This is a genomic window from Lysinibacillus sp. GW823-FHT06C08, assembly GCF_058795135.1.
Genome location: NZ_JBXAHN010000001.1, coordinates 1 through 57,671, shown reverse-complemented (window position 1 = coordinate 57,671; position 57,671 = coordinate 1). Strand labels below are relative to the sequence as shown.

Annotated in this window: 53 protein-coding genes, 2 tRNA genes, 3 riboswitches and 1 other annotated feature (1 of these 59 running past the window's edge); of the genes, 15 read left to right on the top strand and 40 right to left on the bottom strand. The window is 36.9% G+C overall.

Annotation, left to right across the window (positions count from 1 at the left end):
* On the bottom strand, positions 1-640 hold the 5' portion of the coding sequence (locus AC1Q6O_RS00275) for a quinone oxidoreductase family protein (protein WP_089987084.1). 329 nt of this gene lie to the left of the window's left edge; 640 of the gene's 969 nt are visible here — the first part of the coding sequence; its start codon is at positions 638-640; its stop codon lies off the left edge, out of view.
* 64 nt (positions 641-704) lie between these two features.
* On the opposite strand from AC1Q6O_RS00275, the gene AC1Q6O_RS00270 reads away from it, so the two are divergent.
* Both AC1Q6O_RS00270 and AC1Q6O_RS00265 read left to right on the top strand, forming a co-directional pair.
* Positions 705-1,346 (top strand): hypothetical protein, encoded by a 642-nt coding sequence (locus tag AC1Q6O_RS00270; RefSeq protein ID WP_089987083.1) that lies wholly within the window; start codon positions 705-707, stop codon positions 1,344-1,346.
* 36 nt (positions 1,347-1,382) lie between these two features.
* Positions 1,383-1,645 (top strand) — a binding site (T-box leader).
* Between the two features lie 64 nt (positions 1,646-1,709).
* Entirely contained in the window at positions 1,710-2,951 is a 1,242-nt protein-coding gene (locus tag AC1Q6O_RS00265; RefSeq protein ID WP_089987082.1) for an MFS transporter, read from the top strand.
* Between the two features lie 41 nt (positions 2,952-2,992).
* On the opposite strand, the gene AC1Q6O_RS00260 is transcribed toward AC1Q6O_RS00265, so the two are convergent.
* Entirely contained in the window at positions 2,993-3,721 is a 729-nt protein-coding gene (locus AC1Q6O_RS00260; protein ID WP_008176332.1) for an IclR family transcriptional regulator, read from the bottom strand.
* 238 nt (positions 3,722-3,959) lie between these two features.
* Between AC1Q6O_RS00260 and AC1Q6O_RS00255 the strand changes: the two genes are divergently transcribed.
* Positions 3,960-5,621 carry a M20/M25/M40 family metallo-hydrolase gene (locus tag AC1Q6O_RS00255; protein WP_089987081.1) on the top strand — a complete coding sequence of 554 codons (1,662 nt, stop codon included), beginning with the start codon at positions 3,960-3,962 and terminating at the stop codon, positions 5,619-5,621.
* Between the two features lie 67 nt (positions 5,622-5,688).
* Here the strand turns inward: AC1Q6O_RS00255 and AC1Q6O_RS00250 are convergent, their stop codons facing one another.
* The 5 genes from AC1Q6O_RS00250 to AC1Q6O_RS00230 form a co-directional block, all read right to left on the bottom strand.
* On the bottom strand, positions 5,689-6,642 hold the full coding sequence (locus tag AC1Q6O_RS00250) for a methyl-accepting chemotaxis protein (RefSeq protein ID WP_089987080.1): 954 nt from the start codon (positions 6,640-6,642) through the stop codon (positions 5,689-5,691).
* A gap of 128 nt (positions 6,643-6,770) precedes the next feature.
* The gene (locus tag AC1Q6O_RS00245; RefSeq protein ID WP_008176337.1) at positions 6,771-7,955 is read right to left on the bottom strand and encodes an NAD(P)/FAD-dependent oxidoreductase; all 1,185 of its coding nucleotides are present in this window, start codon (positions 7,953-7,955) and stop codon (positions 6,771-6,773) included.
* A 45-nt stretch (positions 7,956-8,000) separates the two neighbouring features.
* Positions 8,001-8,429, bottom strand: coding sequence for a helical membrane plugin domain-containing protein (locus AC1Q6O_RS00240; protein WP_004227758.1), 429 nt, complete (start codon positions 8,427-8,429; stop codon positions 8,001-8,003).
* A gap of 83 nt (positions 8,430-8,512) precedes the next feature.
* Positions 8,513-8,644, bottom strand: coding sequence for a hypothetical protein (locus AC1Q6O_RS00235; protein ID WP_255319038.1), 132 nt, complete (start codon positions 8,642-8,644; stop codon positions 8,513-8,515).
* A 238-nt stretch (positions 8,645-8,882) separates the two neighbouring features.
* A complete protein-coding gene (locus AC1Q6O_RS00230) occupies positions 8,883-9,512 on the bottom strand; it encodes a TetR/AcrR family transcriptional regulator (RefSeq protein ID WP_237068896.1) in 630 nt (209 codons plus the stop codon).
* A 118-nt stretch (positions 9,513-9,630) separates the two neighbouring features.
* On the opposite strand from AC1Q6O_RS00230, the gene AC1Q6O_RS00225 reads away from it, so the two are divergent.
* Positions 9,631-11,817, top strand: a complete 2,187-nt coding sequence (locus tag AC1Q6O_RS00225; protein ID WP_089987079.1) for an MMPL family transporter — start codon at positions 9,631-9,633, stop codon at positions 11,815-11,817.
* A gap of 256 nt (positions 11,818-12,073) precedes the next feature.
* Here the strand turns inward: AC1Q6O_RS00225 and AC1Q6O_RS00220 are convergent, their stop codons facing one another.
* From AC1Q6O_RS00220 to AC1Q6O_RS00185, 8 genes are all read right to left on the bottom strand, one after another.
* Positions 12,074-12,949 (bottom strand): MurR/RpiR family transcriptional regulator, encoded by an 876-nt coding sequence (locus tag AC1Q6O_RS00220; protein WP_089987078.1) that lies wholly within the window; start codon positions 12,947-12,949, stop codon positions 12,074-12,076.
* 71 nt (positions 12,950-13,020) lie between these two features.
* Positions 13,021-13,926 (bottom strand): N-acetylmuramic acid 6-phosphate etherase, encoded by a 906-nt coding sequence (gene murQ, locus AC1Q6O_RS00215; protein WP_089987077.1) that lies wholly within the window; start codon positions 13,924-13,926, stop codon positions 13,021-13,023.
* Between the two features lie 5 nt (positions 13,927-13,931).
* A complete protein-coding gene (locus tag AC1Q6O_RS00210) occupies positions 13,932-14,939 on the bottom strand; it encodes an N-acetylglucosamine kinase (RefSeq protein ID WP_089987076.1) in 1,008 nt (335 codons plus the stop codon).
* A complete protein-coding gene (locus AC1Q6O_RS00205) occupies positions 14,926-15,753 on the bottom strand; it encodes a carbohydrate ABC transporter permease (protein ID WP_008179553.1) in 828 nt (275 codons plus the stop codon). The genes AC1Q6O_RS00210 and AC1Q6O_RS00205 overlap by 14 nt, the downstream gene beginning before the upstream one ends.
* 11 nt (positions 15,754-15,764) lie before the next feature.
* The gene (locus AC1Q6O_RS00200; protein WP_492400856.1) at positions 15,765-16,709 is read right to left on the bottom strand and encodes a carbohydrate ABC transporter permease; all 945 of its coding nucleotides are present in this window, start codon (positions 16,707-16,709) and stop codon (positions 15,765-15,767) included.
* 56 nt (positions 16,710-16,765) lie between these two features.
* The gene (locus tag AC1Q6O_RS00195) at positions 16,766-18,079 is read right to left on the bottom strand and encodes an ABC transporter substrate-binding protein (RefSeq protein ID WP_008179556.1); all 1,314 of its coding nucleotides are present in this window, start codon (positions 18,077-18,079) and stop codon (positions 16,766-16,768) included.
* Positions 18,076-19,095: a serine hydrolase domain-containing protein gene (locus AC1Q6O_RS00190; protein ID WP_089987074.1), complete on the bottom strand. Its 1,020-nt coding sequence runs from the start codon at positions 19,093-19,095 to the stop codon at positions 18,076-18,078. The genes AC1Q6O_RS00195 and AC1Q6O_RS00190 overlap by 4 nt, the downstream gene beginning before the upstream one ends.
* Positions 19,096-19,250: 155 nt before the next feature.
* The gene (locus tag AC1Q6O_RS00185; protein WP_008179562.1) at positions 19,251-20,765 is read right to left on the bottom strand and encodes a DHA2 family efflux MFS transporter permease subunit; all 1,515 of its coding nucleotides are present in this window, start codon (positions 20,763-20,765) and stop codon (positions 19,251-19,253) included.
* Positions 20,766-20,922: 157 nt separating this feature from the next.
* Here AC1Q6O_RS00185 and AC1Q6O_RS00180 point away from each other — a divergent pair, with 157 nt between their 5' ends.
* Positions 20,923-21,840, top strand: coding sequence for a TetR/AcrR family transcriptional regulator (locus AC1Q6O_RS00180; protein ID WP_008179565.1), 918 nt, complete (start codon positions 20,923-20,925; stop codon positions 21,838-21,840).
* A 36-nt stretch (positions 21,841-21,876) separates the two neighbouring features.
* Here AC1Q6O_RS00180 and AC1Q6O_RS00175 read toward each other — a convergent pair whose 3' ends face one another.
* Positions 21,877-23,520, bottom strand: coding sequence for a sensor histidine kinase (locus tag AC1Q6O_RS00175; protein ID WP_492400855.1), 1,644 nt, complete (start codon positions 23,518-23,520; stop codon positions 21,877-21,879).
* Positions 23,517-24,218 carry a response regulator transcription factor gene (locus AC1Q6O_RS00170; protein WP_008179568.1) on the bottom strand — a complete coding sequence of 234 codons (702 nt, stop codon included), beginning with the start codon at positions 24,216-24,218 and terminating at the stop codon, positions 23,517-23,519. The genes AC1Q6O_RS00175 and AC1Q6O_RS00170 overlap by 4 nt, the downstream gene beginning before the upstream one ends.
* A gap of 103 nt (positions 24,219-24,321) precedes the next feature.
* Here AC1Q6O_RS00170 and AC1Q6O_RS00165 point away from each other — a divergent pair, with 103 nt between their 5' ends.
* From AC1Q6O_RS00165 to AC1Q6O_RS00155, 3 genes are all read left to right on the top strand, one after another.
* Positions 24,322-25,461, top strand: coding sequence for a DUF418 domain-containing protein (locus tag AC1Q6O_RS00165; RefSeq protein ID WP_089987072.1), 1,140 nt, complete (start codon positions 24,322-24,324; stop codon positions 25,459-25,461).
* Between the two features lie 228 nt (positions 25,462-25,689).
* Entirely contained in the window at positions 25,690-26,229 is a 540-nt protein-coding gene (locus AC1Q6O_RS00160) for an SLOG family protein (protein ID WP_170844185.1), read from the top strand.
* A gap of 100 nt (positions 26,230-26,329) precedes the next feature.
* Positions 26,330-26,644 (top strand): hypothetical protein, encoded by a 315-nt coding sequence (locus AC1Q6O_RS00155; protein ID WP_036222931.1) that lies wholly within the window; start codon positions 26,330-26,332, stop codon positions 26,642-26,644.
* A gap of 46 nt (positions 26,645-26,690) precedes the next feature.
* On the opposite strand, the gene AC1Q6O_RS00150 is transcribed toward AC1Q6O_RS00155, so the two are convergent.
* The 3 genes from AC1Q6O_RS00150 to AC1Q6O_RS00140 all read right to left on the bottom strand — a co-directional run bounded on the left by AC1Q6O_RS00150 (position 26,691) and on the right by AC1Q6O_RS00140 (position 30,186).
* Entirely contained in the window at positions 26,691-28,085 is a 1,395-nt protein-coding gene (locus AC1Q6O_RS00150; protein ID WP_008179575.1) for an L-cystine transporter, read from the bottom strand.
* Positions 28,086-28,376: 291 nt separating this feature from the next.
* The gene (locus tag AC1Q6O_RS00145) at positions 28,377-29,327 is read right to left on the bottom strand and encodes a GGDEF domain-containing protein (RefSeq protein ID WP_008179576.1); all 951 of its coding nucleotides are present in this window, start codon (positions 29,325-29,327) and stop codon (positions 28,377-28,379) included.
* A complete protein-coding gene (locus tag AC1Q6O_RS00140; protein WP_089987070.1) occupies positions 29,305-30,186 on the bottom strand; it encodes an EAL domain-containing protein in 882 nt (293 codons plus the stop codon). The genes AC1Q6O_RS00145 and AC1Q6O_RS00140 overlap by 23 nt, the downstream gene beginning before the upstream one ends.
* A gap of 327 nt (positions 30,187-30,513) precedes the next feature.
* On the opposite strand from AC1Q6O_RS00140, the gene AC1Q6O_RS00135 reads away from it, so the two are divergent.
* From AC1Q6O_RS00135 to AC1Q6O_RS00120, 4 genes are all read left to right on the top strand, one after another.
* Positions 30,514-30,699, top strand: a complete 186-nt coding sequence (locus AC1Q6O_RS00135; RefSeq protein WP_090002379.1) for a hypothetical protein — start codon at positions 30,514-30,516, stop codon at positions 30,697-30,699.
* Positions 30,689-32,107 carry an amidase gene (locus AC1Q6O_RS00130; protein ID WP_090002377.1) on the top strand — a complete coding sequence of 473 codons (1,419 nt, stop codon included), beginning with the start codon at positions 30,689-30,691 and terminating at the stop codon, positions 32,105-32,107. Before AC1Q6O_RS00135 ends, AC1Q6O_RS00130 begins: the two co-directional genes overlap by 11 nt.
* 145 nt (positions 32,108-32,252) lie before the next feature.
* The gene (locus tag AC1Q6O_RS00125) at positions 32,253-33,413 is read left to right on the top strand and encodes a PucR family transcriptional regulator (RefSeq protein WP_090002375.1); all 1,161 of its coding nucleotides are present in this window, start codon (positions 32,253-32,255) and stop codon (positions 33,411-33,413) included.
* 105 nt (positions 33,414-33,518) lie between these two features.
* The gene (locus AC1Q6O_RS00120) at positions 33,519-34,415 is read left to right on the top strand and encodes a DMT family transporter (protein WP_008179586.1); all 897 of its coding nucleotides are present in this window, start codon (positions 33,519-33,521) and stop codon (positions 34,413-34,415) included.
* Positions 34,416-34,472: 57 nt separating this feature from the next.
* Here AC1Q6O_RS00120 and AC1Q6O_RS00115 read toward each other — a convergent pair whose 3' ends face one another.
* Positions 34,473-35,045 carry a YitT family protein gene (locus AC1Q6O_RS00115; protein ID WP_008179588.1) on the bottom strand — a complete coding sequence of 191 codons (573 nt, stop codon included), beginning with the start codon at positions 35,043-35,045 and terminating at the stop codon, positions 34,473-34,475.
* A gap of 171 nt (positions 35,046-35,216) precedes the next feature.
* On the opposite strand from AC1Q6O_RS00115, the gene AC1Q6O_RS00110 reads away from it, so the two are divergent.
* Positions 35,217-36,506: a DUF2252 domain-containing protein gene (locus AC1Q6O_RS00110; RefSeq protein WP_492400854.1), complete on the top strand. Its 1,290-nt coding sequence runs from the start codon at positions 35,217-35,219 to the stop codon at positions 36,504-36,506.
* 36 nt (positions 36,507-36,542) lie between these two features.
* Here AC1Q6O_RS00110 and AC1Q6O_RS00105 read toward each other — a convergent pair whose 3' ends face one another.
* The 10 genes from AC1Q6O_RS00105 to AC1Q6O_RS00060 all read right to left on the bottom strand — a co-directional run bounded on the left by AC1Q6O_RS00105 (position 36,543) and on the right by AC1Q6O_RS00060 (position 46,802).
* Positions 36,543-37,064 carry a DUF2179 domain-containing protein gene (locus tag AC1Q6O_RS00105; protein ID WP_008179593.1) on the bottom strand — a complete coding sequence of 174 codons (522 nt, stop codon included), beginning with the start codon at positions 37,062-37,064 and terminating at the stop codon, positions 36,543-36,545.
* 248 nt (positions 37,065-37,312) lie between these two features.
* Positions 37,313-37,663 (bottom strand): VOC family protein, encoded by a 351-nt coding sequence (locus AC1Q6O_RS00100; RefSeq protein ID WP_089987066.1) that lies wholly within the window; start codon positions 37,661-37,663, stop codon positions 37,313-37,315.
* A 304-nt stretch (positions 37,664-37,967) separates the two neighbouring features.
* A complete protein-coding gene (locus tag AC1Q6O_RS00095) occupies positions 37,968-38,681 on the bottom strand; it encodes a GNAT family N-acetyltransferase (protein WP_427071424.1) in 714 nt (237 codons plus the stop codon).
* A 279-nt stretch (positions 38,682-38,960) separates the two neighbouring features.
* A complete protein-coding gene (locus AC1Q6O_RS00090; RefSeq protein ID WP_036122372.1) occupies positions 38,961-40,259 on the bottom strand; it encodes a nucleobase:cation symporter-2 family protein in 1,299 nt (432 codons plus the stop codon).
* Positions 40,259-40,843, bottom strand: a complete 585-nt coding sequence (locus tag AC1Q6O_RS00085) for a xanthine phosphoribosyltransferase (RefSeq protein WP_036145342.1) — start codon at positions 40,841-40,843, stop codon at positions 40,259-40,261. Before AC1Q6O_RS00085 ends, AC1Q6O_RS00090 begins: the two co-directional genes overlap by 1 nt.
* Positions 40,844-40,974: 131 nt before the next feature.
* A riboswitch (purine riboswitch) is annotated at positions 40,975-41,076 on the bottom strand.
* A 164-nt stretch (positions 41,077-41,240) separates the two neighbouring features.
* Positions 41,241-43,064: an APC family permease gene (locus AC1Q6O_RS00080; RefSeq protein WP_089987064.1), complete on the bottom strand. Its 1,824-nt coding sequence runs from the start codon at positions 43,062-43,064 to the stop codon at positions 41,241-41,243.
* A gap of 119 nt (positions 43,065-43,183) precedes the next feature.
* Positions 43,184-43,333: riboswitch (cyclic di-AMP (ydaO/yuaA leader) on the bottom strand.
* A 213-nt stretch (positions 43,334-43,546) separates the two neighbouring features.
* Positions 43,547-44,065, bottom strand: coding sequence for a PepSY domain-containing protein (locus tag AC1Q6O_RS00075; RefSeq protein WP_069479786.1), 519 nt, complete (start codon positions 44,063-44,065; stop codon positions 43,547-43,549).
* Between the two features lie 93 nt (positions 44,066-44,158).
* Positions 44,159-44,824, bottom strand: a complete 666-nt coding sequence (locus AC1Q6O_RS00070) for a PepSY domain-containing protein (RefSeq protein ID WP_089987063.1) — start codon at positions 44,822-44,824, stop codon at positions 44,159-44,161.
* A complete protein-coding gene (locus AC1Q6O_RS00065; protein WP_089987062.1) occupies positions 44,821-46,116 on the bottom strand; it encodes a sensor histidine kinase in 1,296 nt (431 codons plus the stop codon). Before AC1Q6O_RS00065 ends, AC1Q6O_RS00070 begins: the two co-directional genes overlap by 4 nt.
* Positions 46,113-46,802 carry a response regulator transcription factor gene (locus AC1Q6O_RS00060; RefSeq protein ID WP_008179612.1) on the bottom strand — a complete coding sequence of 230 codons (690 nt, stop codon included), beginning with the start codon at positions 46,800-46,802 and terminating at the stop codon, positions 46,113-46,115. The genes AC1Q6O_RS00065 and AC1Q6O_RS00060 overlap by 4 nt, the downstream gene beginning before the upstream one ends.
* 213 nt (positions 46,803-47,015) lie before the next feature.
* Between AC1Q6O_RS00060 and AC1Q6O_RS00055 the strand changes: the two genes are divergently transcribed.
* On the top strand, positions 47,016-48,281 hold the full coding sequence (locus AC1Q6O_RS00055; RefSeq protein ID WP_008179614.1) for an Nramp family divalent metal transporter: 1,266 nt from the start codon (positions 47,016-47,018) through the stop codon (positions 48,279-48,281).
* Between the two features lie 576 nt (positions 48,282-48,857).
* Here the strand turns inward: AC1Q6O_RS00055 and AC1Q6O_RS00050 are convergent.
* The 5 genes from AC1Q6O_RS00050 to AC1Q6O_RS00030 form a co-directional block, all read right to left on the bottom strand.
* Positions 48,858-49,547 (bottom strand): ABC transporter permease, encoded by a 690-nt coding sequence (locus AC1Q6O_RS00050; protein ID WP_008179615.1) that lies wholly within the window; start codon positions 49,545-49,547, stop codon positions 48,858-48,860.
* Positions 49,540-50,463 (bottom strand): ABC transporter ATP-binding protein, encoded by a 924-nt coding sequence (locus AC1Q6O_RS00045; protein ID WP_008179617.1) that lies wholly within the window; start codon positions 50,461-50,463, stop codon positions 49,540-49,542. Before AC1Q6O_RS00045 ends, AC1Q6O_RS00050 begins: the two co-directional genes overlap by 8 nt.
* A 136-nt stretch (positions 50,464-50,599) precedes the next feature.
* Entirely contained in the window at positions 50,600-51,535 is a 936-nt protein-coding gene (locus AC1Q6O_RS00040; RefSeq protein ID WP_008179619.1) for a sensor histidine kinase, read from the bottom strand.
* A 5-nt stretch (positions 51,536-51,540) separates the two neighbouring features.
* Positions 51,541-52,233 (bottom strand): response regulator transcription factor, encoded by a 693-nt coding sequence (locus AC1Q6O_RS00035; protein ID WP_008179621.1) that lies wholly within the window; start codon positions 52,231-52,233, stop codon positions 51,541-51,543.
* A gap of 164 nt (positions 52,234-52,397) precedes the next feature.
* Positions 52,398-53,861, bottom strand: a complete 1,464-nt coding sequence (locus AC1Q6O_RS00030) for an amino acid permease (RefSeq protein WP_008179624.1) — start codon at positions 53,859-53,861, stop codon at positions 52,398-52,400.
* 82 nt (positions 53,862-53,943) lie between these two features.
* A riboswitch (Lysine riboswitch) is annotated at positions 53,944-54,120 on the bottom strand.
* 151 nt (positions 54,121-54,271) lie between these two features.
* Between AC1Q6O_RS00030 and AC1Q6O_RS00025 the strand changes: the two genes are divergently transcribed.
* Positions 54,272-55,504 carry a CynX/NimT family MFS transporter gene (locus AC1Q6O_RS00025; RefSeq protein ID WP_008179626.1) on the top strand — a complete coding sequence of 411 codons (1,233 nt, stop codon included), beginning with the start codon at positions 54,272-54,274 and terminating at the stop codon, positions 55,502-55,504.
* A gap of 44 nt (positions 55,505-55,548) precedes the next feature.
* Here the strand turns inward: AC1Q6O_RS00025 and AC1Q6O_RS00020 are convergent, their stop codons facing one another.
* From AC1Q6O_RS00020 to AC1Q6O_RS00005, 4 genes are all read right to left on the bottom strand, one after another.
* Complete coding sequence (locus AC1Q6O_RS00020; RefSeq protein ID WP_492400853.1) at positions 55,549-56,088, bottom strand: hypothetical protein; 540 nt, start codon at positions 56,086-56,088, stop codon at positions 55,549-55,551.
* A 65-nt stretch (positions 56,089-56,153) separates the two neighbouring features.
* Positions 56,154-57,200, bottom strand: a complete 1,047-nt coding sequence (locus AC1Q6O_RS00015; protein WP_008179633.1) for a nitric oxide synthase oxygenase — start codon at positions 57,198-57,200, stop codon at positions 56,154-56,156.
* 321 nt (positions 57,201-57,521) lie between these two features.
* Positions 57,522-57,593 (bottom strand) — tRNA-Glu (locus AC1Q6O_RS00010).
* Between the two features lies 1 nt (position 57,594).
* Positions 57,595-57,671 (bottom strand) — tRNA-Asn (locus AC1Q6O_RS00005).

Sequence of the window (57,671 nt, the reverse complement as noted above, 5' to 3'; positions counted from 1 at the left end):
TGGAATCAAAGACAATATCGGCACCAAGACCTCCAGTAAAGCCTCTTACATGTTCACTAAATTGATCGTATGTAAGAACAAGATCTGCCCCAAGCTGATAAGCTATCGATGCCTTCTCCAAAGTACTTACAGTTCCAATAATTTGTTTAGCGCCTAGCTTTTTGGCCATTTGAATAAGCATTGTTCCTACCCCACCAGATGCAGCATGAATTAATACCGAATCATTCTGACTAATAGGTGCTATCTGATGTGTTAAGATGTACGATAAAAACGATACAGTTGGCACAGCTGCTACCTTCTTTAGCGGTACATCATAGGGGACTTTAAAAACCAATTGTTCCTTTGCTACGACATACTCTGCATATGCACCATTTATCGGAAATGCAATGACCTGGTCCCCCTTCTGAAAATTGCTTTTCTCATTAAAAACCTCTTCTACAATACCAGCAACATCTAACCCAAGAATCATTGGAAAATTTCCTTTAGCCTTATTACCTGTACGGTTTTTAATATCTGCATAGTTCACACTCGTATAGATTGTACGTATTAGGATTTCTCCTGTAGAGATTGTAGGCTTTGGATATTCCGTATATGTTAATACATCAGACGTACCAAATTCATTTATTACTATAGCCTTCATTTTTTTCTCCCTCCTTGTTATAGTCGAATTATAAACTAAATTTCCAAAGACTGGAGATATCTTTATGAAAATTAAACCTAAGCAAGAGAATTGTAATGGAATGCCCTATGATTTTTTTGATCAAAACAGCAATAGCATATGCTTTATGTTATCTGGTACAGGCTATAGCTACGAAAAACCTGTTCTTTATTATTCACGATTACTACTGTTAGAGCTTGGATATGATGTTATCCAAATCAATTATTCGTTTGAACAACAACTGTTTGAGCAGGAACCACAGGCCATTTCAAATATGGTCTATAGCGTTGTCAATCCTATTGTAGAACATTGCTTAAGAACAAAGCCTTATACAAATGCCGTTTATATAGGCAAATCATTAGGCACCTTACCTATAATAGATTTTTATATGCAACAGTCGTCTTTAATACCTACTCGATATATACTCTTAACACCTCTATTGTCACTAGACCATACAATGGCTAATCTATTAGATAAACAAGCATTTTTGGCGATTGGCACAGCAGATCCACATTTTTCACAGAAAAAAATAGCTCAACTTACTACTCTCGATCTCGCTGTTTTTGATGGTCTTAATCATTCCCTTGAGGATGCTTCCAATATGATTCATACTATCCAGTTTTGCGAGTCGCTTTTCATGCAACTGAAAGCTTACATTCAAAAAAATGGACCATCTATTTCAATGTAGCGCTTTACCAAAATTATCTATATATGCTACACTATCCAAAATACAGTGAAGAGAAGAGTAAATAAGGCTGTTCTTCCCAGAGAGCTCCGGTTGCTGAAAACGAGCAAGAACTAATTATTGAAACAAGCCTCAGAGTTGCGCATTGGATTTCTATTAGAATGATGGTGCGACGGGTACTCCCGTTATAGAGTTACAGTATAAGCATTCATTCATGCCGTACTGAAAAGGCTATTATGGCAACATACTAGTGAACTAGGGTGGCACCACGTGAGCATAAATTCTTCCGTCTCGTCCCTAAGACTACTGTCTTGGGGGTGGGATTTTTTATTTTGCAAGATCACTTTTGCTGAAGGAGGAATTTATATGAAAAAATCTTTAAAATCGTGGCGCTATCCAATTATCCTTTTAAGTAGTATTGGTATTTCTAGTATCGGTGAATGGATTTATTTTATTGCTTTGAACCTTACTGTACTCAATCTGACGGAATCAGCACTTGCTGTTTCTGGCTTGTATATTGTAAGGGCCCTCTCCACATTGTTTACTAATTTTTGGTCTGGTAGTTTAATAGACCGCTTTAATAAAAAACACCTGATGATTCTATTGAATCTTTGCCGGTCCATATTGATTGTCGCACTTCCCAGCTTTTCGAGCATAGGATGGATTTATATTTTAGTCTTTATCATTACAGCTACTAGTTCTATGTATCATCCTACCTCTATAACTTATATCACTAAATTGATACCGATAGAGCAAAGAAAACGCTTTAACTCATTACGTAGTTTGCTTGATTCTGGGGCCTTCCTAACAGGTCCAGCTATAGCAGGCTTTCTATTTACAATAGGCACACCGAATATGGCTATATACTTAAATGCTATTGCTTTATTTTTATCTGCCTGCATAACTATAAAGATGCCAGACGTTGAAGGACATGTACAATTAGGCTTTGCTCATCGTACAGAAAATGCAACACTTTATAAAATATGGCTCCATGATTGGAAATTGGTCATCCATTTTAGCTTAAAAAATGCCTATGTGATGGCAGTCTATTTATTATTTAGTGCTACCATTGTATTGATGACAGCGACTGATTCTTTAGAGGCTGCTTTTGCCACTCAAGTACTTGCTTTATCAGAGGGAGAATATGGGGTTTTAGTCAGTATTGCAGGTGTCGGTGTATTAATTGGCTCTCTAACCAATTCAGCCTTTGTTGAAAAAACCTCTACTGCTTGGTTAATCGGCATGGGGTCTATAATGACGGCCTTCGGTTATTTACTGTTTACTTCTTCCTATACTTTTTTTATGGCAGCTTTAGGTTGCTTTCTCTTATCATTCGCAACAGCTTTTGCGAATACAGGTTTCTATACTTTTTACCAAAATAATATCCCTGCTGAAAGCATGGGACGTATAGGGAGTATTTATGGTTTTTTTGAAGCCCTTTTCATCATAATTCTGACTGCTGCATTTGGAATGACTGCTGAATTTATTTCTATACGATTTGTTATAGTAAGTGCCTCATTTGTCATGGTGATGGTAGCTTTCATTTTATTTATTTTAACGATACGCCCGTCTAAAGCGACTTTGTATCAAAGTACTTCTCCTAGGTAAACAAAAAAAATAGGGCTTTTCCTTACGTGGAAAAGACCTATTTACATATGACCTAGCTCTTGTGAAAGTAGGTGAGCAGCTCTTGTGACTTCCTTTGCAATACTTTCTAATTTTTCAGTATCTGTATCATACTCAAAACACTCTGCGCTAATAGCTGCAATTGGTTCTTTATTTAAATCAAAAACAGGTGCCGCCACCGATACTGTTCCCTTTGTTTTTTCTCCATAGCTAATGGAGTATCCCTTATCTTTGATGACATTTAATTGTTCCATTAACTCTATTTTTTCAAGATCATTTATATTTTTTAGAAAGCCTGCATGCATTTCCTTCTCTGAGAATGCAAGTAATACCTTATTCGCTGCTCCAATCGGATAGGGGATTTTTTCACCTATCATATCAATGATACGTACATTTTTTGGGCTATCTACACGATCAATAATAATAGAATTATTTAGTTTTGGAATATTTAAATATGTTGTTTCCCGCACATTAATGGCAAGCTCTTCTAATAAAGGATGGGCTTTTTCTCGGATATTTGTATGGTGGTACATTTTCATGCCGAGCTGTAACCATGTATACCCTAAACGAAATTCCTTTTTTTCCTCATTTCTTTCTACTAAATCAAAGTTTTCTAATGTATACAATAAACGATAAATTGTACTGCTAGGTAAGTCTGTTTCATTATATATATCTTGAACAGAAAAGAATCGTTTAGGATTCTTGGCTAGTACATGAATAATCATCATTGCTCTTTCAATGGATTGAATCATTGCTCATCCTCCTTTTATTCATTTTAACGAATTTTTACTCATTTATATAGACTTGCAACCGAATAAATTAATAAAAAGAAACAGAATTTTATAAAAATGAAAATTGACGTTTACGATTTTTTCTTATATGATGAATTATATTCCACAATGCGGATTTATTTTCATATAACGAAACAATTAAGTAAATATAGTTGCTATTTTGAATGATATCTAATCGAACAAAAAAGGAGCAATATACATGTATTCACAACTAAGACAGTTACCCATCGCAAAGCAAATTGAAGAGCTTACAAATGAGTTAGTAACTATTAATAGTATTAATGGTACTCAAGGTGAAGGGAAAATTATCGAGTATATCTATGAGAAAATGAAGGAATTCCCTTACTATCAAGAAAACCCTGCATTTCTTTGGACTTTAAACGTAAAACAGGACCCCATTGGCCGAAAAAATCTTTTTGCCTTCGTAAAAAGTCTTCATGCAACAAAAAAGACAATTATTTATCACGCTCATTTAGATACAGTGGATATAGAAGATTATGGTCATTTAAAAGAGTTTGCTTTTTCTCCTACCAAGCTTGAGGATTTCTTTAAAACCTATGAAGGAAATACGGATGTACAGAAGGATGCTCAAAGTGGCGACTGGATGTTTGGGCGTGGAGCTGTAGATATGAAAAGCGGAGCTGCAGTCCATATTGCCAATATTCAATATTTCACCAATCATCTTCATGAATTAGAAGGAAATATATTACTTATTTTAAACGGTGGCGAAGAAGCAGAGCATAATGGAATTATTGATGCATTAGATGAGCTTAATCGTTTAAAAATGGAACAAGCACTAGATTTTCTAATGGCGATTAATACTGACTTTACAACTCCTTTATATGGTGAAGATCCTCACCGTTATATTTATACTGGTGTTGCAGGAAAGTTACTACCCTCCTTCCACATTTATGGGCGGGAAGTACATGTGGGAGATACATTAAGTGGTATCGATCCCAATTATGTGGCAGCTAAAATAACAGAGCATATTCATAATAATTTAGCATTAACGGAGGCAATTGCAGGAGAAACTATCCTTCCACCTACATGCTTATACCAACGTGACACCAAAGAATCCTATACGGTACAAACGGCGTCTACTAGCCACATTTATTTTAACTATTTTTTATATGAAGAGTCACCAGATCATGTTGTTAAGAAACTTAAGTCTGTCGCACAACAGGCATGTCTTGAGGCAGAACAATATTTACAGCTTCAGTATGAGAAATATATTGAACGCTCCAACGTACCTAAGCGTTCATTATCATGGCATATAGAGGTTGTTACTTATGATGAGCTTATTGTTTATTTAAACGGAAAGGGTATTCAAACCGAGCCTATTATTGCTGATGTCTTGAGAAAAAATGCAGGCAAGGAATTACGCCAACAGTCGTTTGCAATCGTTGATGCCCTGCAAAAGGCAGATCCAGAGCATAAGCCTCGAGTTGTGCTATTCTTTGCACCACCATTCCTACCCCATAATTATTTAAAGGAAAATGTGGTAAGAGATCAGTTATTAAAGCAGACCATATCACAAGTCGTTGATGAGGTAGCGTATGAAACAGGCGAAGTATTTCAAGTTAAGCGCTTTTTCCCTTACTTAGCGGATGGAAGCTTCTTATCTATTCATTCTACCCAAGAGGAACTTCAAGAGTTGCTCAATAACTTCCCAAAATGGGATACACTCTATCCCCTACCATTTGAGAAAATAAAGGAAATGAATATCCCTTCTGTTACTATGGGTGTATACGGAAAAGATGGACACAAATGGACTGAGAGAGTTTATAAGCCTTATTCCTTCGGCGTGCTACCAAAGCTAATACAGAAAGCTACAAAAGAAATATTCAAATCCAAACTTTAGTATCGAAAAAGCACCATTCTAATCATTTTTAGAACGGTGCTTTTTTATGTATCAAGTAAAACTATAGTTAAATTGAATGAGGGAAACCCTTCACCTTTTCAACTGCTTCTAGTAATTTTTTTGTGACCATATCTGATTCATCAATATGGTCAGTTAAAACTTTATTTGTTTCATCAAAAAGTACTGTCGTTGTTTTAAATTTACTCATGACATCTTCAGTCGAAATTTTTTGGCTATCTATATAGTGAAGTAATTCCTTCACTTCACCTTGGACATTCATAATGATTTGGAGTAATACGTTAATTTGCTCAGACGTATCCGTGCTCTTTTGAAGTCCCTCTGTCACCAGTTGCATATTATTTTTATTATCCTCATATGCCTCAGATATTTGATCCTCAATTTTTTTCGTAAGATTCACAATATCCTCTGTACTTGATTTGGTATTTTCAGCAAGCTTTCGTACTTCTTCTGCAACGACTGAAAACCCTTTGCCATGCTCCCCTGCTCTCGCTGCTTCAATAGATGCATTCAATGCTAGTAAATTGGTTTGATTAGAAATCTCACTGATGACTTTGACGATATCTGTTATTTGCTTTGAACGTTCACTTAAATGGTTCATACTATTTGTTGTTTTTCTTGATTGCTCACCAAGCTCATCAATAACATGCTGAACTTCTTTTACAGCTTGTTTACTATCAATCGATAAAGAAACCATTTCATCTGAAGAAAGAATTAAAGAGTTTCCTTTTTCTAGAGCATGGCCAGATATGATATTGGATTCAATGGTGCTGTTTTCTACACGATTAAACTCGTTTAAAATAGTAGTAACCATTTCACCCAAAATGACATGTTGATGATTAACTATATCGTGCTGTCCAATCGTCGAAATTAATTCCTTATGTAATTCATTGAGAAAAATTTGTAATTCATGGTCCTTCTTATCTAGCTTTGCATTCAACTCATCAATTTTATCCTTAAATTGCTCTATATCTTCTCTTTTTGATTGAAATATCGTTAACACATGTCATCACTCCAGTAACTAGATTTGTATTAATTTTACTCTCTTTGAAGTAATTAATAAACAAATATCGTAAGAGCAAACTTTCCATAAAAAAGTCCCACCTCCTAATGGAAGTGGGATAATAATTTTTAGTAAGCTAAACCGAATAGAGCTTTAATATGTGTTAAATAACGAATATTTGAAGCTTCTTTCATTAATGTTGCAGGAAGACCTTTAAGTTCTGTGTTGCTTGCACCAATTGTAGCAACCGCATCTTTACGGCCAAGGCTTGCAAGTGTACCAGAGTTCACTGCAGAGAATGTTTTCATCTCTTGATTTTTATATTGTGCAAAGACGTTATAACCAGCAAGCTCACCCATTTGCCACGCAACTTGCGCAGTTGGTGCGTAAAGTGGACGACCACCATCAGCTGGTAATGCTACAGATGCGTCACCAATAACAAATACATCTTCGTGAGATGTAGATTGTAGGAATTCATTAATTGTTGCTTTACCGCGATCAGCTGCAAGGCCTGATTCACCTACTAGTGGAAGTGGTGCTACCCCACCTGTCCATACAAGTGTGTTTGCAATAATTGGTTCACGGTCTTTTAGAGAAATAACGTTGCCGTCAACACCAGTTACAGGTGTTCCAGTAATAAATTCTACACCGCGTTTTGTTAAGCTTTCAGTAGCTCGTTGGATAAGTGTATCCGGAAGTACTGGTAAGATTTTTGGACCAGCTTCAACAAGTTTAATTTTAAGATCCGCAAAGTTAACACCGTGTTTTGCAGCGATTTTCGGGAAGTTGTCCACGATTTCACCAACAAGCTCAACACCTGTTAAACCGCCACCACCGATAACAATTGTTGCATCTGCTTCATCTTTAGATTGTGCATATGCTTTAATGCGATCTTCGATATGTTTGTTAATTTTATTGGCATCATTTACTGATTTAAGAACCATTGAGTTTTCTTCTAATCCAGGGATACCGAAGAAACCAGTTTGGCTTCCTAAAGATACTACAAGCGTATCGTACGTTAATGTATAGCCATTATCTAAATCCACTTTTTTATTATCTACATTGAATTTCGTTACTTTTGCAATGTGTAGATCGATGTCTAAACCTTTAAAGATTTTTTTAAGTGGTAATGCAACAGCACCCTCTGCAATTGTACCACCTGCTAAACGGTGAAGTTCAGTGATAATTTGGTGTGTTGGGAATTGGTTTACTACAGTAATTTTAGCTTCATCAGCTGATAGATACTTACGTGCTGTTAATGCAGTTAAAACGCCAGCGTAACCTGCACCTAAGATGACGATTTCTTTTGACATGATTAATTAATCCTCCGTCCTTACGAATTGAATTTACCTTAAGTCTTATTTAGCTTTGCGTTCTGAGCTTACTTGTAAGAAAGCATTAACAAAACGGAATACATTTTGAACTTGAGGGTCTTTTAACATTTTCACAAGACCGAATAAACCAATTACTTCGTGGCTTTCAGATGCTCGGTCTTTCGCTTCAATTGCAGTTGCTGCTAGGTTTTTCGCAGAGCCTACTACAGGTCCAGCGATTTCTGTTACTGCACCAACAGTATCATTTTTAAGCACTTCATCTGTTGCAACAGCTTGAGCAAACTCGTATGATTTCGTTAATAAAGTCATCATTTCAGTTAACTTTGGTAATTGCTCAACTAAAGTTGTAAGTGATTCTTGAACTTCAGGTTTTAGTAATTGATCTAGTACATCTAATTGCTCTTTACTCACAGTTACTTGTTCAGCCTGTGTTTGGTTATTCGTTTCTGACATTTTGAACTCTCCTTTGCCATCACTAGTACTATTTTTTATTGCTTACATGTAAAAAAGACCATTAAGGTAAAACTTAACAGTCGTTACAGCGTATATCCTACACAATCACCAGTCACAAGGGCTGGATAGCGATTCGTATGACTTGTTATTACAATGTTAACTTTAAGTCGCAAAAAGCGCATCATAATACCATCCTTATCTTGTCTTGGTGACATTACAACCTTCATTATAAGACTGTTTGTACATTATTTCAATGCGCTAAATCACAATTTCGACAATCTTTTCAAAATTCATTGATTTTATCAACTATTAACTGCCTTACTATCATAAATTTTCTAATGCATCAAATTTTTTTATGATCATTCACTTTCTTGTCGTTTTTAGAACCCTTTTTTGAAATATAACAATGAAAGGAGTTATCTCTAATTTAATGAGATAACTCCTTTCAAAGCTTTATTTATTTTGAACAGACAGCCAAAAGAAATTTGTTACTTCTTTTGCTGTTACATCTACTGAACCTAACAAAGTTTTTCCATCGCCATCTTTAAAATACCCTACTGTCATCAATGCCATAAAGTTATGAGCAAAAAACTTGGCATTCCCTTTTCGAATCGTGCCCTTCTCCATCTCCATTTGCATAGCCTGCTCAATCGTTTGATACATTTCATTTTCGGATGCTTGTACTTGTCTCAACTGAGATTCCGATAAATTGATGGAGGCCTCCCGCATAAAATTATTCATATCAATATCAATAGTTGCTGATAAATGAACTTCAACGAGCTGTTCAAGACGTTCTTTAAATGGTTTTTGTTGCTCCAAAATTTGTAGAATGGATAGCCTGATGCGATCCATCATAGCAATGAGTGCCGATGTATACAATTCGCCTTTAGTTGGGTAGTAGTAATAGATAGTCGCCTTTGTTACGTTACAAGCTTTCGCTACATCATCCATCGAAATATTTTTGTAGCCTTCTTTAATAAAAAGTTTTGTAGCCGTCTCAAGGACTAGATCTTTTGTCGGTTTCGCATTTTCATCATGGCGAGGTCTTCCAAGCATACGCGGTGACTGTTTCAACAAGTTCACCTCCTTTATAAATAAGCAGTCTTTTTACTCATATTATAACATATCCGTATTTCTAGATTGATTAATTAACCTTCTAGTATATATAATTAAATCACTTACATGAAATGGAGGTCTTCTCATGAAAAAACATCCACTTGAGCAATGGGGCTCAATGGTTGCAAGTAAAAAAGGGCGCTTATTAGCACTAGCCTTTTGGGTATTATTAGTCATTGTATTGTCTTTTGCTTGGCCACAAATTAATAGCATCGAAAGTGAGTCAGGCAAAAACCTACCTGACACGGAAATGTCTGAACAGGCCGCGGCAATGATTGCCGAACAATTCCCTAATGATGCCGGTACACCATTATTATTAGTTTGGTACCGAGACAGCGGACTAACGACTGAAGACTATTCGGCTATACAAAGTATATACAGTGAGCTTCAAGCTAAACCATTAGCTCATCAAACGATGGTTCCACCATTTGATAAAATGCCACCGCAGGCTCTATCAGCCGCTGCTTCAGAAAATGGCACAACCATTGTTACACCTGTGTTTTTTGAAAAAGGTGTCGCTACAGATGCCCTACAAGGTAGTTTAGATAAACTTACAAAAGTAATGGAGAGTAACAAAGTTCAATTAGATAAGAAACTTTCGAATGACATGCTTCATGTACGTTATTCAGGGCCAGTTGGAATCGCTACTGATGCTGTTAGTTTATTCTCCCAAGCAGATGTGAAGCTATTAATTGCAACCGTATTGCTTGTTTTAGTATTACTTATTATCATATATCGTTCGCCATTACTGGCTATTATTCCTTTACTAGTTGTAGGTCTTGCCTATGGAGTGATCAGCCCAACATTAGGCTTCTTTGCGGATCAAGGATGGATTGATAAAGATTCGCAGGCTGTCTCTATTATGACGGTATTGCTTTTTGGCGCAGGTACGGATTATTGTTTATTCCTGATTTCTAAATACCGAGAAGTTCTCTTCCATGTTGAGGATAAAACTGTCGCAATGAAACTCGCTGTGAAAGAATCAGGTGGTGCTATTTTAATGAGTGCCCTGACGGTGGTCATTGGCCTAGCTACCCTTAGTCTTGCTCATTACGGCGCATTCCAACGCTTTGCAGTACCATTCAGCTTTGGTGTACTTGTAATGGGAATTGCAGCTCTCGTTGTCCTCCCTGCTATTCTTGTTATCATTGGTCGTGTAGCCTTCTTTCCATTTGTTCCACGTACAGAAGAAATGGCACTTAGCAAAGGGAAGAAACAACATAAGCCGTCACATAAGATTAGTCATAAAATCGGACATTTCGTTACGCATAAGCCATGGATAGTTATTACTGTAACTGTTATTTTACTTGGTGGATTAGCGGCATTCGTTCCACGTATTCAATATACGTTTGATCTACTTTCATCCTTCCCAAAAGACATGCCGTCAAGAGAAGGCTTCACTTTAATAGAAGAGAATTTTTCGCCTGGAGAATTAGCACCTGTACAATTAGTGATTGATACAGAGGAAAATGAAATTAATTTACAGCAACAGCTTTCAACAATTTCTTATATTGATAGCGTGGCAGATGTGCAAATAGGTGAAAAAAATAACGCTATTCAGTTATATGAGCTATCTTTAAATGCCAACCCCTATGCAAAGGAATCATTGGCTCATATTCCTGAGTTAAAGGCAGAAGTTGTCGAAATGCTGGAGCAAAGTGGGCTTAAAAATGCTGATAAGCATGTTTGGATCGGTGGAGAAACTGCTAGTCAGTATGATACCCAACAAATAACTAAGCGTGATGAAACGGTTATTATGCCAACTATGATTGCTTTAATAGCATTATTATTATTTGTTTATTTACGTTCCATTACGGCCACTGTTTATTTATTAGCAACCGTGATCATCTCTTACTTTGGAGCATTAGGGGCAGGTTGGCTGATTTTACATCATATCATGGGGGCAGAAGCCATTTCTGGAGCTATCCCGTTGTATGCATTCGTGTTCTTAGTAGCGCTCGGCGAAGATTATAATATCTTTATGATTTCAGAGATTTGGAAAAAACGTAAAACAACGGATCATTTAACAGCTGTAGAAGAAGGAGTTGTCCGTACGGGAAGTGTCATAACATCCGCTGGTCTCATTTTAGCAGGGACTTTCGCTGTTCTGGCAACATTACCAATTCAAGTACTTGTTCAATTCGGTGTCGTCACTGCAATCGGTGTCCTTCTGGATACATTCATTGTTCGACCATTGCTTGTACCAGCCATTACAACGGTTCTAGGCAAATACGCCTTTTGGCCAGGAAAACTATTCAAAAAAGAAGTCTAGCCTATTTTAAATAACACGGTCATTAGCAACTCTACTTGCTAATATCCGTGTTATTTTTTGTATGAATACTAGAAAGAGCTGCTACAAATCTTTTCTGGCCCTATTGCTTTGCCTTTGGATACTACAGTGGATGTAACTGAATTACTTGGAGCTAGTAATCTTTCTCCCATGTTTAGTTTTTTGATCCTGCTGTATCAACACTCCATTTGTGACAGAGCAATAAAAACGAAGACGATGCTAAGAAATCGTCTTCGTTCTACTTTATTTTTCTTTTAGCAACTTTTTTATGCAGTCCTTGAATAACCGTTCGTGTCTCATCTAAATAATCAATTGTCTGATTATAGGCACTGGTCACTACTCCCATAAATAAAATATCAATGACAAGAAGCTGGGCAAGACGAGAGGAAGTGGCACCGCTTCTAAAGGTCGCTTCGACATTCGGTGACACATATAAACAAATATCGGCTAAACTCGATACTAATGAATTACCGTAACGCGTTAAACTTATGGTAGTAGCAGGAGTTTGGCCCGCTATTTCAAGGATTTTGGCCACTTCGTGCGTTTCCCCAGAGAAGGATATCCCGACTACCACATCCCCCTCCTGTGCATTGACGACCGCTGTAGCTCCTAAATGTAAATCCATGAATACTTTACTATGCTTATTAATTCTTAAAAACTTTTGATCTGCGTCCATAGCAGTAATTCCAGAAGCACCTACGCCAAAAAATATAATTCTTCTAGCCTTTGCTAAAGCTGATACAGCACGTTCTAATTCAGCCTTATCTATTAAATTAGCCGTTTGTGTCAAAATTTCACTACTTTGCAAGGTCACCTTCTCTACAATTGATTGTAACGGCTCATTTGCCTCTATATCTCTGTCGTCGGTGTTATTACGCTGTAAATCACCAGCAATACGCAATTTTAATTCCTGAACGCCGCTGACATGCAGAGATTTGCATAATCGTATAACAGCTGCACTGCTTGTCTGACTTGCCTCTCCCAACTCTACAGCGGTCATTTTAATCGCCTGAGTGGGATGCTCTAAAATAAAGCTCGCCACCTTTTTCTCGGAAGGGGGCAGCTTCTCACGCATTTCTGATAGCATAATTAAACCGGCATTTATTTTTTCCATACGTCCATCCCCACCTCTAGTATGTAGCCTTCAGGGAAAAGTGAATGGAGCAGTTCCATCCACCTCTTTCTTCAAAGCTTACGTAATTCTACTGCTCTACGGACATGCCCTTCGGATTGGGCGAGTAATGCTGTCGCTTCTTCTAACACTGTATTTGTTAGTAACATGACAATAGCCAGTTTTACTTGATAATTGGTTTGCTCTAAAACTTGCTCAGCTTGAATATACGATACTCCTGTCACTTCACAAACAATTTGCTTGGCACGTTCTCGCAATTTAAAATTACTAGCATGAACATCCACCATTAAATTTTTATAGACTTTACCAAGCTTGACCATAGTTGCGGTTGTAATCATATTGAGTATTTGTTTATGGGCGGTTGCAGCCTTTAGTCTAGTGGAACCAGTTAGAATTTCTGGACCAGTAATAACCTCAATAGCTATATCTACATTTTCGCTAATGGTGGAACGAGCGTTACTGACCAAGCTAATCGTTTTGGCTCCCATTTGCTGAGCATAATTTAAAGCTCCTTTGACAAAAGGCGTTCTACCACTTGCCGCAATACCAATGACTATATCTAGATTTGTTAAGCGTTGGTTCTCCAATTCTTGACGACCTAAAGATAAATCATCTTCTGCCCCTTCTATGGCGATCATTACTGCCTCTGAGCCACCCGCTAATATGGCTTGCACTAGTTTAGGCGAAGTACTAAATGTGGGTGGACATTCAACAGCATCTAACAGCCCTATTCTCCCACTTGTCCCTGCCCCTACATAAAACAATCTACCGCCATTTTTTAGCGCATGTACAACAGCCATAATAGCCTGTTCTATTTCAGGTAATACTTTGGCAATAGCCTGTGGAATTTTTTGATCCTCTTCATGCATTAGCCTTACAATTTCAGCAATGGACATTAAATCCAAATTGGTTGTGTCTGGATGATAATCCTCAGTCGTCAGTTTTGTCATTCGCTCCATCGAAATCAAATCACTCCATTCGATTTTTTTACACTCATCCAAGTTTCCTTTACTGTTTGTTGTAAAGCCTTTGTCATTGGAATTCCTTCACTAAAGAGTCCATTTATAAAAGCACCAATAGCAGGTGGTACTTCAGGCTGAATAATTTGATTATCAATAGTAGATTGTTGCAATTTTGCTTGAAAGCATTGAACAAAGTATTGATTTTCGAATAATCCTCCACAAGTAACAATTGGAAATTTTTTCACCTGTGGTTCTTTTCTATACATCATTTGGAGAAGTTGAACTAAATGGGTAACTGCACGGTCAACAATCCTCTTCGCTATCTCATTATTTTGGGTAGCTAAAAGTAATACCGTCCTAGCAATAGAGGAAATACATATGCGTGGCTGCGAATGCTCATAAATTAGTGTAATAATTTCCGTAGGATCTGTTAGTGCTAGATGCTCTAAAATGGCTTTAGAAAAGGCATCTTCATTTAAACCATAAGCATCATATTGACGAGTAATGGTACGCAATGCCTCTTGTCCAATATAGTAGCCACTTCCTTCATCTCCCAATAGATAACCCCATCCCCCCATACGACTAATTGAATTTTGTTGAACCGCATAAACAATTGAGCCCGTTCCCGCTATAACTACTAACCCTTCCTGTGTAAACGTCCCACTAGTAAGTGCCGCGACTGCATCATTGGTGACAGTAACTTTACAGGAAGTAGAAGGGAACATAGGAGCTATCCACGCCTTCCAGCGTTTTATATCCTCCTGACGATCCCCTCCTGCTACGCATAAGAAAATCGTTGAAACATCGTATTTTGTAGCGCTTATTTTTTGCACTAGACTCTCCAGTAAATGTTCAATATGTTGCCTTACCTCATGGGCTGGAGTTGATTTTATATTCGTACCGTGTCCATCCATAAAGGCGAGAATATTTCCTTCTTTTGTACCGATTATGGCACGGGTTTTCGTTCCACCACCATCGACTCCAATAATATATTGCTTATTTAATGGCACCTGCCGTCAGCCCCTCCATAAATTGCTTTGAAGCAATGAAGAATAATAGAATCATTGGTAATGATGCTAATGTCAGTCCAGCAAATAGTGAGCCCCAATCAGCCGAATGCTCCCCAAACAGCGACATCATTCCGACCGGGATTGTCCGTTTCATCTTTTCCGTAATAAAAATAAGCGGGAAGAAAAAATCATTCCATGCTGCGATAAAATTGATAATCACGACTGTTCCTAGTGCAGGTCGCATTAATGGCAAAACAACATACCAAAGGACCCTTAGATTACCTGCTCCATCCATACGGGCAGCCTCTTCCAATTCAGACGGCATCGTTTTAAAAAAGCCTGTTAGTATGAGTATGGATAAAGGTATACCTGTCGCTGTATTCATTAAAATTAAAGACCATAAAGAATTAATTAGTCCTAAATCACGCATTAAAATGAAAAGAGGGACAATCCCCAATTTTATTGGGATCATCATGCCTAATAAGAAAATGAAGAATAAGGCATGATTCCAAGAAAATTTAAAGCGTGCAATATAAAAGGATGCCAATGAACAAACAACAACAATCAGTACAACAGATACAACACTGACAAATAGGCTATTCAAAAAATATGTGGTAAATGGAATTTTAGACAATAATGTGCGGTAAGTATCTAAGCTAAAGCTAGATGGAAAGCCTAATGGATCCTTATAAATGTCCACACTTTTCTTAAAGGAGGACAAGATCATTAACAATATAGGATATAAGCTGATTGTCGCCACTGTAAACACAACAAGATAATAGAATGGTCGAAACCAAATGGCCCCTTGCTTCATATACTTCCCCCTTACATTTGGACGTCTTTTTTATTGGCCAAGCGTAAAAATAGCGTTGTACAAATTAATATAAATAGGAACAGTACTGTCGCTAGCGCAGACCCTAAGCCAATAGCTGTCGCACCAGAAGCTGTAGAACTACCAAATGCTAAGCGATAGAAAAACACGGCTAATGTATCTGTAGAATAATAAGGCTCTCCCATCGAACCTTGCATGGCATAAACAAGTTCAAATGCCTCAAAGGATTGAATAAATGTTAAAATGCCCATGATCATTATCGATGGCACCATTAAAGGTAAATAAATCGTACGTAATAAGGTGAAGCCCTTTGCACCGTCTAGTCTTGCAGCCTCAATTAATTCATTGGGGATGCCCTGAAACCCAGCTAAAAAAATTAAGACGCCAAATCCTAGTCCAAACCAACAATTGACTAAAATAATTGTAATCAAAGCTGTTCCAGGATCACCGAGCCAAGCCTTTTGTAACGTCTCTAAACCTAATTTCTCTAAAAGGACATTTAAGGTTCCGAAATTGGGGTTTAAAATAAGCTTCCATAAAAAACCTACGATAATTACAGATAAGACTCGCGGGAGAAAAAAGGCTGCCTTGAAAAACTCAGCACCTTTAATTTTTTGGTAGATAATAAATGCTAAAAAGAAAGCTACACCATTCATGACCACCATTTGCATAATAAAATAAAGAACATTATGTTTGAAGGCATTCCAAAACATGGAGCCATAAGGTTCTGTTGTGAAAAGCGTCACAAAGTTTTGGAAGCCAATAAAGTCCCCTCGTGCCATCCCTTTCCATTCAAAAAAACTATAGGATAAGGCCGCTAGAATTGGATAAAGCACAAACATTCCATAAATTATAATTGCAGGGATAGGGAAAAGGTGGATAGACCACCCTGCCCATGATTTTCTTTTTGATAACGGTGAAGCTGTAGGTTCTCTCATGATGAACAGCCCCCTTTAAATTTTTGAAAAAGGAAGATTCCTTGTAGGAGCATTATTTATTTTTGAAATGGCGTATACCAAGTTTTAGCATTGTCTTGTACTTTTGCAGCGACCTCTTCAGGCGTTACCTGACCTAGATACATACCTTGTAATTCACTTTCAAGTAAACTTTTTGTTGTTGGGTCCCCACCTGTAAAATTAGTCACCCACATGTATGGTATCGCTTCATTTGCAGTGGATTTACTAATCTCATTTAATAGGGCATCGTCAGAGGTAATATCAGGTATAGCACTGATCATGGAAAACTCCTTCACAAACAACTCACCAAATTCCTTTGTTGTTAAAAACTCTAAAAATACTTTGGCGGCCTCTATATTTTTCGAATTTGCATTAATAGCAAATGAGCCATCCACCCAAGTCGTCACTGTTTTCTGACCCCCTTTAGATGGAATAGGAAAATACCCTAACTCTAAATCTGGATTCATTTCTAATACAACAGGAATTTCCCAGCTACCTAACGGGAACATAGCAGCGTCCTCTAATGCAAACAAAGTACGAATATCATCCATTCCTAAGCCTTCTGAATTTGCAGGAAAATACTTCTTTAAGTCATTCATTACTTGTATCGATTCTATAAATTGAGCATCTGTAAAATCCTTTTCTCCAGCGAGCACTGCTTGGTAGAAATCATTCCCTTCGTAAATCGCTGGTCCAACAATCCCGTGCAGTAATGACAATAGCCACCCTTCCTTAGTACCCATTGCTATCGGGGTAATGCCCTTTTCAAGCAATTGATCATTTAATGCTATAAACTCTTCCCAAGTAGTCGGTATTTCGAGGTTATTATCCTTGAAGATTTTTTTATTATAGAAAAATTGCGTGGAGCTCAAATTGATCGGTACCCCATATTGATTTCCATCTTCATCACGTGAAGCTAGTAATGCCTCTTCAGGAAACGAAGCTAAACCGTTTAAGCCATTTATTTTCTCTACATATCCTGCTTCAGCAAGCTTTAATCCTGCTGCATAAGGTCGTAAGTGGAAAATATCTGGGCCTTCCCCAGCCTGTAGTGCTGTATTGAGAACAGTGTTATACTCTGTATTTTTAGTCGGATTAAAGGAAATGTGTATTTCGGGATGTTGTTCATTAAATAAAGCAATCACTTTTTCATATTTTGCCACATCTTCAGTACGCCAACTTCCTATCGTGAGAGAAATCTCTTCCGTTTTCTCCCCTTCTTCCTTATCAGGTGTTGTTGAAACCGTTGTTTTCTCTTTTGAGGTACACCCCACTAAAGCTACAACGATTAATAATGGAAACAGCCATAACCATTTACTCTTTTGTTTCATATCAACTAATCCACCCTTCATATAAGTAATTTTTCATAGATCAACGTATGAAGCTTTTCCCGAATACTTCTCATATTTGTATTCCTTCCATAATGAACTGCATTCGTCAGGAAAATAACAAAGGCCTTTTCAACAGGGTCCATCCAAATACTTGTGCCTGTAAAGCCTGAATGACCAAATGACCCCTTACTCCACCTCCTAGCAAAACAAGATGATGAGTAGTCTCCGTTCCATACTTCAAAACCAAGCCCCCTATTCCGAAATGTCTTCGTATGAGCAAGTTCTAGCCACTCATATGGAAGAACATCTTGTTGTGTAAAACCTAACCATATTTCTGCAAACTTCGCTAAATCTTCCGCACATGAAAATAGACCAGCACTACCAGCCACACCTTCCAACAGCAGGGACTTTTCATCATGGACAATTCCTTGAACAAATTTTCCATCCACCATTTCTGTGGATGCCGCTAGTGCCTGTTGATGGTCCGGTAATTGAAAGCGAGTATGCTTCATCCCCCAAGGCTTCAATATTTCCTGTTCAACGAATTGGCTAAGTGACCTTCCTGATACTTTTTCAATTACTTTCCCTAATAAAATCATACCTAAATCACTGTAGAGTACTTGCTTGCCTGGCTGAAACACTACTTTACTGGAAAATATCTCTGTCATGATGTCGCGTTGATGATGCCTCTTCACTACTGGCATTAAGTCTGCTGGTAACCCTGAATTATGCTGTAATAAATGTTGAATGGTTATATTGGCATACTTAAAATTCGGTAAATATGTTTGAACTTTATCGTCCACAGTCATTTGCTGTCGACTCAAGAGCAGTAAAGTAGCTGGTAGCGTTGCCACTACTTTTGTTAATGACGCTACATCGAATAATGTATGGCTCAAAATGAGTTGTTTGCTGCCATCCTGCGCTGTAAAAGCCCCGTAACTAAGAGACAAAATTCTTTTATGATGTTGTTGAACAATCAATACTGCACCTGGAATTTCCTTTTTCCGCACTAATTCATTTATATAGGCATCTACCAAATGAACACCCCACAATTATAACTATCTAAATTTTCTGTAAATTAGTATTATCATATAAAATAAAATGATAAAAAATTACTCCAATCTTAAAATTTTTTTTCACATAAAAAAACTCCCCATCAAGTAATTTCTTACTTAATAGAGAGTTTTTCCCATTATTTAGTTGGTTTTTTCAAATCCATTGAAGCTGCTGCGCTTTCAACCTTTACGCGTTTTAAGAAGAATGCAAGCACGACTGCAATCACTGTTATACCAGCTGCAATTAAGAATGAGTGTGTAATCCCATCTAATAAAGCAGTTTGCATAATTTGATCTTGCATTTGTTGCATTTGCTCTGCGGTAGGTGCTGCACCTGCTTGTGCCGCATTTGCTTTCGCCTCGACAATTAATTCTTCAGCTTTGGCTTTTGTACGATTATTCATGAATGTAACTAAAATCGCACTACCAATTGCTCCTGATACTTGTTGTAATGTGTTGTTAATAGCTGTACCATGTGGATTCATAATTTGTGGTAATTGGTTTAAACCGTTTGTCATAATAGGCATCATTACCATCGACATACCGAACATACGAATTGTATACATCGATACGATAAATGTATAGCTTGAATCAATTTCTAATTTTGTTAAACCGAATGTAGCGATTGTTGTAATCGTTAATCCGATAATGGCCAATATACGTGGACCAAACTTATCGAATAGCTTACCAGTAATTGGTGACATAATCCCCATTACAAGCGCTCCTGGAAGCATCATTAAGCCAGCTTCAAATGGTTCAATACCGCGAATAGATTGTACGTAAGCCGGTGTTAAAATCATCCCTGAGAACATTGCCATCGAAACAATAACAGAGATAACAGACCCTAATGCAAACATTGGGTATTTATAAATACGTAATTCCAATAATGGTTGATCCATTTTTAATTGTTTAATGATGAAAATAATTAAGGCAATAAAGCCAATTGAAATTGTGCCATATACCCAAGGACTTGACCAGCCTTTATCTCCTGCTGTACTGAAGCCGTATAAAATACCGCCGAATGCAACTGTTGATAAAAGTACTGATAGGAAATCTAAGTGGACTTCACGTGTCTCCATCACGTTTCTTAATTTCCAAACACCAAATAATAAACTAATAATCGCAAATGGAATAATCATTTGGAAAAGCATACGCCAATCATGGTGCTCAACAATATAACCTGATAATGTCGGTCCAATTGCTGGAGCCATAATCATAACTAAACCGAAGATCCCCATTGCTGCCCCACGCTTCTCTTTCGGGAAGCTAGTTAACATAACATTCATTAACAATGGTGACATACTAGATGCTCCGGCTGCTTGCACCATACGACCTGCTAATAGCATGTCAAAATTAGGAGCGAAGCCTGCCATAATTGTACCAATAGTAAAGATGGACATTGCCGCAATAAATAAATGTCTATTTTTAAAGCGTGTCACAAAAAATGCTGAAGCAGGAACTAAAATACCGCTTACTAGCATATAACCTGTTGCGAGCCATTGTACCTTTGAATATGTGATCCCAAAATCTTTCATGATTGTTGGTAGTGCCACATTCAACAATGTGTTGTTAAGAAAAGCAACAAAAGCACCCACAAATAATATAGCTATCATGCCATAAGGGGGCTTCTTCATTGTCTGCTCACTATTCATTTATATCCCTCAATTCTTTCTTGTGTTTTTCGATAAAACTTATTTTATACTCGTAGTCTACTTTTTTCAACAAATAAGTTTATATTTTTTATAAACGTTGATATATCAGCGTTTTTAGTGTAGAATAAGAGTATAATATTTTAAAAAAGGTGAGGTCATGAACAAAAGAAAAAGACAGATTATTACAGCTGCACGCGCACTTTTTATTGAAAAAGGATTTTTAGATACATCGATTAACGACATTATCCATGATGCTAAAATTTCAAAGGGGACGTTTTACAATCATTTTTCTTCGAAGAACGAATGCTTAATCGCAATTTTAGATGAAGGACGTGAGGAAGCAAGTAATCGTCGACATGAACTTATTTACGGGAAAGATCCTACAGATTTAGAAGTATTAACGCAGCAAGTCGCTGTTCTCATGTACGTCAATCGTGAACATAATTTAATTCAAATTTTTGAATCAATCTTCCATTCAAGAGATAAAGAACTGAAAAAAATTATTATTAACTACCACCTACAGGAATTAGAATGGTTAGCAAATCGACTTGTTCAAGTCTTTGGTGAAGAAATTAGCCCAATAAGCTATGAATGTGCTGTGCAAACACTTGGAATGATTAACCTCACATTGCGCGCAGTTTTTATTGCTGATTATAATAAATATATCAATCGAGAAGCCATTGTACGTGTAGCATTGCGCAATATTAGCGTTATTATACCTACGATGCTTGAATCGAAAGAAATCATCGTTAGCGTTGAAATGATCAATACAATTCAAAATGTAGTGAATTATAAAACCGTTACAAAAGATATGGTCATTGATCAATTACATGGCTTTGCCAAAGGATTAACGAACAATGAAACAGTGGAAGGCTTGGAGTATGCGGAATTCTTATTAGAAGAGCTTCAACGCGAAAATCCAAAGCTCTTTATTATCGAATCACTTCTTACACCTTTCCGTAAAGCATTCGTTGGAACAGAACATGTCGCAGAAGCCCGCGATATCGCTAATAGCCTATGGCGTTATGTAAAAATTGAGCGCCCAGCTGAGCGGTGCAATAAAAATAGACAATAATAAAAGAGGTATCAAAGTGAATTTTGATACCTCTTTTTAATGACATTGAAATTTTAAAATAAATACCGTACCGGCACGATCTGAACGTACACTTATGGTGCCATTGTGGAGATCAATGAGCTGTTTCGTAATGGCTAGTCCTAACCCTGTCCCTGCTGTATCATCTGTAGTGTTAGTTCCACGATAATAACGTTCGAATAGGTTATCGAGCTCTTCCTGAGGAATGCCAGGACCATGGTCAGCAATAGTTAGCATCACTTCTTTACCAGTATGTTGCGCTTCCACCATCACCTTCGTGCCTACAGGTGTATATTTCTTTGCATTGGTTATTAAATTATCCATAATCCGCTTGAGTAAAAGTTCATCTGCTTGCAGCATCACATCACCATAAACCTTTACGCTTACCTGTTCATCTGCAAATTGTGTTAACCATGTTGTCAAAGGCAGTAATACCTTATCCAGCTGTATAGCTTTATTTTTCAACTGATACGTATACGTTAAATCTTGTATAAGCGCATCCATATACGTTGCCTTTTCCTGCATCGTTTGTGCAAAAATACGCATCTCTTCCTTTGTCCACTCATAATCCTCCGAGGCAAGCATTGTGGAATAGCCATAAATAGAACTTAAAGGCGTTTTTAAATCATGCGATAAGCCTGTAATCCACTCCTCACGTAACTGCTCTGATTGCTTAATTTGCCTTTCATTTGAATCAAGCCGCTCAGATAAATGGTTTAGGGACTCCTCTACAGGCTGAAATAATTTAAATTTCCGTTTCAATTTCCCTGTTTTCTTATGATGGATTTTCTTATCACTTATATCACTGTAATCAAATTGGGTAAGTCGCTCAATACGTGATATGACATAAACAAGTGGTCGTACAAATTGTCGCGAAATACTTATCGATAAAAAGATAACGCCCAGTAATAAAATAATATGCCCACCAAAGAAAATAGAAACAAATAAAATCATTGCCTTATTGAAAGGCTCTTCGAACGGTTTATAGGATGGATTCGGCATGCGGACAACAAATGTGGAATCATCCGCTAAGGTCGTGCTTTGCTTAAGTTCCCCATGCTCAAAAATATCGTATTTCTCCTCAACCAGTTGCGGCTTCTTCAGCTCTTCGTAACGCTTTCCTACAATGTCTGTTCGGTTCCATTCCGTATCATAAATTTCAACACTAGCTTTATGTTCCTTTAAACGCTGTAGTGTCACTTCTGAAATCGCTCCTGTGGCTAACCAATTATCAAGAGCCTCCTCAAATAGTGGCTGAACAGGAGAAATAGGTAGAAATAACAAATAATATTTTGGGAGTTCCCATGTATGCATACCCGGCTGCTTTAATGCAAAAATTTCGCTATCAGGCATTCCACATAGTTCACATCTTTCCCCTGTATAATCTACAATGGTCATCGACTGATCAAATAAGTAAAGTTGTCCTGCATTTTCCTCAGCACGTTTTACTAAATAATCGGCAATTTTAATGGATTCTCCTTTTTCGACGACAGCATCATCCTCAATTTCAAAGGAGCTCATGACATGAATGTTGTCTCCTACACGATCATTAATAAAGATCGCAAAAAATACCAAGCTCATAATAAAGCCTGAAATAATTAATAAATAAAATATGATGAAATAAGATACAAAACGAAGCGTTAATTTCCCTGCTGGCTTCATGGAGAAACATCCCCAACAAGCTTATAGCCAATACCTCTGACCGTTATAATACAGGTAGGCTTTCCAGGATTCTTTTCAATTTTTTCTCGCAGTTTTCGAATATGTACCATTACTGTATTATCATCAAATAAACAATCTCCCCATACACGCTCGTAAATTTGTTCCTTAGATAAAACTTGCCCCGCATTATCACATAAATATTTCAATAAATGAAACAAACGGCCACTAATGATTTCCCTTACGCCATCCACAGTGATTTCTGCAGCATCAATATCGAATGTAAAACGGCTACATGTAAAAAGATGATTTTCTGTGACTTGCTTTTTCTTCATATAACGTGCTAGCTGTACCTTCACCCTTGCAACAAGTTCCAGTGGGTTAAATGGTTTTGTAATATAATCATCTGCACCATTCATAAAACCCCGAAGTTTATCGGCGTCACTGCTTTTAGCTGTTAAATAAAAAATAGGAGCATCGCTTTTTTCCCGAATAATATGAGCCACTTCTAATCCACTACCATCTGGCAGCATAATATCTAAAAGATAAAAATCAAATGTTTTAGCATAAATCTCGGATTTCGCTGCTTCTATCGTGTTACATACTGTAATACTTGTCATTCCTTCTTTTCTTAAAATGATATCAATCATTTCAGCTATCGCGCGTTCATCCTCTAATACTAATATGGATGCTTTCTGCATATCCTCACCTACTTTTAAGATTACTTTAAGGTAGTCATTATTTCACCATAAGCTTCCTCAACTATTCTATGTATAAGATAACCAATTAAGGAGATAAAACGCAATGACAACTAATCGTATTACTTTCATTGATACAATGCGTGGGTTTAGTTTATTTGGCATCTTAATGGCGAATTTGCTGATATTCCAATTTGGGATGTATGGCAAAGATGAATTAAAAAATCTTTCTACCTTAGATAATGGAGCTTTATATTTTGTAAAGATTGTGATTGAAGGCTCCTTTATGCCAATCTTCACTATTTTATTCGGCTTCTCGCTTATTAAATTAATTGAATCCATTCGAAGAAAAAAAAATAAAAGCCGCTGGTCTGTATTACGTCGGGCAATTGGTTTAATTGCCCTCGGTTTACTCCATTCCATTTTTTTATGGGAAGGCGATATTCTTTTTTCTTATGGCTGTATGACTTTATTTTTAATTCCCTTTATTAATCGTAAACCCAAAACTTTGTTTATATGGGCGGGTATTCTATTTGTCCTTACGACGGCTTTAACATACGGTTCTATGGAGGCAACTAAAAAGGAACAAAAGGAATTAGATACTTACATTGAACAAGCAAATGATGTCTATGCTAATGGAAGCTACTTAGAAATTTTTGATTTCCGAGCAAATGCAGAAGTACCTGGAATGGAAGACCCTTCCTTCATCTTTATTGTATTAATTTTTGCGCCAATGTTTTATGCTCCCCTATTCCTCTTCGGTATGGCACTCGCTAAAAAGCAAGCCTTTACGAAAATGGACGAGGAAGTAAAGTGGTATAAGCTAGGGGCACTCCTAGTTCCTATAGGACTCGCATGTAAAAGTGTAAGTTTTATAGAAAGTGATTTTTCTTCCATCTTATTGATGGGCGGATCTCAACTATTAGCACTTGGCTATGTCAGCCTTGCAGCTTTACTCTATAAAACACGCCCTGTACAACTCCTTGCTCCTGCATTCGAGAGCGTGGGAAAATTATCTTTAACCAATTATTTACTACAAACTATTATTTGTACAACTGTTTTTTACGGTTATGGTCTCGGATTATATGGCAAGTTAGGTGTCTTTGGCGGTATTTTATTCGGTATCGTTGTTTACAGCCTACAATGTGTCCTCAGCCTTGCCTATTTAAAGAAATTTAAACGTGGCCCATTTGAAACAGTCTTACGTGTATGGACGAATTGGTCGTGGACCGGTCAGGTGAAGTAAGACTCCTACAAACTACTATATACGAAAGGAATTATTTCATATGAATAGTGACTCTAAAGAAGACTTTACAGACTCGTGGTGGTTTTTAGGTATTTGTGCGGCTGTAGCAGTAATTTTAACACTATTGCATTTTAATCGATAATATCGGCATTCGTTTTCCTTGCCCCCTACTGTATACTATTACTACAACCATACAGCTTAGGGGGCATTTTCTTGTTAACGCGTATAATGATTACAGGCTATAAGCCACATGAACTTGGTATTTTTAACGATAAACATCCTGGGATTAGTATCATTAAAAAGGCATTGGAAAACCGTCTACGTCTTCTACTTGATGAAGGGCTCGAATGGGTGATTATTAGCGGCCAACAAGGTGTAGAATCTTGGAGTGCTGAAGTTGTATGGACGCTAAAAAAGGAATTTCCTCATTTAAAATATGCAGTTATCACACCCTTTTTAGAACAAGAGAAAAATTGGCAGGACCATAAAAAGGAAAAATATCAAACCATAATTGCCCGAGCAGATTTCGTCACAAGCATTACGAAAAAACCGTACGAGGCTCCTTGGCAATTTATTGAGAAGGATAAATTTATTATTCAAAATACAGATGGTCTATTATTAATTTATGATGAAGAAAATGAAGGCTCTCCAAAATATATCAAACGTCTGGCAGAAAAATTTATGGAGTCTCATGACTATTCACTTTTGACAATCAATGCCTATGATTTACAAATTATAGCAGAGGAAATACAGCAACAAGATTGGTAGATATTAATTGCTATAATTTTCCGACAATTATATACTAGTATTATGAATTAGGTTGTCTGTAGCTAACTTTTTGATCACATTTCGAAAGGAGCTGTCACATTTGAAGAAACAAATCGAAGTAATTTTTGAAGCTTCTCCGATAAATATTGCTCATGATACGTATCGCCGAGAGTGTAGCTATACGCGTGGCATTCATATCGAAGAACAAGAATTTCTAGCCATTTTAAGGACTATGAGTAGGGATTCCCGCTTATATTTTGATTTTCATAACCCTCGTAAGGAGATTAAAAAAGGAACATATTTAAATGGACACTCCGGTTTAGCCTACAATATTTTTGAGTACTATAAAGAAAACTTTAATATTGAAATTACTGAAATAATCAATGGTAAAGATTTTTATGTAAAGATCATATAAAAACAACCCCCTTTAAAGTTTCACCTTTAAAGGGGGTTCTTCTATCTTATAGGTCTGCTACTTGAGCACCTAACTCTTTATTATTATACATTTCTGTATCCAATTCTTTCGTAACACGTGCTGTTGTAACACCAGCTGTCATTGAACCACTTACATTTAAAGCTGTACGTCCCATATCAATTAAAGGCTCAACTGAGATTAATACACCTGCAAGGGCAACTGGTAAATCAAGAGCTGATAATACAAGGATCGCTGCAAATGTTGCACCACCACCAACACCTGCTACACCAAATGAGCTAACTGCTACTACTGCAATAACTGTAATAATGAACACAGGATCAAGTGGATTAATACCGACTGTAGGTGCGATCATAATTGCTAGCATGGCAGGATATACACCAGCACAGCCATTTTGACCAATTGATAAACCAAATGAACCTGAGAAATTGGCGATACCTTCAGATACCCCAAGACGACCTGTTTGCGTTTTAATATTCATCGGTAAAGTACCCGCACTTGAACGTGAAGTAAAGGCGAATAATAATGTTTCCGCAGACTTTTTCACATACGTAATTGGGTTTAATCCGCTTAATGTCAAGATTAACAAGTGTACTAAAAATACAATTATTAAAGCTGCATAAGAGGCAATCACAAACTTACCTAAATTATAGATGGCACCGAAATCAGATGTTGCGACAGTACGAGCCATAATAGCTAAAATTCCGTACGGTGTTAAACGTAAAATAATTGTTACAACACCCATGACAAGGGCATAAATAGCATCTAACCCTTTTTTAATTGTTGCTGCTGTTCCTTCATCTTTACGTGCTACACGTAAATAAGCAAAGCCAAGGAATGCTGAGAAAATTACGACAGCAATTGTTGAAGTTGAACGAGCTCCTGTTAAATCCAAGAATGGATTGGCTGGGAATAACTCAACAATTTGTGTTGGTAAATCAGGTGCTGCTAAGCCAGTCGTTTTTTCCTCAAGGTATTGGCCACGTGCTGTCTCCGCTTCACCTTGTAAAATGTGTGTTGCATCTAAATCAAATACTGTTGCAGAAAGAATACCTACTGCTGCCGAAACAGCTGTCGTACCAATTAAAATAGCTAAAATAAGAGCAGCCATTTTCCCAAAATTTTTACCAATTTTCATTTTTGTAAAGGCAATGAGAATAGATATAAATACTAATGGCATCGCTACCATTTGTAATAATTTAACATACCCAGTACCTATAATATTGTACCAAGATGTTGTTTTAGCTAAAACTTCAGAATCAATACCGTAGATAAAATGAAGTCCAAGACCAAGCAAAATCCCTAAACCTAGACCTGCAAAAACACGATTCGAAAACTTGACGTGTTTTTTATTCATCACATATAAAATTCCAACGAACACAAGCAGAACTGCTACGTTAAGAATGATTTGTAAATTCGACAATGGAATGCCTCCTAAGGTGTTTTATAATAATGTAATCGAATTATATACCTATAATCCCTATAATTCAAGTATGTTTTATTAAGATTAATAATTTCATAAAATAAAAACGATTTGTCGCTATTCATTATGCCCTCAAAACGTAAAACGATCATTTTAAAGAGACTTCTTTAAAATATTTTAGTCTCCCATGCTTCAATTGGTGACAACATCATCACTTTAATGGGTTACGATCCCTGTGATTACAAAATTAATACCCCAAAATCCCCCAACATTAACAAAAACCTACATCGTTTAATGAACGAAGTAGGTTTCTTGTGTATTAATCAAATAACAGCTTCCAGTAATTTTTTTACACTGTTTTTTCACGTGTGTCACCGCATTAGATAATTGTTCTACGGAGCCAAAATATTGAAATTTATTCGTAATAACTGCAACGGATAAAGTAGTGCATGTTAATGGCTCCAGTTTTCCAATTCTATTGGCTACCTGCACATATTCAAGATCCTCTAATTCATAAAAACTCAAAATATTAGCATCAAAATCATCAATAATTCTTTGGCAAATCGAAGCAGCATCATAATAGGGCAAAATCGCTACAAAGTCATCGCCACCAATATGCCCTAAAAAATCATCTACCTCACATATATGTCTTTTAAGTATATCTGTTAAATATAGTAGGATTTTATCGCCTTTATTAAAGCCATAGGTGTCATTATAGGATTTAAAATGATCTAAATCGAAATATATTAAACTATATTGTGGAAGTTTTAAGGCTTCCTCAAGCTTTTCATTGATTAATTTATTACCTGGTAAACTACTTAGCGGATTCAAAAAGCTAGCAATGGCCACCTGTGTATCGACGAGCTTTAACAGAAGCTCCCTTATACTAACCATTCCATAATATAGGTCTTTTTTAGTGACAATCACATCATCATATAAATCCTCCGGAGGTCTAGACATTGCTTGAGTACTAACCTCAGTAATCGGTATATTCCGATCTACAATTAAAGGATTTTCTTTAATGATTAATTGATTTTGCCGTCCCATAAATAAATGATAGCCATATTGAGTACCTATTTTTTGATAGAAATGTGTACGTGTAATATGCCCAATAGGTTTTTCATCACGAACTACCACAACACTACGTAATGAAGGATTACTCGTAAAAAGTACATCTACTTCTTTATTTTTCACATATTCATCAATACATGGAACCTTTTCAATGACTTCCCCAATCTTCATGGTCACCCACCCTTATTTTTCCTAAATGTATTTCCTTTGCGGGCTTTCCTATCGCATAACCTTGCGCATAGTGAATACCGATACGATGTAGATACTCAAGCTCTTCCTGTCTCTCAATTCCCTCAGCAATAATTTTAGTTTTGGCCTGCTCGGCATATTTCATTAGCAATGTAACAAGCTGCTGCTGCTCACTAATCTGATCAATACTTTGAATTAATGAACGGTCTAGTTTAATAAATTCTGGCTTTAAATAAATAAGTGTTTTCAAGCTATTGTAGCCTGAGCCAACATCGTCTACCGCAATACGATAGCCCTGCGATCTATAATGTGATAATACACGTTCAAACTCAACAAAATCTATAACAGCACTACGCTCCGTTAATTCAAAAACTACTTGTTGTGGCTTAATGCCGAGTTCCTTTAATAATTGTAGCGTTTCCCCACTATGATATTTTTTATCTAATAATACATTCGGATGTATATTAAGAAACACTAAAAGGTTTTTATCCATCAAATCATTGTGCATACGTTCCTTGAAACGTTGTAAAGAAAGATTTCTACAAAAACATTCAAATAAAAATACACAATCTGTTTGTCCTACAAACTCATAAAACTGGTCGACACTTGTAAACAATTCCGAGGATATTGGACGGTTTAAAGCTTCAAATCCAATTGTTTGTGCTGTCTGTAAATCCACAATAGGCTGAAAGTATGTATGTAAAGAACCTTGTTGAATAATTTGCTTCAATGCTTTTAAACGTTTCATATATAACGTATTTTGTTGATGTTGCCCGTATAAATATTTTAATAAAGAAAAAACATTATTCGTTTTTATATTTTGTTCCACAGCTGACTCCATGCTTGCACCTCTTTAATTGGTTATTATGGTTCATTGTACGCTTCAATTGTAAATAGACTGTGAATCGCATGTAAAAAGAGCAAGCTCTAGCACTAGAATTCAGGGTATCCCTTTCCAAGTAGTAAGCTTTTATTCATATCTATTAAATAGTTTTAATTTCATAATATTCTTTCTATTTAGAATTATTTATTTGATATAAACTATTGTTAGTGTATGATTGTAATAATAGGATTATCTTACCTATTATATTTATTTGTGATTGACGATACTGGTCTTTATGGGGAAACCTATTTAGATAATAAAACCATTCAAGGGAGGATCTTGTTAATGAGCTTGTCTATTCAACAATTATTGGAGAACAAAGGAATTACACCGAAACCTGAACACCTTGAACGATTAAAAGCACGCTGGGAAGGTATGCAGTCACTTCGTAGCCATCTAGAAGGTATTGCGATTGATGACGCAGATATCGCTGTACGTAGCATTCCTGGAGGTGATCACATTGACAACTGATTTACATTTAAAATCCGTTGAAGAACTGGCGCCTTTACTACAATCGAAGGCTTTATCTCCCGTGGAGCTTACAAAGGCTATTCTAGATTTTGCTGAGGAAAGCCAGCCTAAGATTAATGCCTATATGGCCTTTTATCAAGAAGAAGCCTTGTCTCAAGCAAATGAAATAGAAAAAGAGATTCTCCAAGGGCAATATAAAGGAATGTATCACGGAATTCCGATGGCCCTAAAGGATAACTTATATTTTAAAGATAAAATTACAACGATGTCCTCCAAAATTCATAAGGACTTCGTTTCTAATTATGATGCAACAGTAGTAGAGAAACTTCGTGACGCTGGTGTTATTTTCACTGGAAAATTAAGCATGCATGAATATGCTTGGGGAATTACTAATAATAACCCTCATTACGGACCCGTTCGCAACCCTTGGGATTTAGATAAAATTCCAGGTGGTTCTAGTGGTGGCTCTGGTGCCGCTGTTGCAGCAGGCGCAAGTGTCGCCTCACTAGGAACGGATACCGCAGGCTCGATTCGAATCCCTTCTTCTGCCTGTGGTATCGTTGGCTTAAAGCCTACACATGGTCGTGTAAGTAAATATGGCTGTTACCCACTTGCTTGGAGCTTAGACCATATCGGCCCAATGACAAAGACAGTAAAGGATGCAGCAGGCTTGCTGGAAGTCATTTCTGGTTTTGATCATCGAGACCCTACTTGCATAGACGTACCTACTGACAATTATGTGCAGCAAATTTCAGGTAATAGTAAGGATTTAGTCATCGGCATTAATGAAGAATACTTCTTTAAAGACGTAGATGCTGACATAGAAAAGGCTGTTCGAGCGAGCATTCAAAGTTTAGTAGATCAAGGTGCTAAAGTGGAAATAGTGCGAATTCCATCCTTACAATATGCAGAATGGGCAGAGCTTGTAACATCCCTTTCTGAGGCAGCAGCTATACACCATTCTGATTTACAAAAGAGACCTCAAGATTTCGGAGACGATATCCGGTTATTATTTGAACTAGGGGAACTACCTTCTGCAGTTGATTACTTACAGGCACAGCAAGTACGTCGTCAAATTAAGCAGGAGTTTAACGAAATTTTTAATCAAGTAGATGTGCTTATTACCCCTACTCTACCTGTAGTGGCAAATACCATTGGTGATGATTTCGCTGAGCTAAATGGCAAAAAAGTAGATTTGATTGATAATATTATTCGTTTTACAGGTCCAAGTAACTTAACAGGCTTACCTGCCCTTTCAGTTCCTTGCGGCTTTAAAGGAAATTTACCAATAGGTCTCCAAATTATTGGTCCTGCCTTTAAAGAAGGTAGAATTTTAAATGTTGGGTATGCTATCGAACAAACAAACCCATTAAGAAATAGAAAGCCTAATATTTTTTCTACTATTTAATCGATAAATAACGTTGAAAAATCTGCTCACCAGGAGCAGATTTTTTTATTGTATGTATAATCTTTTCAAACTAATGGTTTTTTATTAAGACGTACTTTTATAATAGAAGATAATAGCTTACTACAAGAAAGGCAATGATCCATTCATGAATGTAGAGAACTTTTTACAATTACCCATTACAAAAGAATTTACCGTTATTGCTGGTCACAGCGGTTTGCATAAAGCTGTTCACAACGTAGAAATACTCGACTTTGAATTCTCCCCAGATATACATCATGTGCGAGATACAATATTCACTCCTAACAGTGTTGTGTTAAGTAGCTTATTATTTGCAAAGCAAAAGCCTGAGTATTTATTAAATGCCGTCAAAAGCTTGATCGAGCTTGGAGCAAGTGCCTTAGCCTATAAGCCTGTTATTTATAAAGATTTACCTAAAGAGGTTTTAACTTATGCGGAAGACCGTAATTTTCCTATCCTTCGATTTGGTGGAGATGAGTTTTTTGAAAAAATCATTTTAGAAACGATGGCTTATGCTAAAACACAGGATTACTCGTTCTTTTTAGAAACAATTGTACGAAGATTAATGGAGGAGGATCTTGCAGAGGAGCAGCTGAAGTCGATATTACAGCAAATTGATAGACCCTTTGACAAGTATGTATTTGTCGCTAATCTACGGGGAAGGGGTTTATCTCAAAGTGATTGGCAACAGAACTTTTTATCAATGGAGCCTTTATTAAAATCTGGTTTACTTTGTTCCTATAAGCAAAGTCATTTTATAATTATCACTCACCCATCTCAGCAGTTTCAGGCTGAGAGGTTTATACATGAATGGCTAACATTAAGTGCTATCCCTACCGAAGCATTCACCTTTGGCTATAGCAATTGGTACGACACACAAACAGGCATCTCTACTGCTTTACGAGAAGCCTTTTTTGCTAGTGTTTTTGCTGAAATTGATAAGGTACTAAGCTGCCATTATAAGTCCCTTGCATCAGATCGTTTATTAATAGAGCTGTATCGTAAAAATCCTACATTTGCGATGGATTATGTTACTTCCTTTTTAGCGCCTTTACTCGATGATAAGGCAGATCCAGATTTATTGGAAACGGCCAAAACCTATATTACAAAAAAAGGAAACATTAAAGAAGTAGCTGTTGACCATTATTGTCATCCCAATACCGTCCGCTATCGTATGGCAAAAATCCGTCAGTTAGTAGTACCTATAGATAATGACTATGTATTTTATGAGCGTCTAGCTGCAGCCGTTAAATTGTACTTATTACATAGCAAATTGAGTGATGAATAATCGCTTTGGAATAAGTACAAAAAAACGCCTGAATATTTAGAAATAAAATCAAATTATTTTCTTCTCTCTTATGCTATCCTAATTGAAGTTAGGAGGAAGAATTTCATGAAAACTTACATAGCGGATGGCATGCTACTCGTTACAGCCATTGTTTGGGGCAGTGGGTTTGTTATAACAGCCATTGCCTTAGAATATTTAACGGCTTATCAAGTTATGGCTGGTAGATTTTTATTAGCTTCAATTATATTAACTGTTTTATTTGGTTCCCGATTAAAAAAAGCGTCAAAATCGGTCATATGGAAAGGTGCTTTATTAGGTACCATATTGTATATAGCATTTGCTCTTCAAACGGTTGGACTTCAATATACAACACCATCGAAAAATGCCTTTTTAACCGCAGTTAATGTCGTTATTGTTCCGTTAATCGCCTATGCGGTTTATAAGCGTCGTATTGATGGGTATGAAATTATTGGGTCCTTAATAGCCATTATTGGAATTGGCTTTTTATCGTTACAAGGTTCATTGACGATGAATATTGGTGATGCCCTTTCGTTAGCTTGTGCCGTTGCTTTTGCCTTTGATATATTTTGTACAAATCTTTTTGTTCAAAAGGAAGATGCCATTGCACTAACTATCATTCAATTTCTTACCGCTTCCTTTATAGGTATTCTTGTGGTCATTAGCCAAGGAGAAATCCCTACGTCACTAGAAAAAGAAGCTATTTATTCGATTATTTACTTAGGAATTTTTTCAACAACGATTGCTTACCTTTTTCAAAATGTGGCGAATCAATATACAACTGCTACAAAGGCTGCGATTATTCTATCAACGGAATCTTTTTTCGGCATGATCTTATCGGTTATCTTCCTGCACGAAATTTTAACGAGCCGTATGGTTGTAGGAGCTGTTCTTATATTACTCGCCATACTCATTGCAGAGGTCAAACCAGCACATCCTAAAAAGAAGCTTATGAAAACACTCGACAATCAAACGCCAAAATAGTTTCAGTCTCTTACTGGAGCTATTTTTTTATGCGACACGCTCAGGAGTAAACGAATGTTATGAAGCACGACTCGTAATGATGCTCGTCGTTATGCCTACTACTAGAACCGTAATAATAGACAATAAAAAAGTAGTGGAGGATAACAGGAAGCCGCCCACAACAATAACGATAGAATCAATGAAAAATATTAATATCCCTACATTAATACTTGTTTTATCACTAATAAATTGCGCAATGAGGTCTGTCCCTCCTGTGCTTGTCTGAAAACGAAGCATTAAGCCGATTCCAAAGCCTACGAGAATCCCCCCAAGTATAGCACTGTAAAGAGCATCTATATGAACGAGATTTCTGACTGGCTTTAACAAGTCTATAGTCAAGGAAGAGGTAATTAAGCCATGAATACTATTGTAAAAATAAGCTCTATATTTAAACCAGGCAATAATAAAAATAGGGATACTAATGATAATAATCATTAGACCAATCTTCAACTTATATAAATAATGTAAAATCAGCGCTAATCCTACTACTCCCCCATCTAATATTTCATAGGGCGTTAAGAATAAGTTAATTCCTAACGACAAAGAAATACTCCCTACTATAATGACAAGGCTTTTCGTCAAAAAATACATATAACCCCCCTCCGTAACTGAGCATGTCTTATAGTATGAAAATAGGTGATTGAACATGTTACGAAATAACCCTAGATCCTAAGCCATTTTTATCGAGCCCTTTTGATAAATTTCTTCGAAACCTATTCCTTTATTTTTCGTATATACATGTAACCTAAAGGGGGTTTTTAGATGAAGCATGCATTATTGGAACAGGTGAAACATACAAGAGTTTTTTTAAGAAGGGAGCTATTAAATACCATCTTTGAGGAGTTTGATGCTCAACGAATGAAGTTAACTGAGGCACAGCGTTTGGAGAAGTATCAGAAAATGCTTGAAAGTCCATTCCGCTTTTTCCGAGGAAGTGCTTATCTATTTTATTTTGACATGACAAAAACTTCCTCCATTTTCCATACGCCTACTCTCAAACCGACTTGGATTCAAGGAGACATGCATATGGATAACTTCGGTGCCTTTCAAAATGAAGACGGCACGATTGTCTTTGATGTCAATGATTTTGATGAGGGTTATGTTGGTTCTTATTTATATGATATTGTTCGTATGAGTGTAAGTATTGCGCTTTATTTAGAAGAACAAGGCATACATAAGGCTGCTCAGGCAACGGCCATTCAACATCTGCTCAATAGCTATATAGATCAGCTTAAACGATTTCAGCGTAAACAGGATGATCCTCTAACGCTCGTATTTACGAAAGACAACACAAAAGGACCCGCCAAAAAATTATTGAAAAAGCTAGAGAAACGTCAACGCTCCCAGTTTTTACAGGATATTTCCTATGTCGATGAAGACGGGCAACGCCTATTTATTAGCAATGATGAAATTAAGCCCGTTACTGCCGAGGAATATAATGCAATTTCGAGTGCACTTCCTGCTTACAAGATTAAGGACATTGCTTACAAGCATGGCTCAGGTACTGCTTCAATCGGATTAAAACGTTACTATATTTTAGTGGAAGACAAAAAAGATGCATCGGGAGTAGACGATTTAGTATTAGAAATGAAAGAGGTCCGTACAGCGATCCCTGCCTATTTCCTTCCTTACAATCATGAATTTTGGAAGCATTATGAGCATCAAGGTGCGAGAGTAGTTGGGACACAAAAAGCTATGCACCATTTAGAGGACCCTCATTTACACTATATCACCATGAATGAGCAGGAATTTTACATTCGAGAGCGTTCCCCTTATAAAAAGAAAGTAAAGCCTAAAAACTATAAAAATGTCGACGATTACTATACAACAACCTCGATTATGGGACAAATTGCCGCTAAAATACATGCACGAGCGGATATCGATTATTCTCCTGTTTTCACCTATCATAGTGAGGATGAGATACTAAAAACGATTGGGAAAGATCGACATGTATTTGTTGAACAAGTAATTTTACAGTCTATGAACTACAAAGATACAGTCTGCTCAGATTATCACCTCTTTAAAAACTGGATGGATGCAAAGTTTAAATAGCAACGAAAAGGACCTCAGCTAGTAGCTAAGGTCCTATTATTTTTGCCTAGCCTTCATACGAGCTAGTAAAAAACCGCCTTTAAATGACTTTGGCTCGTAGGAAATTATAAATGCATTCGGTTCAAATTGCTCTACTATTTGAAAGAGTTCTGCCTCTCGATTTCTCTTTGTTAAAATTTCATATTTATAGCGATTACTATCTCGCCCCTCACCAACATAAATCGTAACAGCAAATCCCTCATTACGGAGAAACCTCACAAGCTCTTCATTTTTATTTTGAGTATTAATGGTTGCATAAACATAGCCAATCGCCAGCTTCCGTTCAATTTTGGCTCCTAAAAAAATACCTAAGCCAAAACCAATTGCATAAACGACCATAGCTAACATACTTTGTTTCCCGCTAAAAACAAGCGAAAGGCCAAATACATACACGAGCATCTCTAGCATACCGAATATGGCAGCAAGGAAAGTAATATTTTTCACCAAAAATATTGTACGTAAAGTTAAAAAGGGTACATATACTAATTGAAGTATTAAAATCAAAACGATACTTTGCATTTATACTAGACCTTTCTAAGAGTAGTTATATAAGTGTATGTTGAAATAGAGAATTACATTCTATTAAAAATACCTTATTTATAAATTCCCTCGCCACTCAATTCTAAACATTCACGCCTAAAACAAGCTGTGTACTAAAAAAAGCCGTTCGATTATTCCAACGACTTTAAAGGAAAACAACAAGCTATTTCCCCACTATTTAAACGAAGTTAACATATTGCGGTCATTTTCAAATTAATTCCTTTGATTTATTTTTCCCAAAGCTCGATACGTCTTCCTTCTGGATCTTCAATCCAAATAAATTTTCCAAACTCATGAATTGTCTTGTCCATTGCAAGGGGCACACCTATTTTTTCAAGATGTTTGATACTGTCTTCTAGATTTTCCACTTGAAAGTTTAGCATCACTTGCTGATCTGTTGGAAAATAGCTGTCATGCTCAGAGAAGAAGGAAAAGATCGTTTCATTGCCTGACTGTGGTGTAATCATGGTACCATTCCAACTTTCAATTTCCATGTTTAGAACTTTGCTATACCACTGTTTAATTTCTTCTAGATTTTCAGTCCTCCAAAAGACTCCTCCCAATCCCTTTACTTTCATAAAGATCTCCCTCCTACCAATTAGTTATGAATTTAAATTCTAGTTTTAAATGTGAATACCTTCTTTCGTTAACATACCCATACCAGTTGAATAGTAAAAAGCTTTTATGCAAGACAATCATATTTTTTCTTGCGGATCTCTTGATAAAGGGACATATTAAAAAACGTTCTACAGCCGAACGTTTTTAGAAATTTTTACCTTTTATGTAAATGTGATAGCTTTTATATCATCTCAACAAACATTCGTTACTTCATTAAGAATTCCTCACTAAAAAGCCTCATTGATAAATGAAAATAGCCAATCCTTAAATAGAATATTGTAAAGAAATTACAGAATTACTTTGAATGCATCCGTTTGAAAGCATTATATTTCTCATTGGAATATTGTCAACTCCGGTCATCCCTAAATAAGACATAGCTTTAAATTCATTTTTCAATCTATATAGGCCTATTAAATGTAAGTCCTTACCTAATCCTGTCCCCATAAAATTAGGATGAATACCAATCCAAAACATACGACCTTCATTATTTGTATTTGGTTCTATATGAGGGAAAACTACACCAACAGGTTCACCGTTAACAATATATACTGTATACATATTGTTGACTTGTGATGGGAGTTCCGTCCTCATTTCCGTCAGAAATTTCTCTGCATCTATAACACTTGTACTCATCACTTCAGATAAAAAAAAGATAGACTTTTTCTCAGAGCATGACCATATTTCATAATCTAGTTCTGAAATAGTTAATGGTGTCAGTAAAGATCTCTTAAATGCTATTCTTTTATCAACAATTTCCATTTTAGTTCTTGTACAATTCAAGCTATCTAAAAGAACTTTCGGACATTCAAACCTAACTTTTTCTAAACCACTCTGTAAGTTATCTAAAAGCTCATTTATTAACACATCTATCTCAGCGGCAAAATCAAGTCTATCCTCTAAAATCTCTAGCATCATTACACTATCACTTTTTAGGTAATGTACGCCAACACTTCGGAAATGTTGTAGCAGATTATCCATATGTTTTCACCTCTTATGATTTATACTATTCTTCTCCTTTCAACCATTTCCCTCTTAATTGGTCAAAGAAGTATTTTTACCAAGTTTCTAATCATACATTGATCAGACACATAATAAACAAGAAACTTGCTTATTACTACCTAATGTTTTTTTCGAACATTTTCTGCCCTTTTTTCGCATAAAAAAATGCCACCTCCTCCAATCTAAATCAATAGATAAAAGTAGGTGACATTGTTCTTTATATGTTTGAATTCTGATACATGCTATTGAATGATCTCTTTATGCTTCTCCATGCATCGGGTCTTTTTTATGCTTCGGCCCAATCATGTTGAATAAAATATTAAGGATAATCGCTGTGACTGAACCACAGACGATTCCGTTAGATGTTAAAATAGACACTTTTTCTGGTAGTGCATCAAAAATGCCAGGAACGACTGATACACCGACCCCTAAACTTACTGCAATCGCAGCAATCATCGCGTTTTCTGCTGACTCGTTCATAACTGGTACAAGCATACCCATACCCTGTGTAATCACCATACCGAACATCGCTAACATTGCCGCACCTAGTACGGATGTTGGAATAATCGTTGTTAATGCTGCGATTTTCGGTAGGAAGCCAAGTGCTACTAGTAAACCACCTGTGATGTAAATGACTTTACGGTCCTTAACACCTGACATACGCGTTAGACCCACGTTTTGTGAGAATGTAGTGTACGGAAAGGCATTGAAAATTCCACCGATTACAGATGCAAGACCTTCTGAGCGATAACCACGAGCCAAATCTTTTGAATCTAATTTTTTATTACATATATCACTTAGTGCAAAATAAACACCAGATGATTCAACTAAAGATACCATTGCTACAAGCGTCATTGTAATAATAGCCGTTACATCAAATGTTGGCATTCCAAAGTAGAATGGTTGTACCATATGGAATACATCCGCTTCTGCTACTGGGTCGAAATTAACCTTGCCCATGAATGCCCCTAAAATTGTACCAGCTACTAACCCAACTAGAATGGAAATAGCACGGATGAAGCCTGTAGAAAAACGATAGACGATTAAAATAATGACTAGTGTAATAAATGCTAATGCAATATTTGAGCCGGATGCAAAATCCTCTGCCCCTTGTCCACCTGCCATATTATTTAAAGCTACTGGCAGTAAAGAAATACCGATAATAGAAACGACAGATCCTGTTACTACTGGTGGGAAAAATTTCACTAGCTTCCCGAAGAAGCCCGCAATAATCACGACAATCAAACCAGATGCAATAATGGAACCATAAATATCTGTGATACCTTGCTCTGGGTTTGTACCTATAGCAATAATTGGACTTACCGCTGTAAATGTACAACCAAGTACTACAGGTAAGCCAATACCAATAAATTTACCTGAGTAAACTTGTAAAAGTGTTGCGATCCCGCACATCATAATATCAATCGCCACTAAATACGTCATTTGTGTTGAATTAAAGCCAATTGCCCCTCCAATAATAAGTGGCACTAGGATGGCTCCAGCATACATCGCAAGTAAATGTTGAATTGCTAGCGTCGTTGATTTAAAGGTATTCATTACGCGCGAGCCTCCGTAGCAAATGTCACTTTGCCATCTTCAAGAGAATCTACAATCGCTAATGATTCCACGCGAACACCTTGCTCACGTAATAATTTTCCCCCATCTTGGAAGCCTTTTTCAATAACAATGCCAACTCCTACAACATTAGCACCTGCTTGAGCTGCAATATCAAGTAAACCCTTTACAGCTTCTCCGTTTGCTAAGAAATCGTCAACAATTAAAATATTGTCGTCTTCACTTAAAAAATTACGTGATACAGAGATATCATTTGTTTCATTTTTAGTAAATGAATGTACTTTTGATGTGTAAAGGTTATCTGAAAGTGTTAATGATTTACGTTTACGAGCGAACACTACCGGTGCACCGATTTCTAGCCCTAACATGACAGAAGGAGCGATGCCTGAAGATTCTATTGTTAAAATCTTTGTAATTACTTGGTCAGCAAATCGGTTTGCGAATTCATGACCAATTTCCTTCATTAACAATGGGTCAATTTGATGGTTTAAAAATGAATCTACTTTTAATACTGAAGATGATAGAACTTTACCCTCTTGCATAATTTTGTCGTGTAATAACTTCATTTCTGTCATATCCTTCTTTCTTAAATATTAATAAAAAAAGCTGAACACCTTGGTCCCATTCAGCTACGAGTGGAGCAAAGCATTCAGCGTTAAAACGTCGAAAGGAATAGAAAACATCATGAAAGAAGTTCTCTAAAAGCATTGCTACCCATAGTCGATTTATTTACGGTAAATCGGTAGAAACTTGCAAGCCATATCCTCGCTATTATATGAGTAAAATTGTATGAATCTATCAGAATACCCAATTTAACACTTTATTCGGTAGAAGCCTATTTCTCCTACTGAAAAATGTTTAATTTTTCGGAATTTAATGGTATTCTGCGACTTTTTAATTGTAAACGTTCGTGTTTTCAATCAACGTACTGATTATAACAGACAATTTTCTAGCATGCTAGCATTATTTTGATAAATGAAAGGGTACTGTCATAATCACGACATTTCTGTGAAATAACAATGTTGTACGTATTAATAAGCTAGATTGATTGTGAAGCATATGATGCCAGCCTTTTTTAGGTAAAAATTGAGGGATGACAACCGTTACTTTATGACCTGTTTTCGCACATTGATGGTCCACTTTATCTATAAATTTGATCAATGGCTGTGTGATGCTACGATATGCTGAATAATAGGTTACTAGTCGAATATCTGGTTGCCAAGCCTGCCATTTTTCTTCGAAGGCTTTTGCATCCGCTTGATCGAAAGCCACATAAAAGGCAATAATTTTATCAACCTTTAGTGATTTCGCATAATGAAGGGAATTTTCAACCACCTTCGTTATACCAGCTACTGGTACGATGAATACATTTCCTTCAATAGTAGCGACTTCCTCTTTACTCAATCTCAGCTGTTCCCCAACGGCTTGATAATGAAGCTTGATCCGATGAAATACAAAAATGATAATTGGTAAAAATACAAACACTGGCCATACCTGAGGCAACTTCGTTACAAAAAACATCATCGCTACAATAAACGAAATGGCTGCACCAATTGTGTTAATCGTAAATTTTGTCATCCAGCCAGTAGGTTTTTCGCGCCACCATTTTCGCATCATTCCCGTTTGTGCTAATGTAAACGGAATAAATACCCCAACAGCATAGAGTGGAATCAAATGCTCTGTTGCCCCATCAAATAAGATGATTAAAACAATGGCTGCTAGTCCTAGCATCATAATGCCATTAGAATACCCTAGGCGATCCCCACGCATTTGAAATATTCTTGGAATAAAACCGTCTTTTGATAAATTGACAGCAAGTAGAGGAAATGCTGAATAGCCTGTATTTGCTGCAAGTACCAAAATCATCGCTGTTGTACCCTGTACTATATAATAAAAGAAATTTCGACCAACACTTGCTTCTGCTAGTTGGGAAACGACTGTCGCTTCCGAAGTTGGCGCAATTCCGTAAAAATAAGCTAAACTAACAATACCGATAAATAAAACCGCTAAGATTCCGCCCATTGCTAACAATGTTTTAGCAGCATTATTAGGAGCTGGATTTCTAAAATTAGGGATCGCATTCGATATAGCTTCTACCCCTGTTAAGGCTGAGCTCCCTGACGCAAATGCCTTTAATAATATAAATAAACTAATCCCTGCGACGGGTGTACCTATCTTTGGATGCAGCTCTGCTGGCACCTGACCTGTTGCAACATTATAGAGCCCCATCCCAATCAACACTAACATAACGACTACAAACAGGTAGACAGGGTATGCCAAAACAGAGGCGGACTCTGTTACACCACGTAAGTTCAAGACCGTTAAAAAAATCACAAAGATAATAGCAATTGGCACATTGTATGGATGCAGACTTGGAAATGCCGATGTAATGGCATCTGTCCCTGCTGATACACTTACCGCTACCGTTAAAATATAATCAACGAGCAATGAGCCACCTGCTACAAGACCCGCGTTCACACCTAAATTTTCCCTAGATACTACATAAGCGCCGCCCCCGTGTGGATAGGCGAATATAACCTGACGATATGATAAAGTCAGTGCCACCAATAGGACAACAACCCCTGCCGCAATCGGTAAAGAATACCAAAATGCTAATGTTCCCACAGTCATCAGGACAATTAAAATTTGTTCCGGTCCATAAGCTACGGAAGACAAAGCATCGGACGATAATATGGCCAATGCCTTTGTTTTACTAAGTTTTTGCTCCCCTAACGCATCGGATCTTAATGGTTTGCCGATTACATAACGTTTAAATGAGGATTTCATCAATAAACACCTTCTAGTTTCTTAGATTGTGTTTCGCCTTCCTAAATGAGATCAAAAAACGCCTACAAGTCATCACTAAATAAGACTTGTAGACGCTCATCTGTCTGCCAAGCTCCAACTTTTCTGCTCTTAACGCTTACGAGGTTAGCTGTCGGATTCGGGCCTGAGTAGCCCTACCCTTCAAAAGAAGAGATTCACCCCAAGGAATGCTTATGCACTCCGTCTAAAATGGGTCCCCCGCGTCTAGTTTGCTTCAGCGATTTAGAAATTTGAAACTTTAATAATGATGTCATATTACGCCTGGCGATTAAAAAAGTAAAGAAGAAAATTTTTATTTTTTACAAGTGAAATACATAGACTTTTTGAAATACATTGTTAATATCCATGGTAGAAATTAATTTATCCGCGAATACCTAATTTAAAGGCATTTTACAACAAAAAAACCTTAAAAGTATGCTCTACTTTTAAGGCAACAACTATTATTAGTCTTCCATATCTTGTTCAAAATCAACAATTTCTCCTGTAATCGAATCAACATCAACATCATATTCATATTGCCCATTTTTTAACTCGATTTCATAAATACCATCATCTAATTTAATTTTTGTGACTGTACCCTTTGCTTTTGTTAGAGCCGCTTCAATAGCCTTTTCTTTACTTATAAGGTTAGTAGCAGTATTAGCGTTAACCCATTCATTATCATCGTCATCTTGACGCTCTTTCTTCTGCTTAAGTAATTTTCCAGTATAGGCATCGAATTTTAAATCATACTCTTCTTTATCAGCATGCACCTCTACCTCATAAACAGAGCGGTAGCGATTTTGATCTAGTTCAATATCTGCTACTGTCCCATCCACTACTGCTAATGCTTTCTTTTCGATTTCTTGCATGGATAGAATCTTTTTTTCTTGTGCACTTCCTGATAATAAAGTTGTTGAACCAATTGCCGCTCCAACACCAAGAGTCACCACTAATGCGGGAATCATAATTATTTTTTTCATGTTCATCTCTCCTTTGTTTTATCTGCTTTTAGCTTACCAAGCAAAGATGATAGAACTATAAGAGGAACATTAGAATTTCATGAGAAAACTCGTTTAATCGTCCCATGAAACAGAAAGGACCCTTCCAGATACAGCATGAATTTGGAACGTGGCTTCTTCATGCTCTGTTTCAATTTCAACTAAATAATAACCGCCCTCCGCCGTATCTTCAAAATCTACAGAATCCACTTTCCCAGTTAATTGTTGCAGCGCTATATCAACGGCTTGCTGTTCGGTAATAATATGGGGTTTTTCAGGCTGATTTAGTGGTTCTACATCTTTTTCAGATAACACTTCACCCGAATAGCCATCTACCGTTATATCTTTTTGCTTATGTTCCTTTTCAACACGTGCGGTATAAATAGTTTCCGTGAGCATGACGTTTTCTACCTCACCATATTTTTCTTTCACCATTTTTCTTATTTGATTTTCCGTTAACAATAATTTACTTTGCCCTTTTTGTAACGTTAGATCAGAAACCTGCTGTGTTGTAGCATCAAGCATGGCTGTATATTTCAAATTCTCACGTGTAAATTGAATTTCAAATGAATTTCCACGCTTTTTTACTTCTGAAACTTGACCTTTATAAATAGCTTCGATATGGCGTATGGCCTCCTCTTCACTGAGAGGCTCCTTTTGAAAATAGCGATTTTGAATAAACCAAAGCACTCCGCTACAAAGAAGGACAATCACAATAAGTATTAAAGCCCACTTTTTCATTGCTGCCCCTCCTTTGGTATACACAAGGTAAAACTTGAACCTTCTCCAACTGTACTTTCCACATCTATGGTGATGCCCAATTGTCCCGCAAGTTCATGTGCAATCGCAAGCCCTAAGCCAGAACCGCCTGTTTTACGATTACGATCCTCTGTGACACGGTAAAAACGCTCAAACAAATGTGGAACATGCTCTGCAGGAATACCGACGCCAAAATCCTGAATCGTCATTCGTACATGCGTAGTAGTTTCAGCTGTGGAAATATGAACATCATCCTCACTATATTTCCTAGCATTATCAAGCAAAATAAAGAGTAATTGCTTCAAAATTTTTTCATCACTGTCCATAAATTGTGGTGCTTCTGCATCGACTATAAAATTCCGATGGTATGCCTGCTGCATTTGCGCAGCCACTTTATTAAGGAAGGGAGCCAGCTCTAGCTGTTCAATATGAATATCCATATGCTCATTATTTTTGGCTAGCTCTAATAATTGCAATACCATTTCATGCATACGAGAAGATTCATTTGCAATAGCCTGCAGCGATTCCTGCGCTACTTCACGATTGTCAAGGCCTCTTCGTAAGAGCAACTTTGCATAGCTTTCGATGACAGTAATGGGCGTCTTTAATTCGTGAGAAGCATTTGAAACGAATTCCTGTTGCTTTTGATAGTGCTGTTCAAGCTTCACCATCATCATATTGAACGTTCGATTAATTTTTGCTAATTCATCCCCACCTTTAGCTGGGATGTCCATTTTTTCATATTTCCCCGTCAATGCACTTTTGCGCATTGTCGCATTTAAGCGTTCTAGTGGTAACAAAATTAGGCGACCGAGTGCCAAGCTCGCTAAAAAGATTGGAATGGTGGCAATAATGGACACAACGATCAAAATAGCCTTTAATAAATCCAGTGTACTTTCTACTTCCTCCATTGATTGCTGTAAGGTGATGTCCACAATTGTCCCATCAATCCAAATAGTAGGCATTGTATAGGTAATGGAAGTAACATCTGGCATGTCTAGAGTGGCCTGAACCTTCGTCTTCAAATTTTCTCCATCATAAACATAGATAGCACCACCAGCTGGCATATATGCTCTTAATACTTGCTGTAGGTTGGTTTGTGCATTTAACTGACTTAATGTTGAGCTTAAATCATTCGCTCGTGTATGAAGTTGACTATATTCCGTATTATAGGCAAATTTCTCGTACAAAAAGTAAATTCCACTATTAGTTGCCACTAAAATTACTAGCATTAATAAAGTGGTAAGTAGATGAATTTTTGTTTTTAGCTTCATGATTTATTTTCCTTCAGCACATAACCTACACCGCGAACTGTTTGAATAATGGGTGTTACATTAGCGATTTCAAGCTTTTGGCGCACATAGCGAATATAGACATCCACAACATTTGTATCTCCGTAGTAATCAAAGCCCCATACAGTCTCTAATATTTGTTCCCTTGTGAGCACCTGCTTAGGATGCTTCATTAGATATAGCAATAAATCGTATTCTCTAGGAGTCAGTTGGATCTCCTTACCATAATAAATAACTTCTCTTGTCTGCTCATTGATCGATAACTGTCCAAACGACACACCAACCTTTGTTGGACTAGCCTTTTGAGAAAACCGTAGAGCATTACGGATACGGGCCAGTAATTCTTCAATTTCAAAGGGCTTTGTCACATAATCATTAGCTCCCAAATCCAATCCCTTTACCTTATCCTCCACCTCACTTTTAGCAGTCAGCATAATAACTGGGGTCTGTGATTCTGTTGCGCGAATACGCTTTAGCACATCTATGCCACTCATTTCGGGTAACATAATATCCAGTAAGATTAAATCCCATTGCTGCTCACGATATTGCAATAAACCATCTGCTCCTGTATGGGCCATCACCGCTTCATAGCCTTCAAACTGAAGCTCTAACTGGAGCACTCTCGCAATATTTTCCTCATCTTCTATAATTAAAATTCGATTGCTCATGTCGAATCAGTCCTTCACCTTTTCTTTCATCGTAAACGATACAGGTAAGGAAAGTCTAATTAGAAATTGATGAGAAATGTGCATACTTATTTTTTTAAAATTTTAAGCAAAGCGCTTCCCTTTTTCTAATCCTAGCGTTAGAATACTATTATCTCATTTTCCTCTAGGAAACTTTATTTCACGAACGATACTTTTTGAAATGAGGGAACAAATATGGTATACAAACAAGTCACAAAATCGTCTGCTGAGGCGGTTTTAGATGGAGATATAAAAGGTTGGCGACGGTTTTTACCTTTTCTTGGGCCTGCATTCATTGCAGCGGTCGCCTATATTGACCCTGGCAATTTTGCCACAAATATTACAGCTGGCTCTCAATATGGTTACTTACTCCTTTGGGTAATAGCCTTTTCTAATTTAATGGCGGTGCTCATCCAATCCTTATCTGCCAAGCTTGGTATTGCGACAGGAAAAAATTTACCTGAGGTGGCACGTGAACATTTTTCTAAAAAGACATCTATATTTCTTTGGATTCAGGCTGAATTAGTCATTATTGCTACCGACCTTGCTGAATTTATCGGGGCCGCATTAGGGCTTTATTTGTTATTTAATATCCCTATGCTTCCAGCAGCTATCATTACAGCAGTCGGATCATTTGCTATTCTAGAGCTTCAAAGAAGAGGGTTCAGAGCCTTCGAGGCAGGCATTTCTGGCATGGTTTTAATTGTCGTATTAGCATTTGCCTTCCAAACATTTTTAGCACAGCCAGAATGGGGCGAAGTAGCGTTTGGTATGTTTACGCCTCAATTTGAAGGGGTGGACTCATTACTATTAGCAACAGGTATTTTAGGTGCGACCGTCATGCCCCATGCTATTTACTTACATTCTTCTTTAACACAAAGTCGTATTATCGGTCGTAATGAAGAAGAAAAAAGACGAATTTTCCGTTTTGAATTTATTGATATTATCATCGCAATGATCATTGCTGGAGCCATCAATATGAGTATGCTCATTATCGCGGCAGCAGTATTTCACACACAGGGGATTGTAGTAGAGGATTTAGATGTTGCCTATAACGGCCTAAAGGATGCTCTCGGCCCAATGGCTGCCATTTCCTTTGGTCTTGGTTTACTAATTGCAGGGCTAGCTAGCTCCTCTGTAGGGACATTAGCAGGTGACGTAGTAATGCAAGGCTTCATTCAACGAAAAATACCACTTTATTTACGGAGAGCCATTACAATGGTGCCTCCGTTAGCGATTATTGCATCCGGTGTAAACGCAACCCATGCGCTCGTTCTTAGTCAGGTTGTGTTATCTTTCGGTATTGCATTTGCCCTCGTCCCTCTCGTTATGTTTACAAGCAAACGAGACATTATGGGTGGCTTAGTGAACCACCGTATTACTACTATTTTAGGATGGTTTGTAGTTGTCATCGTTGTGGCATTAAATATTTACTTACTAGGTGAAACAATATTTGGGTAAAATAGTGAATTAATAGACTAACAAAAGGCATCGAGAAGAAAAATCTCGATGCCTTTTTGTTGATAATCTAAAGGTGACAATTATAAACAAATTTACTACCATTGGATCATACATGATCCGATGCTCTAGTAGGTTAGCTAAAGCAGTGCAGAAGTTACGTTGATAATAAAGCAACAATGGTTGCAATTCTTAATTTCCTCATTGAAATCACCTTTAAATAAATATAAGATTGATAAAACATATATTTCCTTTTTTATCATTTTTAATATAGGAGGTTTTTCCATACAATTTTATATACCTATACTTATTATTGTATTAATAGTTATACAATTCCATCATGCCAAAAAAGGAAATCTTTTATTTACTATTTTATTGGCCATCTCTTTTTCTATTTTAATTAAATTTCTATTATGGGAATCTAATTACTTATTTTTATTGCTTTACGTTAATTTATTTCTATATTTAATAAGTTTAGTTACCTATTTTACAAGACTAACTATGTGAGTGTAACAAACGATCGAATTGCTATCATCATCGTTCGATATCAACAAAACTTATGAGTACCTGGCTCTTTCATTAAACATCAACCTTCTCAATATTGCGGATAGCTAGATAGGCAATACTAATACCTATAATTGCTAACGAGATTGGAATAATAATGATGTCATTTAATGTGAAGTTACCTGTATTGGATGAAGTCACTGATACGATTAGAATAGAAGAAATAATTGTTGCTGGAATAGAGTATTTTCTCATACCGAAATACAACGGAATTAAGGCCATCCCTGAGGCAGCAATTGCATTCATGAGTACAGATGGTATATGTTGCATGATTAAAGTATTAGATAATATATCAGGAATTAAATCAAATTTATCGCTTACGATGCAAAAGATGGTTGTAATCAAGACATTGGAAACGATGATTACACTAAAGGTAAACAGCATGACAATCGCAAGCTTAGCAGCGATTAATTTCTTTCGGCTTATAGGATACATAAAGGCCAATGTGATTGTTTTAAACTTATATTCTCCGATGATCAGCTTAGCTATTAATGTAGCTGCAAAAATAATAAATACCGCTCTGACAAATGAATCAATGACACTTAAAGCCATTTCATAATTTTCAATACCAACTTCCCCTTCTACTTTAGAAATAAATAAAATCATAAACATAAATCCTAAAATAATAAAGTTAGCAAACAAAGCACTTTTAACATAGGAGCCTAAATGATATTTTTTCATTTCTAAACGCATTAAATTAAGCATGAACAATCCCTCCATTTATTAGCTTAAGGAAGTAATCCTCTAATGTGCTTGTTTTCTTGCTAATCTCCTCTATTTCAATGTCATGTTCAATCAATGTTTTTGTTAGAACTTTTTGAGATACTGTCAAATCATAAATTCGTATAGAATTATCATCCATTAGTTTGAAATTAGCCATTTTTAATTTACTTTCTAAAATAAAGGCTGCTTTTTTGCCATCGTTTACGATCACTTCAATATAGTCGGCTTGATTACGATTAATCGTATCCATCGTTACTTCAGTAATGAGTCTACCTTCCTTGATGACACCAATTGTATCGGCCAATTGTTCAATTTCCCCTAATATATGACTAGAGATAATGATTGTAATGCCATACTCCGTACAGAGCATTTTGAAAAGCTCTCTCAATTCTTTAATCCCAATAGGGTCTAGTCCATTAATTGGCTCATCTAAAATAAGGAGCTCTGGCTTTGTAATAATAGCGCGTGCAATACCTAGTCTCTGTTTCATCCCTAATGAGAAATCTTTTACCCTCTTCTCCTCTGTATTTGTCAATTTTACAAGGTTAAGGACATGAGCAATTTCCTGCTTATTGTAATAGCCCATATATTCGCAATGTAGTTCTAACGTTTCTCTAGCCGTTAATTTTTCATAGAAAATAGGATATTCAATAATCGTTCCCATTCTTTTTAATAGTTCATACGATCGATCGGTCAACCTCTCACCAAATATTTCAACATCTCCACTTGTTGGCTTCGTCAGATTCGTTAGCATCTTCATAACTGTCGTTTTACCCGCTCCGTTAGGGCCTAAAAAGCCATAAATCTCTCCCTTCTTCACGTTCATATTGACAGCAGAAACCACTTCTTTTCCTTCGTACACTTTCGTAAGCTGGTTTGTTTTCACAATGTATGTCATGTCAATCTCTCCCTCAAATGTGGCTATTATCATTATAAAAAATGAAACTCTCTAATTTATTACTGGATTCTTACAAATTTCTTAAGAGCATAAGAAAAGCCTGTAAAGCACAATAAAAGCTCCACAAGCTGTGATTTCAATACATCATTCGTTTTAATGCAATGGTAAAAATGGTCTTTTTATAGGGGATACTTGATAACTGGATGGAACCGTCCATCATTTCCACTAATCGCTTTGTAATCGTTAAACCTAAGCCACTCCCCTGGAAGGATTTATTGCGAGAGTCCTCTAGCGTGTACATTCTCTCAAAAACACTATCAATATGGTATTCATCGATTCCTTTACCACAATCCCATACATCTATATAAATAGTCGTTTCATCATTTCTTACGGTTAAGCCAATTACATTACCATCCGCCCCATAGGCAAGAGCATTGGATAAAAGATTGTTGAGAACCCTATCTAACGCTTCTTCATTGCCAAGGGCATACATAGGTGTTTCAGGGATTGTAATAGTAATATTCAGTCCCATCGACGTGACCATATCGTAAAATGATAATATATTTTTACGGCTAATTTCACAGACATTGATTTTAGTGATTGGATAATCTGTGTCCCCTGCCTCTAATTTGGCAAGATCGAAAAATGTATGGATAATTTTTAATACTTCTAGTGTTTTAGCATGTACGCCCGCTAATAGTCTTTGACGTTCCCCTTCACTAGCTGAGCCTTGAAGCTGAAGCATTTCAATATAGCCTAACACAACCGTTAAGGGCGTTTTTAAATCATGTGAAATATTCGCCAGCATTTTTTTCATGGAATCTTCCATTTTGCGATGTGTCGCCTGAACTTTTTGGTGATGGTCCAGCCAAGCGTTTATCGAAATAAGTAACTGTTGAATTTGTGAGTTGCTTGTAGTTACCAAAATCTTTTCGTTACTTTTTTCTTGAACAATGCCTTGGAGTTTTTCATTCATATATTGGATCGTCTGATTTTGTTCTTTTTTTGTTTTCCATTGAAAAATAACTATTCCTATAAGCACCACAATTATGATTAATAGAATGATTATCATATTTGTTATCCTTCAAACTTATAGCCAATTCCCCACAGCGTCTTAATATACTGGGGGGTGGATGGATCATCTTCAATTTTTTCGCGTAGCCTTCGAATATGTACATTAATAATATTTTCATCACCGTAATATGCATCTTTCCATATTAGCTGATAAATTTGCTCTTTGGTAAAAACTCGGTTACGGTTTGTTACAAATAGCTTTAAGATGGCAAATTCCTTTGATGTTAGCTTCACTTCTTTTCCACTTTTATTTATTGAAAAATTGACAATATCTATCTTTAAATCGCCTATGACTACTACATCTTGTTTGTGATCTGTTTGGCCAGCGTATTTTGTAGCTCTTCTAATAACGGCCTTTACGCGAGCAGAGAATTCCAGCATAGAAAATGGCTTAGCAATATAATCGTCTGCCCCTAATCCCAAGCCAAGCGCTTTATCTACATCACTATCCTTTGCGGACATAATGATGATAGGAAGTGCTGCCTGTTCTCGAATGACTTTTAAAACTTCTAATCCATTAAGCTTAGGAATCATAATATCTAGGATGACTAAATCAAAGGTTTGATTTAAACAATATTGCAATGCCTCTTCACCATTATTGGCAGTGGTGACTTCGAAGCCTTCCAATAATAAAAAATTCGCTACCATTTCGCGAATAGCCTCATCATCTTCCACTAGTAAAATATGTTTTTGCATTTTCATGCACCTCTCTCTACTAGAAAGTCAAAAATCACACTTCCATATCTATAGTATACTACCATATATATGATATTAATTTAGTAATAATTTTAAAGGTCTCTATATAAAAAAAAGCTGTTCCATCAACCATTATACAGCGGTTTATAGAACAGCCCTTCTATTTAATTTTCCACTTTTAAATCACAATCTTTAAGAGGAAGCATTTTTGTTTTATGTTTAATTTTGTACCCTAGCCATAGCAATAGGAACAGTGGAATACCAATATAGGAAACAAGGATACCATACCAATCGATTGTACCTCCGATAAACGCTGTGTAATTCTGTCCAATTACAACAATCATACAAATAGTAAAGGCGAATAGTGGACCGAATGGGTATAGCTTTGCTTTATACGGTAATAGCTTTGGATCTAAGCCCTGTGCCTCGAAAGCACGACGGAAACGATAATGACTAAATGCAATACCTAGCCAAGCAATAAAACCTGACATCCCAGAGGCATTTAATAGCCAGATATAAACAACCCCATCACCAAAGAATGATGCTAAAAACGCTACACAGCCTACAGCTAATGTTGCGATCAATGCATAAATCGGAATACCTCGACGACTTAGCTTTGCAAAGAATTTAGGAGCATGACCATCCACTGCTAATTGCCATAGCATACGTGAAGATGCATACAGTCCAGAATTACCTGCTGATAGCATAGCCGTTAAAATAATGGCATTCATTAAGGAGGCAGCAAAAGCAATACCTAAACGATCAAACACGAGAGTAAATGGAGATACAGCGATATCCTCCGATAATAAGCGTTCATCTGTGAATGGAATTAACATCCCTATAGCAGCAATAGCTAAAATATAAAATAAAATAATACGCCAAAACACCGATTTTACTGCCTTCGGTATATTTTTTCCAGGATCATCTGTTTCCCCTGCTGTTACCCCAAGTAGCTCTGTTCCTTGGAATGAAAATCCTGCTGCAAGGAAAATACCAAATGTAGCAAGGAAGCCACCATGGAATGGTCCATCACTAATAAAGAAATTTGTAAAACCTACAGGTGCCTGTCCACCTAAAATACCAAAAATCATTAATATGCTAATAATAATAAATACAATGACCGTAGCCACTTTAATCATCGCAAACCAATATTCACTTTCACCATAGCTTTTTACAGACAATAAATTAAATGTCAGTACAATTACAATAAATAATACTGTCCAAAGTGCTGATGAGCTATCTGGGAACCAATATTTCATAATTAATGACACTGCCGCAATTTCGGCTGCAATCGTAATTGCCCAGTTATACCAATAGTTCCAGCCTAGTGCAAAGCCTAGAGCGGGATCTACAAATTTTGTCGCATACGTACTAAAAGAACCCGAGGATGGCATATAGGCAGCCATTTCCCCTAAACTTGTCATTAAAAAATATACCATAATACCGATTAAGGCATAGGCAAGCAATGCGCCTCCCGGTCCTGCTTGTGCAATGGCACCACCACTGGCTAAAAATAGCCCTGTACCAATTGTACCGCCTAAAGAAATCATTGTGATATGACGGCTTTTTAATTCTTTTTTCAGCTTCGGTGCATTATGGCCGAGCTGATTTACTTTTATTTCACTCACGATATAGCTTCCTTCCTATTTATGAGGCAAAAAAATGCCATCACATGAACAATGTGATGGCTAAGTTAATCCTCAGTTTTTCCTAAACGATAGCTCAACACGTTGTACAAACGTGACAGTTCTGTTCCTTTCGGAGACAGCCCCAGCATGAGGTTTTCAAGTCCCCTCACACTTCGGCAATATTTCCTTTCAGCTAATCTCTTCAATGCTTGTCATTTCAATAAGCTTACTTATAAATATCGCGACCTCTACCTCATTACAAACATGAGGCATATAATTATTAAATTTATGATGTTTACTATACTAACATAAGACCTAAGACATTTCAATATAACCATTAATGTTTTGTATTTTGTGAATTTTCCACTATTTTTAATAGTGTAATAAAGTGTTATAGTAGTTCAATTAGAATGGTAATAACGGGGGGAATAATTTTGACTTTACATGATCATTCCGCCAGCTACACGAATAGAAAAATTAGCTGGAAGGGAACAACCTTATTATTAGTTTTTGGAATAATATTTATAGCGTCTACATTACGAATGCCACTAACTGTTGTGGGTCCAATTGTATCCTTTATCCGTGACGATCTTGGTATTTCCAATGTTCTAGCCGGTTTTTTGACAACTATTCCATTGCTTGCTTTTGCCACTATATCACCATTCGCACCAGTTGTAGCACGAAAACTTGGGCTTGAGCTAACCTTATTTTTATCCACGATTTTATTGGCCTTAGGAATTGTACTACGCTCCCTCGGTACAACAGGGTTACTTGTATTTGGCACAGTGCTCATTGGCGTAGCCATATCATTTGGAAATGTGTTGATTCCAGGTTTATTAAAATTAAAATTTCCATACCATGTAGGGTTACTAATGGCATTTTTTACTATGTCGATGAACTTAACGGCTGGACTTGGAGCAGGTATTAGTTATCCAATAGCTAATTCTTCACTAGGTTGGCAGGGAGCATTGGCTGTGGCGCTTATATTAGTCGTATTAACGATTTTAATTTGGATACCTCAATTGAAATTGAATAAGCCAGAACCAGCTACTACGGCCAAAAAAACAGGTAAACCCCTTTGGAAATCACCTGTTACATGGGCAGTAACAGGTGCAATGGGCTTACAATCTTTATTATTTTATACGACAGCAGCTTGGATTCCTGAAATTTATATTGCGCAGGGATTGGCTCCTGATAAAGCTGGTTGGATGTTTTCCATTATGCAATTCTCACAAGTCCCCATGGCATTGGCTGTCCCCATTATTGCTGGTAAAATGACTTCACAAAGACCACTTGTCCTTATGTTTACATCGTTCTATTTAGTAGGATTTGTCGGCGTTGTAATGGAATGGACAACGTTGGGGATATTATGGATGATCCTTCTAGGTTTAGCAGGTGGAGCTTCATTCGCATTAGCAATGATGTTCTTTACACTTCGCACACGTACAGCATTTGAAGCCGCTGATCTATCAGGGTTTGCACAATCATTGGGCTATTTATTCGCTGCCATTGGGCCGATTCTTTTCGGATACCTCCATGATTTATTTGGTGGTTGGAATATTGCCGGCTGGCTCTTTGTTGTTGTTGCTATGACACTCTTCTTATGTTCCATGCGAGCCTCTAAAGATGAATATGTCCATTAAATTTAAGCAGTTGGGGAAGTGATCTGACCCCATCTGCTTTTTGTCTATATCCATTTCTTTTTTTGATATTTTAGTAAGGCTAGCAGTTCCTCAAGTTCCTCTGTTGTGCTCTTGGTACGTGCCTTAATAGCAGTAAAAACAGGGATTGCCTCTTGAAGGAGTAAAAAACTAAAATAATAATAGCCTAAAAAAGCTTCTGGTTCATAGCCTCTAGGTGTATCTTCCTCCCATTCCAGCTCATCATCCTCTTCATTTTCCACCCATAAATATTTCGTATCCAAAAGCTCCTGCATCGTTGAAACGTTATGTGTTGAATCTTGATAATCCTCAGTTATTGCATGAGCCACAGCTAAATAAAGCTCTATTTCTGCTAAGGAGACTTCCTTCACATTTTTACTTGAAAGCTTTTTTAAAAGAATAAGCAAAATCCATGGCGTCACCTGCCAAAGTGTTCCTTGATGTTCGATTAGTTCAGTCAGCTCTTGATATTGTTCCTGTTCAATTAGGCGAGGAATGTCTGTTCCTCTGCCATAAGGTGTCGTCAATTGTTGCCAAGGGATATTCGAAATATTTTGGTTCAACATCTTGAATTGCCTCTCTCCTAAAAAGGTACTTAGGAGCTGTTCGTTTATGAACAACTCCTTTAAAGTTAATAACATGGTTTCTGATAAAAATAATTGGGCGTATGGTAGGTATTTACATAAGGCTTATGGAATATATGAGTGGTCGCAGGGGAAAGTGGTGGGATTAACCATGTCCAGTTACCCGTAACTTCTCGCCCTGCTGATTCCTCAGCTTCCTCAAATAATTTAAACTGCTGAGCAGCAGTATGATGATCTACAATGCTCACACCATTCTCTTTAAAAGAATGAAGGACAGCTATATTGAGCTCCACTAATGCTCGGTCACGCCAAAGAGAAGCTTGTTTGGTTGTATCCAGATTAAATATATCCGCAATAGCTGGGAGCATATTATAACGCTCATGATCGGCTAAATTGCGTGCCCCAATTTCAGTCCCCATATACCAGCCATTAAATGGAGCTGCTTGAAAATCAATGCCAGCCATTTGAAAACGCATACTCGAAATAATAGGAACAGCATACCATTTCAATTCTAATTTCTCTACAGCTTCCGATTCCGGATGACGTATTGGAACCTCTAAAATATACTCGGTAGGAATCGTAAATAGTTGGGGAGCATGTCCATCTACCTGTATGACAAGTGGTAATACATCAAACGGCGTACGCTCGCCTTTCCAGCCCATCGATTCACATACTTTTGTAAAAATGATGGAATGTGCATCTCCAATAATGCCTTCTTCTGTTTCGTAGCCTGCATAACGAATTAGCTGATGATTCCAAATCCGTACTCTGTCAGTTGCAAACACTGTTATAGTTGGACGAATTTTCCCATGATTAGTGGCATACTCAATATGCTCTAGTAACTTTTGAAAAATGCCCTGTTCATCTAAAACTTCTCGTGCATCTACTACATGCAATGATTGCCAAAACAACCGTCCAATACATTTATTGCTATTACGCCATGCAACTCGTGCGCCAAAAACTAGCTCCTCTGTTGTAGGCTTATATTCCCCTGCACTTTTAATCTGTTGTAATCTATTTTCTAACCAAAGTTTGGATTCATTTTGTTCCAGCTGGTATTGATTTAAAAAACATTGTATCTCCTGTATATTCATATCGATTCCTCCACTTATCCTCATATTAGAGGAACGAGGCAATAAGCACCATGAAAATAGCTAGTGAAAAAACATACATATTGCATATATGAAATAGTTTGTTCAAATTTACTATAAAGCATCGTTCCAAGTAGTAATTGAATTATAGTACTCCTTTAAACGAGCCTATAAAAAGAGAGGGATTATGAGCATTTGGTAGAAGGAAATGTTTAGACCTAACATTAAAAAGCTACAAAACCTTGTCAAAGGATTTATAGCTTTGATACCTGTTTATGCAAAGATAAAAAAAGCATGTAGCACACAACTGTGCTACATGCTTGATGACCCGTACGGGATTCGAACCCGTGTTACCGCCGTGAAAGGGCGGTGTCTTAACCACTTGACCAACGGGCCGTGGCTCCGAAGGCAGGACTCGAACCTGCGACAACCTGATTAACAGTCAGGTGCTACTACCAACTGAGCTACTTCGGA

Excerpts from the sequence above, each read along its gene's own strand:
- AC1Q6O_RS00270 (WP_089987083.1), top strand. The coding sequence starts at position 705 with ATGAAAATTAAACCTAAGCAAGAGAATTGTAATGGAATGCCCTATGAT.
- AC1Q6O_RS00265 (WP_089987082.1), top strand. The coding sequence starts at position 1,710 with ATGAAAAAATCTTTAAAATCGTGGCGCTATCCAATTATCCTTTTAAGT.
- AC1Q6O_RS00260 (WP_008176332.1), bottom strand. The coding sequence starts at position 3,721 with ATGATTCAATCCATTGAAAGAGCAATGATGATTATTCATGTACTAGCC.
- AC1Q6O_RS00255 (WP_089987081.1), top strand. The coding sequence starts at position 3,960 with ATGTATTCACAACTAAGACAGTTACCCATCGCAAAGCAAATTGAAGAG.
- AC1Q6O_RS00245 (WP_008176337.1), bottom strand. The coding sequence starts at position 7,955 with ATGTCAAAAGAAATCGTCATCTTAGGTGCAGGTTACGCTGGCGTTTTA.
- AC1Q6O_RS00240 (WP_004227758.1), bottom strand. The coding sequence starts at position 8,429 with ATGTCAGAAACGAATAACCAAACACAGGCTGAACAAGTAACTGTGAGT.
- AC1Q6O_RS00235 (WP_255319038.1), bottom strand. The coding sequence starts at position 8,644 with ATGTCACCAAGACAAGATAAGGATGGTATTATGATGCGCTTTTTGCGA.
- AC1Q6O_RS00225 (WP_089987079.1), top strand. The coding sequence starts at position 9,631 with ATGAAAAAACATCCACTTGAGCAATGGGGCTCAATGGTTGCAAGTAAA.
- AC1Q6O_RS00220 (WP_089987078.1), bottom strand. The coding sequence starts at position 12,949 with ATGGAAAAAATAAATGCCGGTTTAATTATGCTATCAGAAATGCGTGAG.
- murQ (WP_089987077.1), bottom strand. The coding sequence starts at position 13,926 with ATGGAGCGAATGACAAAACTGACGACTGAGGATTATCATCCAGACACA.
- AC1Q6O_RS00205 (WP_008179553.1), bottom strand. The coding sequence starts at position 15,753 with ATGAAGCAAGGGGCCATTTGGTTTCGACCATTCTATTATCTTGTTGTG.
- AC1Q6O_RS00200 (WP_492400856.1), bottom strand. The coding sequence starts at position 16,709 with ATGAGAGAACCTACAGCTTCACCGTTATCAAAAAGAAAATCATGGGCA.
- AC1Q6O_RS00195 (WP_008179556.1), bottom strand. The coding sequence starts at position 18,079 with ATGAAGGGTGGATTAGTTGATATGAAACAAAAGAGTAAATGGTTATGG.
- AC1Q6O_RS00185 (WP_008179562.1), bottom strand. The coding sequence starts at position 20,765 with ATGAATAGTGAGCAGACAATGAAGAAGCCCCCTTATGGCATGATAGCT.
- AC1Q6O_RS00180 (WP_008179565.1), top strand. The coding sequence starts at position 20,923 with ATGAACAAAAGAAAAAGACAGATTATTACAGCTGCACGCGCACTTTTT.
- AC1Q6O_RS00175 (WP_492400855.1), bottom strand. The coding sequence starts at position 23,520 with ATGAAGCCAGCAGGGAAATTAACGCTTCGTTTTGTATCTTATTTCATC.
- AC1Q6O_RS00170 (WP_008179568.1), bottom strand. The coding sequence starts at position 24,218 with ATGCAGAAAGCATCCATATTAGTATTAGAGGATGAACGCGCGATAGCT.
- AC1Q6O_RS00165 (WP_089987072.1), top strand. The coding sequence starts at position 24,322 with ATGACAACTAATCGTATTACTTTCATTGATACAATGCGTGGGTTTAGT.
- AC1Q6O_RS00160 (WP_170844185.1), top strand. The coding sequence starts at position 25,690 with ATGATTACAGGCTATAAGCCACATGAACTTGGTATTTTTAACGATAAA.
- AC1Q6O_RS00145 (WP_008179576.1), bottom strand. The coding sequence starts at position 29,327 with ATGAAGATTGGGGAAGTCATTGAAAAGGTTCCATGTATTGATGAATAT.
- AC1Q6O_RS00140 (WP_089987070.1), bottom strand. The coding sequence starts at position 30,186 with ATGGAGTCAGCTGTGGAACAAAATATAAAAACGAATAATGTTTTTTCT.
- AC1Q6O_RS00135 (WP_090002379.1), top strand. The coding sequence starts at position 30,514 with ATGAGCTTGTCTATTCAACAATTATTGGAGAACAAAGGAATTACACCG.
- AC1Q6O_RS00125 (WP_090002375.1), top strand. The coding sequence starts at position 32,253 with ATGAATGTAGAGAACTTTTTACAATTACCCATTACAAAAGAATTTACC.
- AC1Q6O_RS00120 (WP_008179586.1), top strand. The coding sequence starts at position 33,519 with ATGAAAACTTACATAGCGGATGGCATGCTACTCGTTACAGCCATTGTT.
- AC1Q6O_RS00115 (WP_008179588.1), bottom strand. The coding sequence starts at position 35,045 with ATGTATTTTTTGACGAAAAGCCTTGTCATTATAGTAGGGAGTATTTCT.
- AC1Q6O_RS00110 (WP_492400854.1), top strand. The coding sequence starts at position 35,217 with ATGAAGCATGCATTATTGGAACAGGTGAAACATACAAGAGTTTTTTTA.
- AC1Q6O_RS00105 (WP_008179593.1), bottom strand. The coding sequence starts at position 37,064 with ATGCAAAGTATCGTTTTGATTTTAATACTTCAATTAGTATATGTACCC.
- AC1Q6O_RS00100 (WP_089987066.1), bottom strand. The coding sequence starts at position 37,663 with ATGAAAGTAAAGGGATTGGGAGGAGTCTTTTGGAGGACTGAAAATCTA.
- AC1Q6O_RS00095 (WP_427071424.1), bottom strand. The coding sequence starts at position 38,681 with ATGGATAATCTGCTACAACATTTCCGAAGTGTTGGCGTACATTACCTA.
- AC1Q6O_RS00090 (WP_036122372.1), bottom strand. The coding sequence starts at position 40,259 with ATGAATACCTTTAAATCAACGACGCTAGCAATTCAACATTTACTTGCG.
- AC1Q6O_RS00085 (WP_036145342.1), bottom strand. The coding sequence starts at position 40,843 with ATGAAGTTATTACACGACAAAATTATGCAAGAGGGTAAAGTTCTATCA.
- AC1Q6O_RS00080 (WP_089987064.1), bottom strand. The coding sequence starts at position 43,064 with ATGAAATCCTCATTTAAACGTTATGTAATCGGCAAACCATTAAGATCC.
- AC1Q6O_RS00075 (WP_069479786.1), bottom strand. The coding sequence starts at position 44,065 with ATGAAAAAAATAATTATGATTCCCGCATTAGTGGTGACTCTTGGTGTT.
- AC1Q6O_RS00070 (WP_089987063.1), bottom strand. The coding sequence starts at position 44,824 with ATGAAAAAGTGGGCTTTAATACTTATTGTGATTGTCCTTCTTTGTAGC.
- AC1Q6O_RS00065 (WP_089987062.1), bottom strand. The coding sequence starts at position 46,116 with ATGAAGCTAAAAACAAAAATTCATCTACTTACCACTTTATTAATGCTA.
- AC1Q6O_RS00060 (WP_008179612.1), bottom strand. The coding sequence starts at position 46,802 with ATGAGCAATCGAATTTTAATTATAGAAGATGAGGAAAATATTGCGAGA.
- AC1Q6O_RS00055 (WP_008179614.1), top strand. The coding sequence starts at position 47,016 with ATGGTATACAAACAAGTCACAAAATCGTCTGCTGAGGCGGTTTTAGAT.
- AC1Q6O_RS00050 (WP_008179615.1), bottom strand. The coding sequence starts at position 49,547 with ATGCTTAATTTAATGCGTTTAGAAATGAAAAAATATCATTTAGGCTCC.
- AC1Q6O_RS00045 (WP_008179617.1), bottom strand. The coding sequence starts at position 50,463 with ATGACATACATTGTGAAAACAAACCAGCTTACGAAAGTGTACGAAGGA.
- AC1Q6O_RS00040 (WP_008179619.1), bottom strand. The coding sequence starts at position 51,535 with ATGATAATCATTCTATTAATCATAATTGTGGTGCTTATAGGAATAGTT.
- AC1Q6O_RS00035 (WP_008179621.1), bottom strand. The coding sequence starts at position 52,233 with ATGCAAAAACATATTTTACTAGTGGAAGATGATGAGGCTATTCGCGAA.
- AC1Q6O_RS00025 (WP_008179626.1), top strand. The coding sequence starts at position 54,272 with ATGGTAATAACGGGGGGAATAATTTTGACTTTACATGATCATTCCGCC.
- AC1Q6O_RS00020 (WP_492400853.1), bottom strand. The coding sequence starts at position 56,088 with ATGTTGAACCAAAATATTTCGAATATCCCTTGGCAACAATTGACGACA.
- AC1Q6O_RS00015 (WP_008179633.1), bottom strand. The coding sequence starts at position 57,200 with ATGAATATACAGGAGATACAATGTTTTTTAAATCAATACCAGCTGGAA.